The organism is Burkholderia metallica (genome assembly GCF_001718555.1).
Lineage (GTDB): Bacteria > Pseudomonadota > Gammaproteobacteria > Burkholderiales > Burkholderiaceae > Burkholderia > Burkholderia metallica.
The window spans coordinates 401,505-458,049 of the sequence record NZ_CP013402.1 but is presented as its reverse complement, the minus strand read 5'-3'; the positions used below and the strand labels follow the sequence as shown (position 1 = coordinate 458,049).

Here is a 56,545-nt window from a genome sequence, read left to right as displayed (position 1 = left end):
CGCGTCGGAAGGTTCGGCCGGGGCGTCGCCGGCGCTGCGCAGCCGTGCCTCCATCGCGTCGAGCCGCGCGGCGAGACGTTCTTCGAGCGAATCGACGTATTGCCGGAAGCAGGCGTCGATTTCCTGCCGGATCAGGCCGGTCAACTGTTCGCCGATCATCGCCAGCGCCTCGCGGGTGCTGTCCTGGATCTCGGCCGCGGTGCCGGCCTGCGCGTCGCCGTCGCCCGACGGCTCGTGCGCGTCGAGCACGCCCGCCACTTTCCGCTGTTCCGACGCCAGCATGCCGAGCGTCGTCTCGTTCTGTGCGTCGATCGTCTGGAGGATGCCGCGCATCTTCTCGTACGCCTTCTGCTGGTTGAGCTGCAGGAAGTGCTTGATCTGTTCGCGCGCTTCCTGCCGGGTTTTCAACTGCGGCAACGGCCGGTTCGCGGCGGGCGCCGGCACGGCCGGGCCGGCGGCCGGCGCCGGCGGATTTCCGTGCCTGCCCGGCAGTTGGTCCAGCAGCGCCTGTTCTTCGGCCGGCGCGAGGGGCCGCCCCAATCGCTTCTCCGCGAGCTGCCGCAGCAGCGGGTCGAGTGCGTCTTGGCTCATGGCTTACCTCGTCTCGAAGTCCGCCCGCGGCGCCGGTGCGTGCGGGCGGGGAGCGGACGGACGCCGTGCGGCGGTGCGCCGGTCGGCAGGCGGCAATGGATATCGCATGGTGTTCTCCCGGAAATGGACGTGCGACGGCCCGGCCGGAAATTCGGCAGGACCGCTGCAGGGACGAACCGTGAGACGAGTCTGTGAAATCGGGCTCCGCGTGCGCGGGCGTGGGCCCGGTGCGCGCCGATGGCGGGTCAGCGATACGTGTGGTGGGCGTACGGCGAGGACGGCGGGTGGAAAGGAATACATTTCGCGGACATGCCGTGTCGCGCGAAGGGTCGATTTTTATATGCGTGCGTGCCGCGACACCGGATGGCCGGATTGGGAAATTCGGCGGCGCGCACGATGCGTTGCGCTACGTGCGGATGCGATTCCGGCGGTTGCTCAGCATCGGAATCACGTCGCCGACATAGTGGAAGGAGATGCGGCCGTCCTCGGGCATCAGGCCAGGGCGACCCCGATCGAACGGTTCGTCCTGCCGGGAATGCATCGGCGCCTGCGTGTAATTTCATGCGAAGTGACGTTCGGCGGCCGGATATTTCAATTGTGCGAGCCAGTAGCCGCCGACCGGCGCGGCGGTCGTTTCCGCCTGCGGGGGAACGGCAACCTGCGGCTTCTCCGGCAGCATGGCGCCATCGGGCACGTGCGCGCGGGCCGTACGCAGCGACACGGGGTGGGCAGCGGGCTTGGCCGGCGACATCGGCGCGGACGTCACGGCCTTCGCCGCGTCGATCAACGTCTCCTTGTTGCCGTCCCACTTGGGCAGTCTGGCGGGCGGCAGCGGCACGACCTTGTCGAGATTGGGCAGACGGAGGTCGGGATCGCGCTCTAGGCGATCGGCAAGGACGCTGTAGCGCTCGGCGCGGGCACGATCCTTCACGCTTCCTGCTACAGGATCGCCGTCATCGAACGCACCGAACAGATATGCAGCACTCTTGGCGCTACCGTATTTCACGCCCTCATGCAGAATCTTGAGTGCTCGCGCATTGTCCTCGTCCAGCGACTTGTCGGTGCCGACCAGTGTCGTTCCAAGCGCGTACGCGGCATCTCCGTTGCCCTGGGCGACGCCGCATTCAAGCATTTTGAGCGCAACCTTTCGATTCCCCCAGAAACCGGATTTCGGATCATCGTAGACGGCGTCGAGCTTGTTGCCCAAGTACGCCATGGCGCTGGGGCTGCCCTTGTCCGCTGCAAGTTGCCAGAAGGCATAAGCACGACTGGCATCCTGCTTGACACCCACTCCGTTCATGTAATACGTGCCCATCAGATCGTAGGCCGCGGGGATGCCCAGCTTCATCGCCTCTTCGGTGATCTGCACGGCGCGTTCGGTATTGCGATCCACGCCCAACCCCTGGGCATACGCATTCGCCAGATTCAGCATCGCCTTCCAGTGCTTGCGCTCGGCCGCCTTCGTCCACAAGTCGACAGCGCCCTTGTAGTCGCGCTGGTTCGGCCACAACAATGCACTCGTCATCTTCATCGCCTGCTGATTCCAGCGATCCGCCTCGGGATCGATTGCCGGAACCACGGCGGCTTCGTGCACGCAAACGAACGTCTCGCGATGCGGATTGAAAGCGTCGAGCGACATGTTTCGCGGAAGAGAATCGTGCATCGAGCAGGCGGCACATGCGAGGAACAGGCAAGCAGAAAATAACCGGGGCAATCCGATACGGTTGGCGGAGGTCGAACGCAATTGATTTAGCACGATTTGGGAAGCCTGCTTAGGAAAAGCGAACGCTTGTTATACGGTCATCATGGAACGGATGAATGAAGCGGGTTGGCGCGTCCCCTTGCTTTCGGGCAATTTCGTTGGCCGAAGCCGGCCCGCCAGCCACGGGGTTGCGGCTCAGTTCGGCCAAAAGCGGACGCCCACAGCGGTCTGCTTGCGGGTGCCGAGTAGCGGCTGTATGAGACTCATTGAGACTCGTTTTCCGGCCCGTGGCCTTCCTCCGCCGGCAAGAAATTCCACGTGTACGAACCGTAAGGATGGAATTCAGGCAGATAGCTGACAATTTGCCCATCATCGAAAAAATGATGTGCAGTATTGGGGAACAACTCCGGATCCACCGGGTGTTTCGCATTTGGGTTGTGGAACATCGAGAGCCCTTCGGCCCAGGTCTCCGTGACCTCCCCCTGCTTTATCTCAAAACAGAACGGTTCCGGGAGTGCTGAGTTATTGTCGTGCTTGTGCCTCATACCCGCACGCATCATGCGCTGCTCGGGCACCCCAAAGCCGGCGAGTCGGCCCATGCGGTTGAACTTTGATAATGTGCCGGAAGCCGAAAATAGCACCGCGCTGATATTCTCAGAGCGGGGTTGCAGGAAAAATCCAGATGGGATCTGCTTGCCTTCGTACTCGTGAATCTCAATCTTCACGGGCGAGATGATGAGTTGCCCATGCCCATCCCTAGAAAAGTCGTGGCTCACCCCATACAAGTAGCTGATCAAGGCGGTCGACGTCCAAGTCATCGATTGCTTCTCATGAAAGTCAGCGATGGCAAACACTAACGGATGCCCAACAACGTCCGGCATTTCCCAATAGGGCTTGGCGCGTGTGAGCTTTGACCATAGAGGGCTTCCAAACTTGATTGGAATTTTGGTCTCGTTGAGCTTACGGATCTCTTCTAGCGGTCGAAATAACGGCTTATCATCGGGCTTAGGCACAGGATCGTTAACCGAGGGATTCACGGTGACAGCCTCAATAAAGACCTTCTTCTTGCCAAACGAGACCATAAAGTCTGGGGCAGGATCGGGTTTCTCGACAAACAGACCTTCTTCGAGTAACGCCGCATAGAGGTAGAGTTCCCAAATCCTCGAGTCGAAGGCAGTTGTCTGGAACTGCTCGACGAAGTTTCCGTCGACGTCACGAAAGTGGCGCATCATCTCGGTCATGATCGAACGAGCTGGAAGCCAATGGTTACTCGATCGCATCAGTTGGAAGGTCGGGTTGAGCTTTTCTTCCGGCACAACCGGCGTGAACAGATCTACACCACTCTTGTCATCCACTTCATCGCCTTGCGGAAAAACTTTGATGCCACTATCAAAGTGCATCTTGAGCTCTTTCAGCAGCGCATGCTGCGCATCGTTGCGGCTCATACTGGCCTCGACGCCGATGCAACGATAGCGTCCCTTAAGGTCTCGACCAAGTGAAACGAAGCCGTAATCGCGATCCGTTCGATCAAGGATGAGCACGCCAATCACGGTTTCGTCTACAGTCGAGAAGTACTCAACTTCCCGGCCAACAACAGTGGCTATAGGAGAACGAGTCCACGCAACGAACGCGTTGTAACGCTCGAGAGTGAGCGGTTTAACTGAATGGGCCGCAAAAAGCGCGGCTACACGCTGTTCCCGATTAGCGCCTTTGAGTTTAGCTTGGCCCATCGCGTTCTCCTTGATTTTCTGGTTATTTTGCAAGTGCTAGATAATCGATGGCGATGCTATCACCTCCCAACGTTGACTGTCTGCTTTCAGGCTTTGAGGTCAGCAGTCTGAGTGCCTCCTCTGGGTCGATCTGCGCCGGTCGCCCCTCGCAGGACAACGGCCGGCCGCGGTCGGCCATCGGCCATCGGCCACCAGCCGCCAGGCGGTCCAAACATCTAAACGCCGAATTTCGACCCGAGACCTGCCCCTGTCCGACTACCGGCGGATGCGTCCGGTCGCCGAACTCGCCCTCCTGTTTGCACAACACCTCACGCCCTTGCGAACCGATTACCTATCACCCGAGCCGCGGCTTGCCATTACCTCCCGGATACGCGACATTTCCGAAACCGCTCTCAGGGAAGCAGACCACCCTGATCCAGTACAGTTTGTAAACGCAGCATCCAGGAACAATGCGCATCCCACCGCTAAAAGCCATCGTCGCGTTCGAGAGTGTCGCCCGGACAAAGAGCGTCAATCGGGCAGCTGATGAATTAGGGTTAACGCCATCGGCGGTCAGCCATCAGATTGCCAATCTCGAATCCATGATTGGAAGACCCTTGTTCACGAGGCTGGGGCGGGGACTCGTGCTGACGCCAACGGGCCAGCAGTATCTGGCCGATGTCACCGGATCGCTCGCCGACCTGAGCCGCGCGACGGAGCGTGCATCGAGCCAGTCGGGTATCGAGATTCTTCGCATTCATTCGAGTCCCAGCTTTGGGTTGATGTGGCTGCTGCCGCGGCTTGCCTCGTTTCAGGAAGCGAACGGCGACATTCAGTTGAATCTCGCGTGCTCGTACGAGGACGTGTCGTTCACCTCGGGCCACTATGACCTCGACATAAGGCATGGCTACGCCCATTGGACCGATGGCGAGATCAAGACGCTACGCAACGAGTTCATCACGCCGCTTGCGTCGGCGGAATACCTCGAACAACACCCGGTGCGTACCCCCGATGATCTGCTCGAACGGCGCCTGATCTTTTCGGAAACGCCTCTCGTACAGTGGAAGCAATGGTTCGGCAAGTTCGGCGTCGCGGTATCGCACAAGGCATATGATTTCGCGTTCGATCGCTCGTACATGTCTCTCGAAGCCGCGGCATTGGGACACGGCATTGCGCTCGAAAGCACGATGCTCGCATCCGTTCATCTCAAACGAGGTTCACTCGTACCGGTCTTCGATCGTACGCATGCGGTCGAGGTCGGAGCGCATCACCTCGTATACCCTGCCCGGAATCTGGACTTGCCACGCGTGTCCAAATTTTTAGACTGGATCGAGCAAGAGACCAGCCGCGCCGCCGTGTAGCGTCGGGCTGCGCCGGTCGGAGCGGCGGCTCCCCGGCGTCACGCCAAAGGCCGCATTCCGACGCCCGTAAGCCCACGTTGCAGCCACACCTGAAAATTCTTCAGCAATAGTTGAGCCGAACTGCATTGATCGAGCTGGTTGAAGCACTGAAACTGCGTCCACCAACTAACATGATCGATGGAGACAACATGTTGCTCGACAGCAAAGTGGTAATCGTAACCGGTGCCGCCTCGCCGCGCGGCATCGGCAAGGCGACCGCGAAGGCGCTCGCCGCGCAAGGCGCGCGCGTCGTGATTCTGGATCTTCACAAGGAAGACGCCGAGCGTGCTGCGCACGAGTTCGGCGACGACAACCTCGGCCTCCGCTGCGATGTGACCGACAAAGCCGCATGTCTATCTGCCGTCGCGGCGGTCATCGAGAAGTATGGCCGTGTAGATGGGCTGATCAACAACGCAGGCATCACGCAGCCTTTGAAGACGATGGACATCGGCGCCGACAACTTCGATGCGGTCATCGACGTGAACCTGCGCGGCACGCTCTACATGTCGCAGGCGGTCATTCCGCACATGCGGGCGCAAAGGAGCGGCAGCATCGTCTGCATGTCATCCGTTTCGGCGCAACGCGGCGGCGGCATTTTCGGCGGCCCGCACTACAGCGCAGCCAAAGCCGGTGTACTCGGTCTCGCTCGCGCGATGGCGCGTGAGCTCGGCCCGGACAACATCCGCGTCAACTCGATCACCCCAGGTCTCATTCAGACCGACATCACCGGCGACAAGCTCACGACCGAGATGCGCGCCGACGTCATCAAGGGCATCCCGCTCGGCCGGCTCGGCGATGCCGCGGACGTCGCGAACGCCTGCCTGTTCCTCTCGAGCGACCTGTCGACTTACCTCACGGGCATCACGCTCGACGTCAACGGCGGAATGCTGATCCATTAAGCACGACATCGGCCGCGGTTGCGGCGGCTGGTCAATGCACCCGGCGGTAAAACCCGGGGCGATATGGCAGGAGACAAACATGAAAACGAAGGCTACCGCGCCGTCAATGGCGGGCGATGTCACGACGCTTGCCGACTCGACGAGCTTCGAATCAAAAACGTATGCGAAAGTCGGACGGCGCCTGATACCGTTCCTGATGCTGTGCTACCTGGGCGCTTATCTCGATCGTGTCAACGTGGGTTTCGCAAAACTGCAGATGCTCAACGACCTGCGCTTCAGTGAAACCGTGTATGGCCTTGGCGCCGGCATTTTCTTTCTTGGATATTTTCTCTTCGAAGTGCCGAGCAATCTCATGTTGCACAGAGTAGGCGCACGAAACTGGCTCGCTCGCATCATGCTGACCTGGGCCGTGATCTCGGCCTCGTTTGCCTTCGTCAAGTCGCCCACGACGTTCTATGTTCTCCGCTTTATGCTGGGCGTAGCCGAGGCGGGGTTCGCGCCGGGCGTCATTCTGTATCTGACCTACTGGTTTCCTTCGGCACGGCGTGCAAAAGCACTCTCGCTCTTTTTCATGGCTATTCCGCTGGCCGGCATCGTCGGCGGCCCGCTGTCCGGTTACATCCTGCATGCGTTCCAGGGCGTGCAGGGATTGGCTGGCTGGAAGTGGCTGTTCATCCTCGAAGCGCTGCCGTCGTTGCTCCTTGGTATCGCGATCCTGTTCTACCTCGATAACGGTATCGCTGCTGCGAAGTGGCTCACCGATGCGGAGAAAGCACTCCTCGCACGAAACGTGGCGAACGACAACGCGCACAAGATCGCGCATGTGTCGATCGGGTCGTTCATCGGCGATCGTCGTTTGTGGTTGATGGCTTCCATCTACTTCTGCGTCGTGCTCGGTCAATATGGGCTCACATTCTGGCTGCCGACGATCATCCGCAGATCCGGCGTGGCCGATCCGCTGTGGGTGGGCGTGTTTACTGCCATCCCGTACCTGTGCGCCATCATTGCGCTGCCGCTGGTGGGAGCGAGCGCGGACCGCCATCGCGAACGCCGTCTGCATCTTGCGATCCCGATGCTCGTATCGGCAGCCGGCTTCGCCACGTTGCCGGCGCTGGGCGGCGTCGGCGCGTCGCTGGTATGTGTCAGCGTCGCCGCCGCAGGCATTCTCGCTTCGTCTTCACAGTTCTGGTCGCTACCGACCGCGCTTCTCGGCGGCATGTCCGCCGCGGCGGGTATCGCGGCGGTGAACTGTTTCGCCAATCTTGCCGGCTTCTTCTCGCCGGCCATCGTGGGCTGGTTGAACGATCTGACCGGTAAATCGACGGCTGGGCTCCTCTTCATCTCTGTCGCCATCATCATCGGTGCCGGGCTCGTTTTCCTAGTGCCGGCCAAAGCCGTCAATCGCTGACGCCGTCCGCCGCTGCAAAGATTCGCCTTTTTTGAATCAAGGATCCGTCATGAACATTCCGTATCGGATGGGCTGACGCTTGCCGAGCGCGCCGTCGCCGCTTGTCGCCACTTCACGGTAATCGGCAATTCCGATTTTTAATTTGGCAAAGCAAAGCACGCCGCAGCCACGCGCTCTTTCAACTCCACGTCCCGACAATTCTTGACTGTGTCCATACCTACGAACTGGTAGGATGTGCGTCGCCTGTCATAGTCGGCAGCCACAGGGTGCTTAACTGTCCCCTTTTAAAACTCGCGATCGGCCGACCTGCCGCGCCCTGAGCGACACGGTCCGCCATCTGCACGCCCTACCCCGTAGAACCCCGCAACACCCCGGCCTCGCCCCGCGCGACCCGTTGCAGTAACCGTTGGAGTGGCGCCTCGCGCGCCAGCAAGCATGAAGAACCCGAAGCAGCCGCCCCGCCCCCCGCACGACAAAGACCGCACGCCGCTCGCGCGTGCCGGCGCGTTGCTGCTGATGGCCGGCCTGCTGTACCTGCTGTGGCCGTCGGCCGAAACCGCCTACCTCGCGATGGAGTCGGTCATACGCTGACGCCGCCGCGCGTCCCGCCCGTGACTTGCGCTATACTCCCCGCCATGGAAATCAAACCTGCCTCGCCGAACGTGCATCGCTGGTGGCGCGCCTGACCAGGCGGCCCGTTTCCTTTTGCATGTCCCAAACGTGATGCCGCCAGCCATGGCGGCATTTGCGTTTCTGCGCAGACATCATGGCTGGCGGCTTCGACAACCCGGAGCAACGACCAACATGACCCACCCGACCCGCCCGACCATCCTCACCGGCGACCGCACGACCGGCCCGCTGCATCTCGGCCACTACATCGGCTCGCTGCGCGCACGCGTGCAGATGCAGCACGAAGCGACGCAATTCCTGCTGCTCGCCGACACGCAGGCGCTGACCGACAACATGGGCCGCCGCCAGCGCGTCACCGAGAACGTGATCGAGGTCGCGCTCGACTACCTCGCCGTCGGCATCGATCCGGCGATCTCGACGATCGTCGTGCAATCGCAGGTGCCCGAGCTTGCCGAACTGTCGCAATACCTGCTCAACCTCGTCACGGTCGCGCGCCTCGAACGCAATCCGACCATCAAGGAAGAGATCCGCCTGCGCGGGTTCGAGCGCGACATCCCGGCCGGCTTCCTGACCTACCCGGTGAGCCAGGCAGCCGACATTACCGCGTTCAAGGCAACGCACGTGCCGGTCGGCGACGATCAGTTGCCGATGATCGAGCAGACCAACGAACTCGTGCGCCGCTTCAACGCGACCGTCGATCAACCGGTGCTGGTCGAATGCGAGGCTGTGCTGTCGTCGGTCACGCGGCTGCCGGGGATCGACGGCAAAGCGAAAATGAGCAAGTCGCTCGGCAACGCGATCACGCTCGGCTCGACGCCCGACGAAATCGCGCAGGCCGTGAAGGACATGTACACCGATCCGAATCACCTGCGCGTGAGCGACCCGGGCCAGGTCGAGGGCAACGTCGTGTTCACGTTCCTCGACGCGTTCGAGCCGGACGTGGCGAAGGTCGACGAGCTGAAGGCCCACTATCGCCGCGGCGGCCTAGGCGACAGTGTCGTCAAGCGCGTGCTGAACGAGCGGCTGCAGGCGCTGATCGAGCCGATCCGCGCGCGCCGCCGCGAGTTCGAGACCGACAAGGCCGAAGTGATGGCGATCCTGAAGCGCGGCACGCTGCACGCACGGGACGTGGCCGGCGCGACGCTCGCGGAGGTGAAGGGCGCGATGGGGTTGAACTACTTCGATTGAGCGGCGCAGGCAGCGAGCACGCGAATGCGCTCCGCGCGCCGGGCGGTATCGGGCCGGCGCGCGGCGATCACCGCGTCACGTGCGCAAGCGAGCGTAGATGCACGCGCCGCTTCATCACGATGCATGCGCCGGCACGGACGCGTGGCACACCGCCTCGACCCGATTGCCTGCCGGATCGACGAGAAACGCGCCGTAGTAGGCGCCGTGGTAACGCGGCCGCAAGCCGGGCTCGCCGTCCGACTGCCCGCCCGTTGCAAGGCCGGCTTCGAAAAATGCATCGACCTGCTCGCGGCTCGCGGCCTTGAAACACCAGTGCCGCTTGCTCGCGCCGACGTCAGCGGGATCCAGATAGACCGCCAGGCAAGTCGATGCGGTGTCGTTCGCATTGCAGCGTTCGCCATAGCCGAGCGCGGTCAGCCGGTCATAGGCCTTGGATGCGCCCAGCGCGGCCATGATGGCATCGTAGAACGGGCGTGCCAGTTCGATATCCGGCACGCCGATTGACACGTGATCAAGCAGTTGCATCGTATCTCCTCCGTCGAAGGGCACACGAGTCTACCTGAGCGCGGAATTTCGCACCGGAGTCACCTCGCTGCTCGTGGGCGATATACAAACACTCGACATCGTCGCGTACGATGGCGTTCTTGCCGGCCGCGGGCCGGCCCTTGGAAAAGGCTTTGAAAGGGCTCCGTGGGATGAATGACGTTGGCGACAAGCTGTTCACCCTGGCATCGAAACAACCGGATCCGACGAGATGGGCAAGCCGATCATCGACGACGAACCATGGATACTGATCGAACGGTTACTACTGCCCCCCCAAGCGGCAGCGAAAGAAGAATCCGCTGACGCTTTGTTTCCCGAATCGTGTTTCGCTGACCAGCCCCCTGTTCCAGCAGCCTGCTAGTCTGCAGCATATTCAACCGACCACTTTGAATCTGCATAGCTGAGAATACTGCCGGCTGCCGTTATGCAAAATCTTGGCATGCCATTCGTGTCCGGCAACATGCGCCGGCAACCATGTGGCGCTTCCGTTAGCGTTTTCCACGAACCGCCCTGACGATCAAACTCCCTCAACTCGATATCCGAGCTAAATGCTCCTGTATTCCAACGCACCGCCCTTCCCTCACTGAGACTATCAAACCGAATATCCGAGAAAACGTACGGCGGAGTATTGTATTTCACCCAGGTTTCACCATTGTCGCTTGACAAGTACAATTTGGAAAACGCGCCTTGAGCACGATAAGCAGTCAGCACTCCGGATGCAGATGAAGCATGAAAACCGGTCATGTCAGTGGGCGGGGTAACTGGGGCCCACGCCATTGTGGACAAATTCATTCTTAACAATTGCGACGGGGTACCAACATAGTAGAAATCATTGGTTGACTCGATCTGCACGGGAAACACATTAATTGCCTTGAATCCTTTTTCACCACCAATTTGTTTTATCTTAACCAGATCCCGCAGGTCATTCGAATCGGATTGATAGACCTCGATATTATTTACCTCCTTCCAGACGGTACCATTCACCACACCTCGCGCCACTGCTACGAACCATCGGTTGGTTTTTCGATCGATATCCACGATTCTGGCATCACTTCCCATGGTGGCAAGAATTTTCCAGGACACACCCCCATCTTCGGTGACACGAATAACACCGTTGTCGAATCCGGCCACAAGTGCCTTGCCATCTACCTTGACGGCAGTTACTTCGTGGAGGGAGCCTGTATCCAGAGCTCTCCAGCCCCCCTGAGGGCCTCTGACCCGGATTTGCCCAATATCCGCGCCGTAGTACAGGTTGCCGGACGCGTCATGTTCAAATTTCCGCGTCAATGGCGGAGCCGCAGTTTTCCATAGCCGGAAAAAATCATTCACCGTCTGCGCGTCGACAAGTTGCTTGCTTATGGCCGGCATGTTGACGTGCCGTTCATAAGCAAGCAACAAGTCGGTCAGCAAGCCAAGCCCGGTCAGGGGATATATGGTTCCAATGGACGCGGGCGCCTTCTGAACCTCCCACTCGATCGGATATTTCGATATCAAAACCGATTGGTATTCATTTTCAATGGAATTCAAATTTTCAGCAAATTCCCGGTGCCTAACCGGGAGCACCACAAATTTATCCCCTCCAATCGGCAATTGAATCAGCCCACCGAGATCCGTTATTCGACCTCGCTGCACTTCTATTTTTGGATAATCCTTCAAATTGTAATTTTGCCATTTCGCCAGCCGATACTCTCCAGCCGGAACCCAAAGCCCCGCGCCATATGAATCAATGCCAGGGTGCGGCTTTAGCAAAAAAGTAGAATTATCTTTCAGAGACTCCAGTTGTACATCATCGATCGCGCCCCCTTTGGGGATGGAAACATATACATAGCCGTGCGTTGCTGCAAGCTGACTGGGCGACTGAATGACGGGCGCATTGACGCAGCCGAACAAAAAAACCAAAGATAATATAAAGGGATGAATCATTTTCATTTGACTACCCTCCGGATCAGCGGAAATTATAATCGCAATCCCACCCCGCTTTCATCGATCTTACAGTTCTTTTCAAAGGTGTCGATCCGTACGTCGAAGGGTACTCCAGCAGATCGGGTTGCCGCCGAGCTTGATGAGTGCACGGCGAATGTTCGCGCGGTGCTCGAAACGAATACAGAGGCGGCCGACGTGATACAGCCCGGTATGGGTGCGCTCAGCGTATCGGCGCTATCGAAACATGCAGGCGGCCCGGGGCTCTTGCCGAACCGTAGCCTCGACGGCTGCAGTAACAGCTCCATCCGAATCCGCAATTCGTCGCCAATGATCGGTTGGCTCATCGCCTGTGCCTCGACTGTTGCGATGCCTGAGGTTGATCGTTCGCCGCATCAGTTGGCGGCCCCCATTGGGACTTTTTGAAACCGCGTCTTAGTCCACTCCGCCGACGCCACTCCCGCCCGCCCCCGCTATCGTTTCCCCGTCATCCACTCACCCGCGACACCATGACGCCCCAGGAAACGATCGACCGGATGGAGATCCAGGATCTGCTGACCCGCTATTGCCACGCCGTCGATCGCCGCGACTGGCATGAATTCGAGCGCCTCTTCGCGGCCAATGCGACGCTCGACTACACGGCCTTCGGCGGTCCAGCCGGCAGCCGTGCGGAGATTGCCGCCTATCTGGAACAGGTGACGTCGGCGATGCGCGGCACGCAGCACACGATCTCGACGTCGCTGCTGATCGTCGACGGCGACGCCGCGACCGCGCGAACGGCCGTGCATGCAATGATGATCTCGGCCGATGAAGCCGGCGACGATCGCGTGTGCTTCGTCGCGCTGTGGTATCGCGACCTGCTGGTGCAGACCGAATGCGGGTGGCGCATCCGGAGCCGCACGCAGGCGTGCAACTGGATGCCCCCTGCGCGCCGGCCGCGGTGCGCTGAGCGTCCCACGCGGCGCGTTGCGTCACTTTATCTGCATCAGCTGAATCAGGTTCCCGCACGTATCGTCGATGACCGCAACGCGTACAGGCCCGCGTCCATCGGCTCCAGCGTGAATCGCACGCCGTGCGCGGTAAGCCGCGCGAATTCGCCATCGAGATCGTCGACCTGGAACGAAGCCGCCGGAATGCCGTCCTCGTACAGCGCCTGCTTGTAAGGCCCTACCGCACGATGGTTGCTCGGCTCGAGCAGCAGTTCCGTGCCGTCCGGCTGGTCCTTCGACACCACGGTCAGCCAGCGAAACTCACCCACCGGAATATTGTTCTTCAGCTGGAACCCGAGCTTGTCGGTATAGAACGTCAACGCCTTGTCCTGGTCGTCGACAAAAATACTCGTCACGTAGATGCGCATTTCAATCCCTCCTGAAGCGGCAACCGGCGGCCGCCATTGAGCCGGTCACACCGCGTTGTCGATAACAGGCAACGCCCGTGCCGCTATTGTTCGTCGAAATCGACGACAAACGTGTAACCGCCGTCGATCGGCTTGCGCGGGTAGCCGTCGAATTCGTCGGCGGTCACCGCATAGGCCAGCCGGATAACCGATCCGTTTCGCGCGTCCGCTTACGTGATCTGGTACGTCGAGGCCGGCACGAATTCCTCCGGCATCGGCCGGTCACCCAGTTCCAGCACCGACCGCTCGATCGTGCGCGTGATCGCATCGAGCGCGAGCGCATTCGGCGCGAGGCCGAACGGCTCAGCCACCTCGTTCGCGATCGCCTCGAGCGCAATCAGCGTGTACGAAATGAACACGCAGATCAGCGGCGTGAAGAACTCCGTCGAATCGACGAGCCCGAACGGCAGCAGCACGCAATACGCATACACGGTGCGATGCAGCAGTACGCTGTACGAAAACGGAATCGGCGTCGACAGGATGCGCTCGCACCCCCCGACCGATTTGCCGAGCTCGTCGAGCTGCGCCTCGAACATCCAGCAGGTCGTTTCGCTGCCGGGCGCGCGGCCCAGCGCGCGGACGATGCCGCCGCGCAGTTCGTCGAGGATCGCGACCGGCTTGTAGCATTTGCCGCCGAGCGCGGCCGTGCGCTCCGCGCCGAGAATGCGATGCAGGTCTTCGGTCGGATCGGTATGACGCAGCTGATGCTTCAGCGCATACGCGAGCGCGATCAGCAGATCGGCGAGCCGGTTGCGCTCGGCATCGCTCACGCCGTCGGGCAGGTAGCGATGCAGTTGCGACGTCACGGCGCGTGCGGCGATCAGCAGGTTGCCCCACAGATGCCGCGCCTCCTTGAAGCGCTCGAAGCTCGCGTTGTTGCGAAACCCGAGAAAGATCGCGAGCGCGAGCCCGAACAGCGTGAACGGCGCTGTGTTGAGCGGAATCTTCTCGCCGAAGATGCGCCCGTTCGTGAAGACCGCCAGCGTGCTGACGACCGCCATGAACACGAGCTGCGGAATGATCGATTGCAGCACGGAGCCGTTCCATACGAACAGCATCCTGAGCCAGTTCTGTCGTGGTCTGACGATCATGGTGTTGTCTCGACTGCCAAAGTAATACGCAAACGCCATCCGTTGCGCGCGCACCCGATGCGCAACGGCCCGCGCGTGGCGGGCCGCTTTCACTCGGGTGCCGGGCCGGGCTGGGCGCAATGATACGCCCGCGCCGGCCGTGCGCCGTCACATCGCTTGCCGCTCAGTGATAGCCGATATCGCCCTCGCGCACCTTGCCGCGGAACACGCGGTACTGCATCGCGTTGTACACGAGGATGATCGGCAGCACGATCACGGTGCCGACGAGCGCGAACAGCTGGCTCGAATGGCTCGACGACGCGTCCCAGATCGTCAGCGACGGCGGCACGATGTTCGGCCAGATGCTGATCACGAGCCCCGTGTAGCCGAGGAACACGAGCGCGAGCGTCAACAGGAACGGCGTGGCTTCGTGCGCACGCTTCACCGTGTGGAAAATGCCCCACACGCAGGCGACGACGAGGACCGGCACCGGCAGGAACCAGCCGAGGTTGCCGCTGCCGAACCAGCGGTGCGCGACGGCCGGCAGCCCGATCACGGTCCACAGGCTCACCACGCCCATCACCGCGAGCAGCACGCCCGTGAGCGGCTTCATCAGCAGCCGCATCTTGCGCTGCAGTTCGCCGTCGACCTTCAGGATCAGCCAGCCGCAGCCGAGCGTCGCATAGGTGACGAGCACGCCGATCCCGCACAGCATGCTGAACGGCGACAGCCAGTCGAACGGCCCGCCCGCGAACTGGTGGTTCTCGATCTTGATGCCCTGCAGCAGCGAACCGAGCACGATCCCCTGGCAGAACGCGGCGAGCGCCGAGCCGCCGATGAACGCGAGATCCCACATGTGCTGCGTGCGGGTGGCCTTCGCGCGCAATTCGAACGCGGCGCCGCGGAAAATCAGGCCGACCAGCATCAGCACCAGCGGCAGGTAGTTCGCGGGCAGCAGCGTCGAATACACGACCGGGAACGCGCCATAGAGGCCCGCGCCGCCGAGCACGAGGAACGTCTCGTTGCCGTCCCACACCGGCGCGACGGTGTCGAGCATCACCTGGCGCTCGGCTTTCGCGTCGAAGAACGGAAACAGCAGGCCGATGCCGAGATCGAAGCCGTCCAGCATCACGTAGATGAATACGCCGAGGCCGATGATCGCGGCCCACACGACAGGAAGATCGATGTGCATGGCTTACTCCGCTTCGGTGACGTTCAGCGGCGTGGACAGTGCGCTCTTGCGCAGCCCCGGATGCCGGTGCAGCTCGATATATCCGGCCTGCGCGGCCGGCCCGCGCTTCATCAGTTTCATCATGTAGTAGATACCCGTTCCGAACACCAGGAAATACACGACCACGAAGATCAGCAGCGACACGCCGACCTGCTGCGCGCTGAGCGGCGCGACGGAATCGACGGTGCGCAGCACGCCGTAGACGGTCCACGGCTGACGCCCGACCTCGGTCGTGATCCAGCCGGCCAGCAGCGCGACGATGCCCGACGGCCCCATCGCCACCACGAACCACTGGAACCAGCGCGTTTCATACAGGCGCCCGCCCTTTCTCAGCAGCAACCCGAGCAGCGCGGTGAGCAGCATCAGCATCCCGAGGCCCGCCATGATCCGGAACGTCCAGAAGATGATCGGCGAATACGGGCGGTCCTGCGGCGCGAATTCCTTCAGCCCGCGAATCTCGCCGTCCCAGCTGTGCGTGAGGATCAGGCTGCCGAGGTGCGGCACCTGGATCGCATAGCGGGTGGTTTCGGCCTGCATGTCGGGCAGCCCGACGAGGTTCAGCGCGGTGCCGCCCTTCTCGGTTTCCCACAGCCCCTCGATCGCCGCGATCTTCGCCGGCTGGTATTCGCGCGTGTTCAGCCCGTGCGCGTCGCCGACGACGATCTGGATCGGCGCGAGCACCAGCAGCATCCACAGCGCCATCGAGAAGCTGCGCTTCACCGGCTCGTCGCGGCGCCCCTTCAGCAGGTGCCATGCGCCGCATGCGGCGACGATGAAGCCCGCGACGATGAACGCGGCGATCGTCATGTGCACGAGACGGTACGGGAACGACGGGTTGAAGACGACCTTGAACCAGTCGACCGGCACGACGAGGCCGTTCTCGATCTTGTAGCCCTGCGGCGTCTGCATGAAGCTGTTCGACGCGAGAATCCAGAACGTCGAGATCAGCGTGCCGACCGCGACCATCAGCGTCGCGAAGAAGTGCGCGCGCGGGCTCACGCGTTGCCAGCCGAACAGCATCACGCCGAGGAAGCCGGCTTCGAGGAAGAACGCCGTGAGCACTTCATACGTGAGCAGCGGGCCGGTGATGTTGCCCGCGACGCGCGAGAAGCCGGCCCAGTTCGTGCCGAACTCGTACGCCATCACGACGCCGGAGACCACGCCCATCCCGAAGCCGATCGCAAAGATCTTCGACCAGAACTGGAACATGGATTTGTAGGCGGCGTCGCCGGTGACGAGGTAGCGCCATTCCAGCACCGCCAGGAAGCTCGCCATGCCGATGCTGATCGCGGGAAACACGATGTGGAACGACACCGTGAACGCGAATTGCAACCGGGCGAGATGGAACGCATCGAAGATTTCCATGACCGTAATTTGCTCGTGGTTGTGAGGACGTACGCCCGAAGCAGGAAATCGCGCGACGGCTTGGCGACAACACATGCGAACACAAGCGGTCACTCGCATGGCATCGAAGCGTGAATGACGATATCGCGTTTGCAACGATACTCGCAATCGTTCGAACGTGCGCTGAAACTGTGCTGCTGCCGTGGCCGAAGATGTGTGTACGGAAAACACATTTCGTGCCTGCGGGACACTCAGCTGTACTGCTTTCCGCGTAGCGGCGCTGTACATCCGGCTCGCCTTTCATCCCCGTTAACATCCGGTCCAACGCTTGCCTGCCGCCACGGCGCGCCTTCTCCGGCCGAATCCGCCCGGCAGCATCGATTCCCGTGGTCCGGCGCATGCGCCCGAACCGGCCGGCCCGCCGGCCGATTCCCTGGAGAAAACCGCATGGAGTCCTGCATCCGTCGCGACGACCCGACCGGCAGCACCGCGTGTCATGTGACGCGTCACCGTGCCGGCGAAGCGCGCGACACCGTCGACCGCGTCGTCGACGAAACGCCGGTTGCACTCGTATTCAACGGCATCGCGCACACGGTCATGATGGCCACGCCGATCGATCTCGACGTGTTCGGCCTCGGCTTCGCGCTGAGCGAAGGCATCGTCGAGCGCGCGTCGGACGTGTTCGACATCGAAAGCGAATGCCGGCCCGGCAGCGCCGAAGTGCGGCTCACCGTGTCGCAGCAGGCGTTCATGGCGATGAAGGCGCACCGGCGCGCACTGGCCGGCCGCACCGGCTGCGGCGTATGCGGGATCGAAAGCATCGCGCAGCTCGACCTGCACCCGCCGCGCATCGCCGCCGCCGGCTCGGCCGCCGGGATCGGCGCGCAAGCGCTCGAACGCGCCGCGCGGGCGTTGCCGGCCCGTCAAACGCTGATGCGCGAGACGGGCGGCATCCACGCGGCCGCATGGTGCGACCGCGACGGCGCGGTGCTCGACGTGTTCGAGGACGTCGGCCGCCACAACGCGCTCGACAAGCTGATCGGCCGGCTCGCGCGGCGCCGCGCGAACCTTCACGACGGCTTCGTGTTCCTGTCGAGCCGCGCAAGCTATGAACTGGTACGCAAGGCCGCGCGGGTCGGCATCCCGATGATCGCGACGATCTCGGCACCGACGTCGCTCGCGATCGACGTCGCCCGCGAAGCCGGCGTGCGACTGCTCGGCTTCTGCCGCAACGACGGCTTCGCCGAGTACGTGTCGCCCGACGCCGTTCCCCCTGATCAACCGGCGCCCGCTCAGGCGCATTCGGCGCTCCCCCGATGACACCACTGACCGATTTCGATACCGCGCAGCAGCATTTCGCGAGCGCGTTCGCGCCGCTCGACGCCACCCGCGCCGTCCCGGTCGCGCAAGCCGCCGGCCACGTGCTGGCCGCGCCGCTCACCGCCGTGCTCGACCAGCCGCCGGCCGACCAGAGCGCGATGGACGGCTACGCTGTACGTCACGCGGATCTCGCATCGGGCGAGCCGCTGCCCGTCGCGCAACGCTGCTATGCGGGCGACACGCCGGCGCCGCTCGCCCCGCGCACGGCCGCGCGGATCTTCACCGGCAGCGTGATTCCGCCCGGCGCGGACACCGTCGTGATGCAGGAGCACGCCCGCGAGCAGGACGGCCAGGTCGTCTTCGACGCGCCGCAGCGCGGCACGCATATCCGCCGCCGCGGCGAGGAAGTGCGCGCCGGCGACCTGCTCGTGCCGGCCGGCGTGCGCATGGGCGCGATGCACGTCGGCGTGGCGGCCGCGCAGGGGCTCGCGCATGTCGACGTGCGGCCGGCGCTGCGCGTCGGCATCCTGACGACCGGCGACGAACTCGTCGCGTGCGGCCAGCCGCGTGCGCCGCAACAGATTTACAACAGCAATGCGCCGATGCTCGCCGCGCTGGTCGCGGGAACCGGCGCCGAGGTCGCGACGAACGTGCATGCGGCCGACACCGCGCCCGCCGTCGATCGCGCGCTGCGCGACCTGCACGCGGGCTGCGACCTCGTGATCTGCGTCGGCGGCGCGTCGGTCGGCGACAAGGACCTGCTGCGCCCCGCGCTGCACGCACTCGACGCATCGTTCATCGTCACCGGCGTGCGCATGAAGCCGGGCAAGCCGGTTGCACTCGCCCGGCTCGACACGCGGCCGGTGGTGCTGCTGCCCGGCAATCCGGGCGCCGCGATGACCGCGTTCGCGCTGTTCGTCGCGCCGCTGATCCGCCGGCTCCAAGGCCGCGACGTGCGCGTGCCGATCGTGCCGTCGCTGCCGATCGACGCCGACTTCGAGCCCGATGCGCAGCGCGAGCGCTTCGTGCGCGTGCACTGCGCCGTCGGGCTCGACGGCGCGCCCGTCCTCGATACGCTGCGCCAGCAAGGCGCCGGCACGCTGCAGTCGCTCGTGCAGGCGAGCGGGCTGGCCCGGCTGCCGGCCGGGCGGCGCATCGCGCGCGGCGACGCGGTTCCGTATTACGAATTCGCGCAGTGGCTCGCATGAGCGCGCCGGCCGTCATGCGTCCGACCCACGGCATTCGCCGCCGCGCCGCCCGCATCGCGAACTGTATTCCTGCAATTCGGACGCGATTGTGCCCCTGCCGGGAAAACCCGGCGGACTATCCTCACGATGAGGCTCGTCACGCGCCGCGCGAGTGCACATCCGCACGCGTTCGTCCGACCGGCGACGCCCCACCGCTTACTTCTTGCAGGCCGACGAACCGATCGTGAATGCCATCGCTTCCGCCGCGCCGGCCGCGGCCGCACCTTCCGGCCGCGCATCGCCCGGCGCTTTTCTCCGCACGACCGACACGCTCGGCCGCCCGCTGCGCGACCTGCGCCTGTCCGTGATCGACCAGTGCAATTTCCGCTGCGGCTACTGCATGCCGCGCGACACCTTCGGCCCCGACTACGCGTTCATGCAGTCGTCCGACCGGCTGTCGTTCGCACAACTGGAGAAGATCGCCCGCGCGTTCACGTCGCTCGGCGTCGAAAAAATCCGCATCACGGGCGGCGAACCGCTGCTGCGCCGCAATCTCGAAGCGCTGATCGAACGCCTCGCCGCGCTGACGACCGTCGACGGCAAGCCCGTCGAAATCGCGCTGACGACCAATGGCTCGCTGCTGGCCGCGAAGGCACGTTCGCTGCGCGACGCGGGGTTGTCGCGCGTGACCGTCAGCCTCGATGCGCTCGACGACGCGGTGTTCCGCCGGATGAGCGATGCCGACGTGCCCGTGTCGCGCGTGCTGGCCGGCATCGAGGCCGCGCAGGCGGCCGGGCTTGCGCCGGTCAAGGTCAACGCGGTGATCGAACGCGGCGCGAACGACGACCAGATCCTGCCGCTCGTGCGGCACTTCCGGCATACGGGCGTGGCCGTACGGTTCATCGAATACATGGACGTCGGCGGCGCGCATTTGTGGTCCGGCGACAAGGTCGTGCCCGCCGCGCAGATGCGCGAGACGATCGACGCGCACTATCCGCTCGTGCTCGTCGGCGAACCGGCGCACGACGCGACCGCGATCCGTTGCGCGCACATCGACGGCGCGGGCGAAGTCGGCTTCATCGCGAGCGTGTCGCATCCGTTCTGCGGCACCTGTTCGCGCGCCCGCGTGTCGGCCGACGGCACGCTCTATACGTGCCTGTTCGCGACGCAGGGCACCGACCTGCGGCCGTGGCTCGACGACGCAACCTCGGCCGGCGATCTCGCCACCGCCGTGCGCGAGCGCTGGACGCACCGCGACGACCGCTATTCCGAGCGTCGGGCCGCCCGGCCGGCCCGCGCGCCGGGCAAGACCTATCCGACCGTGCGCATGTCGCTGGTCGGCGGCTGAGGGGCCGCCGCGCGACCCGGAACGCACCGCCCACTGGAGAACCTGTCATGACGACCTTCACCGAATCCCGCGCCGGGCTGCCAGACGATCCGTTGCATGCCGCCGGCCCTGCACCCGACGGCACGACCGACCCGCACCCCGAGCCGCCGCCGGCGATCACCGCCGGCTTCGAAGTGCGCGTGCAGTACGTGCCGATCGACGCGGGCGCCGAACTGGCGCCGATCGTTCGCAATCCGAATGTCGGTGCGGTCGTGAATTTTCTCGGTGTCGTGCGCAACGAAGGCGACGTCGACGACGTCGTCGCGCTCGAAGTCGAGCACTATCCGACGATGACCGAACAGGCGCTGTGGAGCATCGTCGAGGAAGCGAGCGCGCGCTGGCAGCTCGAAGCGATCAAGATCGTGCATCGCGTCGGCCGCATTCCGCTCGGCCAGGCGGTCGTGCTGGTCGTGGTGGCCGCCGCGCATCGCGGGTCCGCGTTCGATGCATGCGAGTTCCTGATGGACTTCCTGAAGACCCACGCGCCGTTCTGGAAGAAGGAGATCCGCCACGACGGCGCATCCGGCTGGGTCGAGGCGAAGGCGCACGACGACCAGGCGATGCGGCGCTGGGGGTGAGCGCGCCCGCTGCGCGTTTTCCGACTCCGCCGGTTCCGATTCCATTCAAGACATCGCGATGAAACTGACGATCAAATACTTTGCAAGCATCCGCGAGCAACTCGATACCGACGAGGAAACCGTCGAGATCGATGCGCGCGAACTGACCGTCGATGCGCTGCGCAGCACGCTGGCCGCGCGCGACGCGCGCAGCGCCGAAGCGCTGCGGATGGACCGGCCCGTACGGGCGGCCGTCAATCTCGAGATGGTCACGGGCGGCTTCGTCGTGCGGGAAGATAGCGAAGTGGCGTTTTTTCCGCCGGTGACGGGTGGGTGACATGACGATGGGCCGCAATTCATCATGACGTCGACGGCCCCGTGCAGCACACACCCACAGGTTTCGGGAATGACCGCCGGGCGGGCGGCGTCGCGACGCTGCTGAAAGATTTCGAAGTGCCCGGCGTGTTCACCGGGATCACGGTGTGCATGCGCCTGGTGGCCGTGATCCCGGGGCCGCTGCATCGACGGGTCGAGTCCGCACCGGTAATCGGCCATTCGACTCAGCGAAATGGCCGCAAGCCGTTGTCATTGGTCGAACTTGATCAGGTCCTTGAAGATCAGCCGACCCCAGCTTTTCCCGCGCGCATGCACAAGTAGTCCACCCTCCGACAGCCCGCCGAGTTCGATCGGCGCGAAACCGAGGTTTTCCGCAAGCTCGCCGATCTTCGCTGCTGCGGCGTCGTCGTCGCTCGCGAGAAACACGACTCTCCTGCCACCGTGCTCGGCCGGATTCCGATCGAGGACGGCCGCGACCAGATGGTTGAAGCCTTTCACCAGCCGGGCTCCGGTGAACGCCTTCGCGACGAAGGCAGAAGAAGGGAGACCGCTCAGCTCCTCGAGCGGGGCCTGCGTGTTCATCGCGTCGACGATGGACTTCCCCGTCCAGTCGGGCAGTGCTTTTGCGACCTCCGCGTGCGACTCGAAACGCACTGCCAGAAAGACGATGTCCGCCTTGACGGCTTCAGTCAGGGTTTGGGGAATGATCGTGGGTCCGATCGCGGCTGCCTCGGCTGCAAAGCTCTTCGGGTCGCGCGTGGTTGCAACGGCCACCTCGATACCGTTGCGGGCGAACGCCCTGGCAAGTGCGCGGCCAATCTTGCCGAAGCCGATGATTGCGTAACTCATAGGTTTCTCCGTCGTTTCCCGGCGCGCTCAGAGCTTGTAGCCGCCGCTCGCTTCGATCGTCTGGCCCGTCACCCAATGGCCATCATCGGAAGCGAGGAACGCAACGACGGCGGCGATTTCCGAAGGCTCGCCACAGCGTCCCAGCGCGATCTGGGCCTCGAGCGCCTTGACGAGTTCGGGGTTCTCCCGCAAGGCTGCGTTCGCATCCGTTCGCGTGTAGCCCGGCGCGACCGCGTTCGCGGTGATGCCACGCGGCCCCAGCTCGATGGCGAGCGTATGGGTCAGCGTGTTGATGGCCGCTTTCGCCATCGAGTAGACGGGCGCAGCGGTCACGGGCTTCGTGGCGGCAGCGGAAGAAATGTTGACGATGCGTCCGCCATCGGCGAGACGATCGAGCGCGGCCTGAACGATGAAGAAGGGCGCACGGGCGTAGACCGCCATCAGGGTGTCCCAGCTCTCCGGCGTCGCGTCCCTGAAGCCGACCCAGCCGGAATTGCCGGCGTTGTTGACCAGAATGTCGAGGGCCTTGCTGCCGTTCCGTCGGGTGAACTCGTCGTCAAGTCTCGCGAACAAGGCCGGGACGGCCGCCGGGTCGACGAGGTCCGCATGGATCGCGAACGCGGTGCCGCCCGCTTTCTCGATGGCCGCGACCACCTCGTCCGCGGCGGATTTGCTGGCGTTGTAGGTCAGCGCGACCAGCGCGCCGTCCTTTGCAAGACGTTCGGCAATGGCGCGGCCAATGCCTCGCGATGCCCCGGTAACGAGCGCTGTCTTGCCCTTCAGCGATTGAGTCATCTGTCTTTTCCTCAGAGTTGTGCGAGGCCACCGTCCACGGCAACCTCGCTGGCGGTCATGAAGCTGCTGTCCGACGACGCGAGAAAGGCGGCCACCGCCGCGATCTCCGCCGGATCGGCCATACGCTGGAGCGGATTGAGCGAAGCGAAGACCTTCATGCCTTCCTCGCCGAGCGCTTCCTTCGCGAGTTCGGTCGCAGTCGGCCCAGGGGACAGCACGTTCACCCGGATACCGGTGCCCTTCAGGTCCTCTGCCCAGGTCCGTGCGAGGTTGCGCACGGCCGCCTTGCTCGCGCTGTAGGCGCTGAATGCCGGGGCGCCCGTGGTGCCGGCGCTCGATCCGGTCAGGATGATCGAACCGCCCTGGCCCATCAGAGGCAGCGCCTTCTGGACCGTGAAGATCGAACCCTTTACGTTGGTATCGAAGATTTCGTCGATGTGCCCGGCGGTAATCTGGCCGAGTGGCAGCTGGCTTCCCGCCCCGGCATTGGCGAAAACGACGTCGAGGGTGCCGCGCTCGGCCTTCACCGCCGCGTAGAGCCGGTCGAGGTCGGCCAGGTCGGAGACCGAGCCCTTCACTGCACGGGCATTGGGCCCGAGGTCGGCCACGGCGGCGTCGAGTGCTTCCTGCCGGCGGCCGAAGATGAAGACGAAGGCGCCCTCCTCGATGAAACGCTTTGCCGCGGCGCGGCCGATGCCGGTAGCGCCACCGGTGATCACCGCGGTCTTTCCGTTCAGTCTGTTCATGTCTTGCATCCTTCGAAACAAAAGCGACAAACCGATTCTGAGGCCCTTGATTCATAAAGCCAATTGACTGAATATCTATAAATACCATCTACTTTCTAGATAGATATGCTGGACAACGTCACCATCAATCAACTTCGGGCATTCGTCGCCGTGTGTGACCAGGGAAGCTTTTCCGGAGCGGCAAGGCAGCTGAGGCGCGCACAGTCCGCGATCAGTCATGCGATCGGCGCACTCGAGAGCGCCTTCGATGTGGTGCTGTTCGAGCGCAACACTCGCAAGGCGACGCTGACGGCCGCGGGCCGCAGCCTCCTGCCTGACGCGCGCGGGGTCATCTCGCGCACCGAGGAAATGAAGATGCGTGCGGTTGCGATTGCCGAAGCCGGCGTCCCACAGGTCTCGATTGCCGTGGATACCTATTTCCCACGTGCGCACCTGATCGAATGCCTGCGCACCTTGCAGACGGACTATCCGACGGTTGCGATCAATCTGCGCATGACAACCATGCAGGGCGGCGAGCGTCTGGTTCTCGAAGGCACGTGCGCATTGGCGGTGACGATCACGGACGTGCCGGAGCTGAGCCCCGGCACCATCGAAAGGCAGCATCTATGCGACGCGCAAATGGTGACCGTCTGTGCGCCATCGCATCCGCTGGCCTCGATCGCGGGGCAAATTCCACGGGAGGAATTTGCCCGGCACATCCAGCTCGTTGTAACGGACAATCAGCCCGATGCGGAAAAGACGCAACAGGGGGTCGCCAGTGAACGCCAGTGGTGGGTGAATGACCTCGGCGCGAAGCACGATCTGCTCAGGGGCGGCTTGTGCTGGGGTCACATGCCGCGCCATATGGTCGATGACGACCTCGCGAAGGGAACACTGGTCGAACTCCAACGGCGCGCATGGCACATGCGTCCGCTCACCTTCATGATCTCGCTGCGGCGCGGGTACTCGATTTCCGAATGCGAGGCGCAACTCGTTGAGCGTCTCGGCGATTGTCAGAGCTGCCCGAAGGATGCTAGCCAGAGCCCGGTCTTGCACAAGACTAAAAAAGCCGGAAAGCCCGTCAAGGTCGGGGAGCAACCAGTACGGCCCGTCGCTCGTCGGCGGACGTCCGCAAAGTAGATGGCCGGAAGTCCGCTTTCTCGAATCCTCGATGGCAGCAATGCTCGGAAGCATCTGCCGCTGCTACCGTGTCCGACACCTCACGCAACAGCTGAGGACGGGCAGCCAGCCATTCGGCTCGTCGGAGGCATTACTTCGGCCATCGCCATGACGGCTCGGACAGATGCTCCGCAAAATAATCGGACAGCGCAGCCACCTTGGCGGGACGGGCGCGCGCCGATGGCGTGACGAAGTAAAGGCCGCCCTTCGTCAGCGACCAGTCGGTGAGGATCGCTTCGAGGCGGCCATCGGCCAGATACTCGGCGGCGATGAATTCGGGCAGCTCGGCAATTGCGAGTCCGTCAAGCAGCGTGGGCAGCAGCGCATCGGAATTGGTCACGCGCAGCGGACCGGCCGGCATGACCAGCTCCTCCTCCCCCGAGGCGTTCGTGAAGCGCCAGACGTCGCTGCGTGCGCGGTATGCGTATGAGAGACACGGCCGGCCCACCAGTTCGCGCGGATGCGCGGGCCGTCCTTCGCGCTTCAGGTACGCGGGCGACGCCACCACAAATTGTGTGACCGCGCATAGCCGTCGCGCCACCAGCGACGAATCCGGCAGCGCGGCAATGCGCAGTGCGGCGTCGAAGCCATCGGCAACCAGGTCGACCGACGCGTCCGATAGATGCAGGTCGATCGACACCTCCGGATACGCGCGAAAGAACGCGGGCAGCAGGGGCGCGACCCAGCGCAGCCCGAACGACATCGGCACGGCCAGACGCACCAGTCCTCGCGGCTGCACCGACATCTCGCGCGCGGCGCTTTCTGCTTCTTCGGCCTGACGGTAGATCTCCCCGGCCGTCTCGCAGATCGTTCGGCCGAACTCGGTGAGTGAGAGCTGGCGCGACGTGCGGTTGAAGAGCCGCGCGCCTAGCCGGTCTTCCAGACGGGCGACGCCACGAGACACCGTGGCCACCGATACCCCGATCGCGCGCGCCGCGGCCGCGAACGATCCTTCCTCGGCGACCTTCGCGAACATCGCGAGTCCTTCGAAATCAGGCAGCTTCGCCATTTCCCCTCATCTTTTCATTTTTGCAACGGTTGATTTCAATCAATTCTATTTCGAAAAGATAAGGCCGTCGATATTCTCCTCACATCGCAGCACGCAACACCGAACGCAGTCATCCAGTTACCGACCGAAAGGAGAAACACCATGGCACGCAAGCTCGACAACAAGATTGCACTCGTTACCGGCGCAACCAGCGGCATCGGCCTCGCGACCGCACAGCGTTTCGCGGCAGAAGGCGCGCACGTCTACCTCACCGGCCGCCGTCAGGCCGAACTCGATGCCGCGGTGAAGGGCATCCGCGAAGCAGGCGGCAACGCGACGGGCGTACGTGGCGATTCCACGAAGATGAGTGAGCTCGACGCGCTGTATGCGCAGATCAAGGAAGAACAGGGGCATCTCGACGTGCTGTTCGCGAACGCCGGCGGCGGCTCGATGCTGCCGCTTGGCAGCATCACCGAAGAACACTACGACGACACCTTCGATCGCAACGTGAAGGGCGTGCTGTTCACGGTACAAAAGGCGCTGCCGCTGCTCGCCGAGGGTGCGTCGGTGATCCTCACGGGTTCGACGGCAGGCAGCGCGGGCACGGCTGCATTCAGCGTGTATTCGGCATCGAAAGCCGCAGTGCGCGCCTTCGTACGCAGTTGGATTCTCGATCTGAAGGACCGCCGCGTCCGCGTGAACACGATCAGCCCGGGCGCGACGCGCACGCCCGGCCTGCTCGACCTCGCCGGTGACGATGCCGCCCAACGCCAGGGTCTCGCCGATTACCTGGCTGCCCAGATCCCGATGGGGCGTCTCGGCGAGCCGGGCGAGATCGCGAGCGCCGCGCTGTTCCTGGCCTCTGACGATGCGAGCTTCGTGAACGGCGTCGAGCTATTCGTCGATGGCGGCCAGCAGCAGGTCTGAGCGCAGCCTGGGCGCGCGGTTGCGGCGCCCTCGACGATCGCACCAGCGCCCGGCGAATGCGCGCGTTTGAGCGAATGCACATCATGATCGAACATCGTCCTTACCTTTCGCTTGGCGTAGTCAGGCGCAACCGGCTCGATACGCGACTGCATTTCCGCTTCGGCGAATGCGGAGGAGTCGGCCATGCGCCGCTTGGCGCGCTCTACGTGTGGAACGACGATGAGTTCGCGCCGCGCTCGGGCTTCAACCTGCATGCTCACCGCGACGTTGAGATCGTGACATGGGTGTGCTCGGGCGCGATCACGTATGAAGACGACTCGGGCAATCGCGCGCGACTGGTCGCCGATTCCCTGCAGGTGATGAGTGCGGGCACCGCGGTCCACCATGCCGAGCGTAACGAAGAAGATGTGCCTGCGCGGCTATTCCAGATCTGGTTACGTCCGCACACGCCGGGCGGCACGTCCCGTTGGGCGACGCGTATCTGTTCGCGCGGATGTCGCGAAGGCCGCTTCGTCACGCTGGCGAGCGGCGATGCCGACGATGTGCGCGCGGGCGCGCTGCCTATTCACGCGGACGCGCGCGTGCGTATCGCGACGTTACGCGAAGGCACGACGGTGCATCACGTGTTGCCGGCGTCACGCATGGCGTATCTGGTTGCCGATCATGGTCGGCTGGATGTCGGAGAAATCCGGCTCGCGCCACGCGACGGAGTTGCCATACGCGACGAATCGCAGCTTACGTTGGTAGCGCGAGACGACACCGATGTCGTGATAGTCGAGCTTTTACGGTAGGGAAATTATTCCGTTGCGCTCGCGCGCGATGGCATTCTTCACGGGTTTCCACGTTTTGCACACGACTCGGTTTGGTAGCTTTAAATGGCGGCTTTGCGATGAGGATCCGACGTCGATCCCGCGCGACCGGATGTCCGTGATGGGCCGGCAAGCGACATCCCCATGAATCCGCGAAGAACCAAGAAAAAGCCGGCACCAGGCCGGCTTCGTCGTAAAAGCGCAAAACCCCGCGCACGCCCCTTCACCGCATGCAAGCCGCGGCCAGCTTGCCGACCGTGATCACCGCCTGCTCGATCTCCGGCGACCACGGGCTGCTGTAATTCAGCCGGATGAAGTTCCGGTAGCTGTCCGTGATCGAGAACATGTAGCCCGGCCCGATCGTGATTCCCTGCTCCAGCGCGAGCTGGTACAGCCGCATCGCGTCGACCTGCGCGGGCAACTCGACCCACAGCACGTAGCCCCCCGCCGGGCTCGAAATGCGCGTGCCCTCCGGAAAGAACCGCGACACCATCGCGCGCATCAGGTTCGCCTGCTGCGCATACGCCTTCCGAATCCGCCGCAGGTGATGCTCGTAGCCGTCGCGTTCGAGAAACTCCGCGATCGCAAGCTGCGGCAGCGACGGCGTCGCGAGCGTGTTCAGGAATTTCAGCTTCTCGACCTGGTCGCGATAACGGCCCGGCAGTGCCCAGCCTATCCGGTACGCGGCCGTCAGGCTCTTCGAGAACGACGAGCAATGCAACACGATCCCGCTGCGGTCATAGGACTTCAGCGAACTCGGATGTGCGTCGCCGAAGTACAGTTCGTTGTACACACCGTTCTCGATCAGCGGCATGCCCGCGTTCGTCGCGAATTCCACCAGCTCGCGCTTGCGCGCATCCGGCATCTGGAAGCCGAGCGGGTTCTGGAAGTTCGGCATCACCATGCACGCGGCGATCGGCTGCGATTTCGCGATCGCGGCCAGCGCCGCGACGTCGATCCCGTATTCCGGATGCGTCGCCACCTCGATCGCTTTCATCCCCATCCGCTCGATCGCGTGCAGCATCGCGTAGAACGTCGGCGACTCCACCGCGATCGTGTCGCCCGGCTTCGCCACCGCCTGCAGACACAGGTTGATCGCCTCCGTCGCGCCGACCGTCACGATGATCTCGTTCGGGTCCACCGACATCCCGTTTTCCAGGTAGCGCCGCGCGATCTGCCGGATCAGCCGCGGATGGCCGGGCGGCAGCCCGTCGGTCACGCCCCACAGCGACTTGTCGCGGCCGGCCGCGTACGCGTAGCGGTTCAGCTTCTCGAACGGAAACAGGCTCGGGTCCGGATACGGCGAACCGAGCGGCACCGCGTCGTCCGTGCCGATCGAGCGCAGCGTCGACAGCACGAGCCGGCTCACGTCCACCGACGACGAAATCGCGATCGGTTTCGACGGCCGCAGCTCGCGCACCGGCGCGTGGCTGTCGTCGCGACGCAGGTTCACGAAATAGCCGGACTGCGGGCGGCTTTCGAGCAGGCCGCGGCTTTCCAGCAGCAGATACGCATGCAGCACGGTCGTGATGCTGATCCGGTGCTGCTGGCTCGCCTGCCGCACCGACGGAATCCGGTCGCCGTGCCGGTACACGCCCTGGCGGATCAGGCGCTCGATGTCGTCCGCGAGTTTTTCATAGAGTTTCATCGCGTGCCTCCCGCCGGTGTGCGCGGCCGCACGGCCATCCCACGCGCATCCGGCGCGCACGCGTTTCGCCCGCCGACCGGGCCGTCGTGATTCCTGATCCTTCCCTCCGGTTTTGCCTTTTCCATCGCCTGGCTCTCTTGAAGATGCGCCAACAGAGGTCCGGGACGACTGGATCTGCGGCACTGTGCACTTGATGATGGAATCTTAAGAGCAGAACAGTTGGCGACGAGTACACACATCGATCGCGCGAACAAGAGTACAGTTCGGCGCGAATCGCGCATGGCGGGAGAACTGTACGTCTTATGAAACGGGCGGGCGGCCGCGCCACGCGGCCGGATCGGCCCGGAACGCCCGCCGGGCTGCCATTCGCCGATTGCGTCAATTGGGGTGCAATACTGTGCCGCCGCACGCTTTTCATTGCCGGAGTCAGACCATGCAATCCACGATCGAACAGGCAGCCGGGCTTGTCGGCGCGAGCCGCGCCGTCCGGCAGGGACGGAAAAACGGGTACACGAACGACGCTTCCGGCCGCGCCGGCGCGTGGCCGTCGCGCGCCGCCGGCAAGGAGTCCGCCCATGCCTGACCGAGACCTCGTCGCGCAGCTCGGCGCGAGGCTGACCGGCACGGCGGACCATCCGCGCTTCACCGGGGCGCCGCCCGACCTGTCGACGCTCGACGCATCGTCGCTGGGCGCCGTCTGGCCGGCGCTGCGTCGCGTCGAGCACGACCTCATGCGGCGCGACCACGCGTACGACGACCCGCGCGCCGAATTCGCGCGCTGGCTGCGCGGGCAGATCGATGCGCTCGGCCTCGTGCCGCTCGTCGACGCCGACGCGGCGCTCGAACTGTTTCGCGACATTCCTGCCGGCGGATGGCAACGCGCGCTGGAGGATCTGCCCTGCCTCGACGCGCTGCCGTCGCCCGCGCTGCAGGCCGAACTCGCCCGCATCGCGGGCGAACCGGAGGAAGGAGGGATGCGCGGGGCGTCCGCGTATGGCGCCTATGCGCTCGACTGGTTCGCCGGTCGCCGCGACTTCTCGGCACGACGCGATGCGTATGCCCTGGCGCTGGCCGACTCGCCGTTCCGCGTGCGCGAACTCGACGTGCTGCCTGAACTCGGGCCGGCCGCGTTGCTCGCGCTGGCCGCGACCCACGACGGCTATTTCGCGCCGAAGCGTCTGTGGATCGACTTCAGCGATCCGGCCGTCACGCTCGCGGAAGACGCCGCGTACGTCGCCTTCGCGCGCGACGCGCTGACCGAGGCCGCGCGGCAGGTCGCGGCCTTGCATGCCGGCGCCGTGCCGTACGAAGCCGATCGCGCGTTTACGACCGACGACGCGCAGGTCGTCGCGCGCGCCGCTCGCGTGGCCGCCTATCGCGACGAAGCGTGCCTGCGTCCGCTGATCGGGCCGCTGCTGACCGGCGTGTGCGTCGCGCCGACGGCCGCGAAGACCGCGCCGTCTCAATCGCTCGCGATCGCGCTCGGCCACGCGGTCGAGACGATCCCGACGCCCGAGAGCGTGCGCGCGCTGCGCGACGCGCTGGCCATCGTGCGTCACGCCGGCGTGCAGAAGAAGCTCGCGCGCAACCTGAAGCCGGCCGAACGCGCGCTCGGCGAGCGGCCGCGCACCGCGCTGCGCATGACGCTCGATGCGAAGCCCGACAAGAAGCAGCTCGCGATGCTCGCCACGTGCATGGAAGCCGGCTTCTGGCAACCGATGACGCTCGGCCATGCCGAATGGCGCGAACGCCTCGTCGATGCGCCTGCCGGCGCCGCGTTCGCCGCGCGCATGATCTGGCACGCGCGCGGCCGCGATGGCTCGACGCAGTCGTTCATGCCGGAGATCGCGAAAGGCAAGGTCGTGCTGCGCGACACGGCCGGGCACGCGATCGACATCGCCGGCGACAGCGAGATCCGGCTATGGCACCCGCTGCTGGCCGACGCGGACGAGCGCCTCGCGTGGCAACGCGCGATCGTCGGCCGCACGCTGCGGCAGCCGGTCAGACAGGCATTCCGCGAATACTACGTACCGGACGACGGCGATGCGCCGGCCAGCGATTCCGCGATGTTCGAAGGCCACGTGCTGTCGAGCCGGCCGCTGATCGGCGTCGCTCGGCGCGAAGGCTGGTCGATCCGCGCGTACGACGACGGGCTCGTGCGTGAGTTCGGCGACGTGCGCGCGACCTTTCTCGTCGATGCGCGGCTCTATCCGGGTTCGGAAAGCCACGGCACGTCGCGCCGGCTGCATTTCGAACGCCGGCACGATCGCCGTTGGGTACCGCTGCCGATCGGCGAGATCGATCGTGTCGTGTTCTCGGAAGTGGCGCGCGCGGTCGACCTGCTCGTGAGCGTCGCCGCGTTCGCGCTCGACGACGACGCGACACGCGACGCAGCCGCCGCGCTCACGGCCGATCCGGCGCGCCGGCGCGAACGCGAGGCACAACGCTGGGAGCGCCTGAACCGGTTGTCGGATCTGCCGCTGAGTACGATGGCGCGGCATCGCAGGAACGTGCTGTCGCTCGTGTTCGCGGGGCCGATCGCGCAAGGGCGGATGACGATCGACGAACGGCATGTGCGTGTCGGTGCGTGGTCGGTGCATTGCGCGACCGGGCGCGTGATGCGCGACGGCGAGCCCGTCGAACCCGCGATCGAGCCGCCGCCGTCGCCGCTGCGCGCGGTGCCGTGGCTGCCTTATGACGAAGCGTTGTTGCAGCGGATCGTTGATGTGGTCTCGGGGTTGCTCGACTGAGCGGCGATGCGGCGAGGCATGCGCCCCCTACCGCGCCGCCTGCTGCCGCTGCACCTCCTGCGTTTTCATCTGCAGATACGCGCCGCGCTCGACCTCGTGCAATTGCTGCGGATACTGCTCGGTCGCGTCGAACCAGCGCGCGAGGCGCTGATCGAGCGGCTTGTCGAGCGTCGCGAGATACGCATCGATCGCGAGGTAGTAACGCATCGTGTTGCGCTCCAGCAGCCCGCGCACGCCGCCGACGTACTGCGGCTGCGCGGCCGATCCGCCGCCGACGGCCGTGAAGCCGACCTTGTCGCTGCCGACGGTCGCCAGGTAGGTCTTCATCGCCATGCGCCCGACCGTGCCGAAGCCATACGAATACGTGAGATGCAGGAACGTGCGCGAACCGCCCACCGGCACGGCCTCCAGCGCGATCCGGTAATCCTTCGTGCCCATCGGGCCGCTGTCGGCGGTCAGGTCGACCTGGAAATAGTCGGGCGTCGCGGCCGCCACACGATAGCGGAACTGCACGCGATAGGTGTCCGGCAGCTTCTGCTGGATCTTGCGGCCGAGGTTCACGTCGAGCACCGGGCCGTTGCTGCCGGTCGACGCGTGGCAATACTTCGTGTTCAGATGCAGGATCAGCACCGCGCACCAGTTCGCGGGGCCCTGCGCGGGATCGTCGAGCTGGCCACTCACGACCGCGTACGGATAGTCGACCACCGCGTAGATGTCGCCCTTCAGCGACGACGACGCTTCCGCCGATTCGAGGACCAGCGGCCGGTGAAACGCGTTGTCCTTCAGTTGCGCGCCGAGGCTGTGGTAACGGTCGAGCAGCGCGGCCGCGCCGTTCGCGGCCTCCGCGCCGAACGACAGCACGCTCCAGCCGACACACAACGCCGCCACGAGCGTGCGCGCGGCGCGGCGGCCAAGCCGCGTGCCGCACGAATGTCCGGATGTCTCCATTCTTGTACTCCCTGGCGCGCGATGGCCGCGCGCATGTATCACAGAATACGCCTGCGGATCGCGCACGGCTGCTAGCGGCCGCGCTTGACCGGCACCGGCAACTGCGCGGCGGTGATCCGGATCAGCGCCGACAGCCATTCGCGGTCGTCCCAGCGCTCGCCGCCGATCACGAGGTGCGGTTTCGCGGCCGGATACGGCGAGCCTTCGTCGCAGGTGCCGAGAAACGCGCGGCCTTCGGCCGTGGGCTTGACGAACAGCCGGTCGTCGCAAACGAGCGCGACCATCTTGCCGTCGCAATAGATACCGTACTCGCCGAACATCTTGCGTGCCGATACCGTGCCGGCCCCCGCCATCTGCTCGACGATGAAATCGACCGTACTTTGGCTCGATGCCATCCGCCGCTCCTTGCAAAAAGTTTATGACCGTCGTGTGTGGCGGACCGTTCCGCGCGATGGATAAATCCGACTGCGCTGCGGTGCGGCATCGTTTCGTCGGCGGAACGTGGATTAGCGCGCGGAGGTCGGCGCTTGCCGGCCCATGGCGCGCTGCGCTATGGGCGGTGACAGTTGCATGACGGTGCGACATCCGGCCCGCGCTTAAACCTGAATCGCATGTTTCTCGTATGGTCAAAACCGCACGCACGGATTCGCCACGCGCCGCAGCGCGGCCGCCCCGCTTTCGAGCGCGGCGCGGAAACGCACGCGGCAAAACACGCGCCGACAGCCGACATGACCCGCACACAGCAGCGGCCCGACCGAAACGACGCCGTTACTTGTCGGCCGCGAACGCGCTCGACATCTGCCGCGCGCGCTTCACGTCGTCGCCGTGCAGATAAATCGACGTCGTCGAGATCGACGCATGCCGCAGGTTGTCGCGCACGGTCGTCAACTCCGCACCGCGCGCCAACGCATGCGTCGCATGCGTATGCCGCATCCAGTGCGGGCTCGCCTGCCGCAGCTTCTGCGCGAGCACGGGATTGTCGGCATCGACCTGCTCGGCCGTCTGCGCGAAGAACCGCTGCATCACCTTCCACAGCCGCACGCTCGTGATCGCGGCCGCGCCGTCTTCCGCGAGGCTCGGGATCAGCGGCGTATCGGGCCGCCAGCGCGACGGCGTGACCGGCAGCCGGCGCGCGACCAGATAGCGGTCGAGCCCCGTGCGCGCTAGCGGCGGCAACGCGACCCGCGCGGCCTTGCCGCCCTTGCCGATCACCTTCAGCCACGCATCGCCGTGCACATCGGTCTCGATGTCGCCGAGCGTCGCGCCGACCAGCTCGCTCGCGCGCAGCCCGGTCGCGTAGCCGAAATCGAGAATGAAGCGCAGCCGTTGCGCGGCGGCCGGCGTCCAGCCCGACTGCGGCGCGCCGGCCGCCGTAGCTTTGCGGAACTCGAGCCCGTCGGCGATCGTCCGCACGAGCAGCCACTCGCCTTCGGTGAACGCATGCGACGTGTCGAGTGCGTTCGCGCCGCGCGTGTCGCGCACCTTGACGCCCGCGAACGGATTCGCGAGCAGGTAGCGCTGCTCGATCAGCCAGCGGAACAGCGCGCCGAGCACCGACAGCGTGTACGCCGCCGAGCGGGCGGACAGTGCGCCCGAGAACGGCCGCCAGTCGGGCGCGCCGCGCGGCCGCACGGGCCCGACCCAGCGCTCGTGCGGCGTCGGGCGCCGCACGAACGCGCGATACGCGACCGCATCCTCGGTCGTCAACGACGACAGCGCGCGGCCGCGTTCGACGATCGCCCACAGGATCAGCCGCTCGGCCTCCTTCCGGTACGCACGCCGCGTCGCGGCCGATTCGTGCAGCGACAACCACGCATGCACGGCCGCGTAGTCGTTGTCCGCATCGAGCGTGCAGGTCGCGCGCGGCGCGCGGAACGTGCCGGCCGAGCCGTCGACCTCGTGCGGCAGCTTCAACTGCTCCCACGGCACGATGCTGCCGCGCGGCGTCGCCGCGATCAGCGCGCGCGCCCGTTCGGTCAGGTCCGGATGCGCGGCGAAAAACGCCTCGATGTGCCGCGCACCGGCCACGCCGAGGCCCGCGATCGCACGCCACCACTGGCGCCGGCGCGGAATCCGCACCGTGAGGTCGGCCAGCGTCGCGATGCCGTGCGCACGCAGCGCGACGACCGCGCGTGCGGGCAGCCACAGGCCGACGTCGTCGCTGATCTGCGGGACCGGCGCGCGCGCATGACGCAGCACGCCGATCGCTTCGGCCGCGGCCTTCGCCGCCTGCGCACGCTCACCGTCGGGATGACCGAGCCGCTCCGCGAGATCGGGCCGGCCCGCTTGCCGCGCGACGCGCACGAGGCGGCGCCGGATGCCGCCGATCACACCGCGCGCCGAACGCCCGTCGCCGAGCCGATCGGGCAGGTAGCGCTCGACGGCCTGGCGCACGGTCATGCCCGCATACCACGCACGCAGCGCGGCCAGTTCGTCGGCGTCGGGAAAGCCTGCGGGCGCAGGCGCGGAATCGGAGGAAGGCGATGAGGTGAGGCGCGGTTTCATGGTCGCAAGTTTGACAGAAGCGCGCGCGGCCGGAAACGTCGCGCTCGGCGTTCCGTCGAGATGAAAGTTCACGGGCGGGACGTTCGACCCAGCCTGTTATGCTGCGCACTGCATTCGCGCGTGATCCGTCCGCCGTTTCCCCGCATCACGTTGCGGCGGGAGAGATCCGCATTGAATTGCGCTGGACGATCCGGCCATCCGTATCGGGATCGCAGCGGGACATCGAAAGTCCCGCAGATCGTTCATTGCATTTCCGGCCGTCGGTCAATAACACCTTTACCAACAAGAACCGCAAATCCATGACATCCCGCCTTCTCGCCGCGCTCGTCGCCGCGACCTTGAGCTGCACCGCCCTGCCGGCCGCGTACGCGCGCACCTATATCCCGCCGACCGCGTCGCTCGGAAAAGGGGCTTACGTTCACCAGTTCGTGCTGCGCGACCCCGTCACGCAGCAGCCGCTGCCGAATGCGCGCTACCGGCTGTTCCTGCCCGGTCAGGTCATCGCGGGGCTGCCCGTCAAGCCGGATCAGCATGACAGGGTGATCTTCGGCACGACCGACGCGGCCGGGCGCACCGTGACGATCCGGCTGCCGAAACGGCATCCGGAGAAGCAGTGGGTGTTCAACCCGGTCATCGGCGACGGCGACATGGGCGAATCGTTCCGGGTGGTCGACCCGGGCGGCACGACACCGCTTGGCCACGTCCCGTACGTGCTGGACGTCGAGAACGAATATCTGGCGTGCGGCTACTCGGATACCAACGGCTACACCTACTACGCGCAATCGCGCACGCCGCGCAACGTCAATCTTTACGTCGGCACACTGGCCGGCTCGGCCGACACCGACTGGTGCGCGGGGCCAGGCGCGGCGATCGCGAACAGCGCAAACGCCCCGGGCGCGCCCGACCTGTACACGCAGTACCTCGGCACGCTGGTCGCCAACGGTGACCGGATCAGCAGCGATTTACGGCAGCATATCGTCGCGAAGCTGCTGTCGCTCGCGATCGCCGAACGCGATGCGGGCCGCGTGACTGCCGCGCTCGATTTCGACAGGATTCCGGACGATCACCTGAACGACATCGGCTACCGGCTCGCGGACGCCGGCGTGGAAGTCGAACGGGGGCTCGAGATGATCGACGCGCATCTCGCGAAGTCGCCCGACGATCCGTATGCACTCGACAGCAAGGGCTGGGCGCTGTACCGGCTCGATCGCAATGAAGAGGCGCTCGCGTGGTTCGACCGTTCGATCGCGATCTTCGCGAAGGACGGCGACGACGATGCGCGCGAAGCCCAAGCGACCGGACTGACGCACAAGGGCGAAGTGCTGTGGAAGATGGGGCGCCGGGATGAAGCGCGCGATGCGTTCGCGCAGGCGCGGAAGATTCAGCCGAAGAACGCGGAGCTGGCGGAGACGGTGAAGCGGCTGGCGATACCGATCGGGCAGGACGACGCGAAGGCGCCGGATACCGCCAGCGAGTAAGTGAGAAACAACGGCGGCGCGGGAAACAAGAAAGCGTGCGGGCCCGCCCGCGTCACGCCTCGCCTTTCGGCCCCGGATTGAGCATCACGACGAAGGCGGCCACGCCGACGATCAGCGCGATCGCGCCGCCGCGCAGCGCCATCGTGTTGTCGAACAGCAGCCCCGACACCACGGCCATCATCCCCGCGAGCGACACGAACACGGCGATCGCCGCAACGACGATCCGGTACTGGCGACGTATCATCGTGCGTCCCTCGCGTCAGGCAGCAGCGGCAGCCGTAGCCGCTGCGTCGTCATCGTCGCCGCGAATCAGCAGCACCGGGCACTTCGAGCCGCGCACGAAGCGCTCGGCGACGCTGCCGAGCAGCACGCGGCGGATCCCGCGCCGCCCGTGCGTGCCGACCACCGCGAGATCGATCCCGCATTCCTTCACGTAGCGCTGCAGGCGTTCCGCGATGTCCTCGCCGATGCTCTCGGTCTCGACGAGTTCGGCCTCGCCCTTCGCGCCGGCAAGCGCAATGATCTGCTCCGCTTCGCGCAGCACCTTGCGCCCGTCGTCGCGGATTTCCTCGACCAGGGCGTGCGGGTCGAAACGGCCCGCGTAGGTGAACAGCACCGACTTGTCCACTACATACACGACGCTGACGTGCGCGTCGCCTGCCAGCGCGACCTTCACCGCCTCGGCAAGCGCCTGCTTCGACGAAGCGCTGCCGTCGACGGCCACCATGATCTTTTCGTACATGCGAACCTCGCTGGGGTGAGTGGCCGCGCGTCCCATGGCGCGCGGCCTTGTCACCATCATCGGCTGATGGCGGGTTCGGAGGTTGACGGAGATCAAGATCGACCGGCAGCCGGCGGCGCGGCAAAGCGTCGCGTCGCCGTCACGGTGCGCACGTCGCCGGCACCGGCGTCACCTGATGCGCGCCGATGTCGGGCGCGCACTTCGTCGGCAACGGATTCTGGTACAGGTCGACCGTGCTCGGCAGTTCGATCATGCTGCCCTTGCTCGCGGCAGGCGACTGCGCGGCAATCCTGAACCCCGCGAGCGCCGCGTAATTGTCGTACGGACCGCCGGCGAAGCCGGTCGGTGAATTGCCGCTCGCGTCGGTCAGCGGGCCCGCGAACTGCGGATCGCCGCTGATTTCGGTAGCGTCCGACGGATCGCCCGCATGGTTCGTGCCGAAGAACAGGTTGTTGCGCCACGTCGGCACGTAATTCGCGCTCGACGCCAGGTAAGCGCCCGTGCCGAGATTGTCGACGATGTTGTTCGAGAACTGGATCGCCGTCTTGTAGCCGGCGCTCTGCGTGGCCGTGATCGCCGTACTCGATCCGGCCGGCAGGTAGATCGTGTTGTTGTAGAACTGCAGCGGCCCGGTGACGCTGCCGTCGCTGTTGAATTTGCCCGAACCGTCGGCCATCACGATCTCGCGCGCATCGTTCACGCTCAGGTTGTAGCGTGCGACGACGCCCTGTGTGTAGGCGCCTCCGCCGCAACCGCCGCACAACAGCAGGAAGCCGCCCGCGTTGTCGTGACTGTAGTTGTGCCGGAAGATCGGATTGTTGTTGCCGTAGTCGGCATCGAACGCTTCGCCGTCGTTGTTGCCCGAACCACGCCGCACGTGATGCACTTCGTTATACTGAAAGTCGGTACCGTCGCTGTTGATGGTCCAGAAGCCCGCGTTCGAGTTGAGCGCGCGCATCGCGATGTCGTAACCGAGGTTGCCGTACGCCTGCGCGTTCTGCGCAACGCGAATCACCATGCCGTCGCCGCCGATGTCGTGAATCGTATTGCCCTTGAACACGACGTTCGTCGACGCGAGCCAGTTCTGAGTGCCCGTGCAGCCGAACTGCGTGCGGCAATTCTGGTCGGACCACGTCGTCAGCCCTTCGCGGTCGACCGTCGCTATCTCGCTGTTCTGCACGGTGACACCGTCGAAGCGGTTCGGGATGGCGGTACCCGTCACGCGAAACTGGATGCCGTTGCTCCACTTGTTGCCGGTCACGCCCGGCGTCGTGTTCTGGTCGTTGCTGTCGTCGTTGTTGCCATAGACGTTGTGCACGTACACGTTGTCGATCAAGTAGTGATGGCCGACGCCGAGCGGGTTGCCGTTCGCATCGGTGCCGTTCCGGAAGTCCTGCAGCAGTACGAGGATCCCGTTGCGCTCCGCACGCTGGGCAGCCGTATTGGTCACTTCGAGGTCGTGGATTTCCCAGTATTCCTGGTTCGTCAGCGCGACGGCCGCGCCGGCCGCCCCGTGCCCCGACACGTTGCCGGCGATCACCGGCCGCGCGGTTCCGCTGCCGTAGGCCGCCACGACGATCGGTGCCGATGCGGTGCCGGAGCCCTGCGATACGAACTGGCCCGTGCACGTCGCACCCCGCTTGAAGTACACGTGCGTGCCGGCTCCGATCGTCGTCGCGAGATCGCCGAGCCGATTGAACGGCGACGCCTGAGAACCCGTGCCGTCGTCCGGCTGCGAGCAGTCGACGTAGACCGACGCGCCGGCAGGAATCGGCGCGGCTGCCCGCGCACTCGCGATGCCTGCCGCGGGCGCACTCCCGCTTCCATCCCCGCCGCACGCTGCGAGCGCGACCGATACGCATGCCACCAGATTGCGTCTGTTCATCGTGATGCCTCCTCCTGTTGCCGGGCGATCGACCCGGGTGGTGTGAACGCGCCGGCGCCGCCGGCCGCGGAAACAACATCGTCATCGTTCGGCCGCTCGCCGGCTGCGCGGGACGACGACACCGCCAGCAACCCCGCGCGCTCGGCCAGCACCCACAGCCCCGCTGCCGCCGCGCCGTCGATCGTATCGGCGGGCGGCCAGCCGAACAGCGATGCCGCATGCCTGTAACGCTCGCACAACGCGGCATCGCCGATCAGCATCGGTCGCGGCACGCCTGCGCCTGCGTCGGCAGCCGGCCCGTCGCCTTCCGCGGCGAGCCCCGCCAGCTCATGCCCGATCAGCACGCCGGACAGGTAGTCGGCCTGCTCGACCGGCGCCAGGTCTCCAGCCAGCAACCGCGCGCGGCTGCCGAAGATCGTCGCGAGCAATCCCGTCGCATGGCCGGCCTGTGCGGCGCGCACGCCGCGCTCGAATGCGTCGCGCGCGAACCCGGAAGACGGCTGCATCGTGCGGCCGAGCAGGCTGTGCGTGCACAGCAGCGCGTACAGTTCGCCCGTCATGAAGGTGCGGAAGCGTTCAATCCGCGAGCCGCGCACGGCGACCCACTTTGAATGCGTGCCCGGCAACCCGATCCAGCGAAGCGATGCAGCGTCGTGCGTCGCGCCGCCCGCGTGCAACGCACCGACGATCTGCGTTTCCTCGCCGCGCATCACGTTCGCCAGTTCGCCACGCTGGATCAGCCCCGGTACGATATGCACGGTCGTGCCGCGCCGCGCGCGCACCGTTTGCAGCGACGCGCCGAGCCGGGCCGCGTCGATCGACACGTCCACATACGGCGCCTCGCGCCAGCCCTGCGCGCTGCCGACCATGCCGGCCGCGACGACCGGCAGCGTCGGCCATGCATCGAGCCATGCGCCGCACACGTCCTCGAACGCCGCATCGCAGGCGTCGGCGATCGCGACGGCCGCGCCGCCCAGTTGCATCACGCCCTTCGGCGCGGCCCGTTCGTCGAGCACGGCCCCCGCACCCGCCATCAGGTATGCGCGCAGCGATGTGGTGCCCCAGTCGAGTGCGATCAGGCGCGGGACGAGCGCGTCGTCATCGGGTCGAGGCATTGCTTTTTGCATAGGATTCCTCTGTTTATTGGTTGCTGGGAACGGCTTCGTCAGGCCGATATCAGAAGAGCGTCTCGATCCCGGCGTAGACGCCCGTCTGTCCATGGCCCGGCAGCGGCGACGCGCCGAGCCCGTTGCCATTGCCGAGCCCCGGCGACTGCGGGTTCACGCCCAGGTTCGCACCCGCGCTGTTGAACACATGCGCGGCCGTCGCATACAGGAACGTGCGCTTGGACAGGTCGTACATCGCGCCAAGGCCGATGATCGTCGAGCGCCCTTCGCCGCTGTGATCGGCGGTCCACTGGCCCGCGTCGATCTTCATCGAGTAGACGGCGCTCTGCAGATGCAGGAACGGCGTCGCGTCATAGGTCACGCCGCCCCAGTAGTAGTTCGCGGTGCGCGACAGGCCGGCGGGCGTGTCGGGCGCGCTGTAGCGCGTATAGCCGAGCTGCACCAGCGCGGGGCCGAAGCGGTCGCGCACGCCGATGAACGCTTCCTGCGACGCGGTGAACAGGTTGTCTTCGCGACCGTACTGGTTGCGGATCTCGTTCCAGATGGCCCGCACCTCGAAGTCGCCGTGCGTATAAGCGAGCGTCGCGCCGTCGGACAGCCCCGTCGCGCTCACGTTGTTCGGCGAGCCGCGCAACCAGCCGTTCGCGCTGTTGCCGAGGTTCGCCTGCAGCGCGAACGAGAAGCCGCCGAATTTCGGCGATTCGTAGCGGATCCCGTTCGACAGCTTCGGCCCGTTGCGGTACGACGTCAGCGACTCGACCGAATAGTTCTCCTCGAGCAGCGGATCGTACGACCAGATGTAGCTGTTGATGAACGAACCCTGCCCGAGCCGCAAAAACCCGTAGCGCTCGTTCTTGAAACCCACCCACGCGCCGCGCTGGAACAGCACGCCGCCGCCGTAGTTGCCGTTCGCCGCGTTGATCGACGACTCGAGCCAGAACACGGCCTGGTTGCCGCCGCCGAGATCCTCCTTGCCGGTGATGCCGAGGATGCTCGTCCCCCAGTCGTTGCCTTCCGAGAAGCGCGAGCCCGTCGAATGCGGGCCGTTCTGCACGCCGCTCAGGTACTGCACGTCGCCGCCCACACGCCCCCACACGGTAACGCTCGATTGCGCGTGCGCCACGGTCGGCACCGCCAGAGCGAGCGCCGCCATCCATCCATACTGTCGCATCCAGATCTCCTCCTGCTTGTTATCTGACAAGGGAAAACGCTTTCCCTCCATTGCAAAAAAATTTCGCGGCGGTCGTCGTGCGTCGTTTTCCACTCCGCTTCGAGTGGACTGCGCGCGTGCTATGCTCGCGAAAGGGAAAGCGCTTTCATTGTCGATGCACGATTGCGCTTTTTCAAGGAATTTCGAGTCCTCCAAGGGATACTACCGAGTCCGATCGCACGGCACGCACCCGCTGCCGCCGCACGGTCGCCGCCGCCGGCGCGCATGCTATGCTCGCCGGCAAAATGCACTGACACACACTTTCATCGTGGCCAAGATCAACGAAGTCGCCGCCGCAGCCGGCGTCTCCATCGGAACCGTCTCGAAGTTCATCAACAAGACGAAGCGCTTCTCGCCCGACGTCGAGCGCCGCATTGCCGAAGCGATCGAGGAGCTCGGCTACGAGTCGAACCCGCTCGCGCGCTCGATGGCCACCGGCCAGACGGGCGCCGTCGGCGTCGTGATCCAGGACATTCTCAACCCTTACTTCACCGCGATGGTCAAGGGCGTGAACCGCATCGCGCAGCGCAACGACTTCGTCGTCCTGATCGTCGACGCCGACGAGAACCGCAAGGGTGAAAGGCCGGCGCTGACGAAACTGAGCCGGCGCGTCGACGGGCTGATCCTGAACACCAGCATGCCCGACGACGACCTGCGCTGGACCGCGAGCCTCGGCAAGCCGGTGGTCGCGGTCGGTTCCGCGCCACGCGACGGGCTGCTCACGCTGTACTCCGATCCGGTCCGCGCGGGCGAAATGCTCGCGCAGCATCTGCTGATGGAGAAATACCAGCGCTTCGCGTACATCAGCCTGCCGAACGCGCGCGGCGACGACGAACGCCGCGCCGGCGCCGAGCAGGTGCTCGCGCGCGCCGGCCTGCCGCTGCGCACTTTCAGCGTGCCGCGTGCGACGGTGGCCGACGGCGAGCGCGTGTGCGCATCGGTGATGCTGGCGGCCGAGCCGCCCGACGCGGTGATCTGCTACAACGACATGATCGCGGCCGGCTTCATCAAGGAAGCCGAACGGCTCGGCATCGCGATCCCGCACGACGTCGCCGTGTGCGGTTTCGACAACCTCGAACTCGGCAAGCTCACGTCACCCACGCTGACGTCGATCGACACCGAAACCGAGCGCGCGGGCGAAGTCGCGATGACGACGCTGCTCGACGCGCTCGCCGGCAAGTCGCCCGATCCGCACACGATGCTCGACGCGCGGCTGGTGGTGCGCGAATCGACGGTGCGGCCGCGCGACGCGCGCCGCCGCTAGGCGAGCGCCGCTCGCTGTCCGGTCAACGCGGCACGGCCGCGAGCGCTTCACCCAGCCACGCACGCGCGATGCAATGCTGTTCGAGCCCGGCCACGCCCGGGCGCGTCTCGAACAGGCTGCCCGCGAGCGGCCCGCGCAGCAACCCGTCGGCGCTCACGTTGACCGACGCGGACGTCACGAACAGCGTCGCGCGATCGGCACCGCCGAACGCGACGCTGGTCGGCCGCTGCACCGGCATCTCGACGACCCGGTCGAGCGTGCCGTCCGGCGCGTAGCGATGCAGCCGCCAGCCGTCCCAGATCGCCGACCACACGCCGCCCTGCGCATCGACCGCGAGCCCGTCGGGCACGCCGCGCGCGTCGCCGAACGTCGCGAACGGCCGCGCGTTCGACAACCGCCCCGCGGCGACGTCGAAGTCGTACGCGATGATCGTGCGGCGGCCGGAATCCGTCACGTACATCGTCGCGCCGTCGGGGCTCCAGTCCATCCCGTTCGCGCAGGCGAAGCCGGCCACCGCGACGCGCGAGGCATGCGCATGCTCGAAGCAATGCAGATCGCCGGGGCCGTCGCCGTCGTCGGCCATCGTGCCGACCCAGAAGCGGCCCCGCGCGTCGACCGCGCCGTCGTTGTAGCGCAGCGACGGCCGCGCATGCGCGGCGTCGGCCAGCCGTTCGAGCGTACCGTGCGCGGCATCGAACAGGTGCAGGCCGCTTTTCAGCGCGACGAGCAGCCGGCCGTCGTCGACACTCGCGACGCAACCGGCCAGCTCCGGCAGCAACCAGAAGCCCGTCTGCCCGTGGCCGGGCGTGTAGCGGTAGAGCGCGGTGCGCTTGATGTCGATCCAGTAGAGCGACGCCGAGCGTTCGCACCAGAGCGGGCCTTCACCCAGGATCGCGTTCGCGCCCTGTACCAGTTTTACTGTCGTCATCGAAGTTCTGTCTTATGCATGCGTTCGGCCGCCCCCGGTGCGGCGGGCGGAACCTGCCGGCCGGATTCAGAGCGCGCGGCCCGCGTCGTCGAAAAAGTGCGCGTGCCGCATGTCGACACGCACGCCGACCGGCTGCCCGGCCGCGACCGCATACGCGTCGCGGTTCTGCCGCACCGACAGCGGCCGATCGTGGCCTGCGAGCTCGACATAGACGATCGTCGCGTCGCCCAGATGCTCGGCGTGCGTGACACGGCCGTCGAGCCCCGTGCCGGGCGCGCCGACCGCGAGATTCTCCGGCCGGATGCCGAGCTGCAGCGAGCCCGACGGCCATGCGCGCGCGGCATCCGGCGCGACCGCGAGCGAGCCGCCCGGCACGTCGAAGCGCGGGGCGTCGACGCCGCCGTGCGCGCGGCACGGCAGGAAGTTCATCGACGGCGAGCCGAGGAACGACGCGACGAAGTGGTTCGCCGGCTGCTCGTACAGCGCGAGCGGCGAGCCGACCTGTTCGATGCGCCCGCCGTTGAACACCGCGATCCGGTCGCCGAGCGTCATCGCCTCGACCTGGTCGTGCGTCACGTAGATCATCGTGCTGCCGAGCTCGCGATGCAGCCGTGCGAGTTCGAGCCGCATCCCGCCGCGCAACGCCGCGTCGAGGTTCGACAGCGGTTCGTCGAACAGAAACACGCCCGGCTTGCGCACGATCGCGCGACCGATCGCGACGCGCTGCCGCTGGCCGCCGGACAGCGCCTTCGGCTTGCGCTCGAGCAGCGCGGACAGTCGCAGCGCTTCGGCCGCCTGCCCGACGCGCGTGCGCGTCTCGGCCGCGTCGACACCCGCGAGCTTCAGCCCGAACGCCATGTTCTCGAACACCGTCATGTGCGGATAGAGCGCATAGTTCTGGAACACCATCGCGAGCCCGCGCTTCGCGGCCGGCACGTCGTTGACGCGGCGCCCGTCGATCAGCAGGTCGCCCGACGTGATCTCCTCGAGCCCCGCGAGCATCCGCAACATCGTCGACTTGCCGCAGCCCGACGGGCCGACGAACACCATGAATTCGCCGTCCTCGATGTCGAGGCTGACGTCCTTGATCACATCCGCGCCGTCGTCATAACGCTTGCGGATCTGCTTGAGCGACACACTTGCCATGATTGCGTTTCTCCTCGTCCGTTGTTGCCGCTCACCATTCGGCGACCGAGCCGTCCTCGCGACGCCACACCGGGTTGCGCCAGCGGTGCCCGGTTGCGGCGGCCTCCCTCACCTTGTCCTCGTCGATCTCGACGCCGAGCCCCGGCGCATCCGGGCGCGCGACGTAACCCGCGTCGAACGCAAACGGAATGCCGCGCGTGTACGCATACATCGCGTTGTCGTCGTGATAGGCCACATTGGTCGACTGCTCCTGGATGAACGCGTTCGGCGTGCAGAAATCGATCTGCAGCGACGCCGCGAGCGTCAGGGGCCCCAGCGGGCAATGCGGCGCGACCGCGACGTCGTACGCTTCGGCCATCGCCGCGATCTTGCGCAGCTCCCAGATGCCGCCCGTGTGACTCACGTCGGGCTGCACGATGTCGACGACGCCCTCCTGCAGTAATTCCTTGAACTGCCAGCGCGTGAACAGCCGTTCGCCGGTCGCGAGCGGCACCGCGCAGTCGCGCGCGACTTCGCGCAGCGCGTCGTTGTGCTCGGGCAGCAGCAATTCCTCGTAGAACATCGGATCGAACGGCGCGAGCGCTTTCGCGAGCGCCTTCGCAACCGGGCGGCGCACGCGGCCGTGAAAGTCGATGCCGAGCCCCACGTCCTTGCCGATCGCATCGCGCACCGTGCCGAAACGCGCGACCGCGCGATCGATTGCCGCCGGCGATTCGATCCAGTCGGTTGCGTTGACCACGCCCATCTTCAGCGCGGTATAGCCGGCCTCGACGAGCTGCCGCGCGTTCGCGGCCATCTCGTCGGGCGTGTCGCCCTTCACGTGCGCATAGACGCGCGCCTTGTCGCGCACCGGCCCGCCGAGCAGGTCGTAGACGCACACGCCGAGCGCGCGCGCCTTGATGTCCCACAGCGCCTGCTCGATGCCCGAGATCGCGCTCGTCAGGATCGGGCCGCCGCGATAGAAGCCGCCGCGATACATCACCTGGAACAGATCCTCGATGTGGCGCGGATCGCGGCCGATCAGGTAGTCGGCGAGTTCGTGCACGGCGGCGGCCGTGGTGGCCGCGCGCCCTTCGACGATCGGTTCGCCCCAGCCGGCGAGGCCCTCGTCGGTGCTGACCTTCACGAACTGCCAGCGCGGCGCGACCGCGAATGTTTCGATTTCGGTGATCTTCATGAGGAGGAACGGGTGCGGTTGAACAGCAATGCCGACATGCCGTTGTCGGCGACGAGATCCGCGCCGGCGATGCCGATCGCCGCGTCCGACAGCAGGAACGCGGCAATCCGGCCGATATCCGCCGGCTCGTTGATGCGCTGCGCCGGATGCAGCGCGCGGTATGCGTCGAGCAGCGCGGGATCGCGCTCGAGCGCCGCGCCGATCGGCGCGTTCAGCGTGAAGCCGGGGCTCAGCGTGTTCACGCGGATGCGCTGCGGCGCGAGGCTCGTCGCCATCGCACGCGACATCGCGACGATGCCGCCCTTGGTCGCCGCATACATCTCGAAGCCCGGCACGCTCGCGCCCGCGTGATTCGACGCGATGTTGACGATCGCGCCGCCGCCCGCGCGCGCGATGCGCGGCGCCGCGAGCTGCGCGCACTGGAACATCGCGCGCAGGTTGGTGCGGTACAGGCGGTCGCAGTCGTCGAGCGAGAATGTGTCGAACGGGCCGTGCAGCGTAATGCCCGCATTGTTCACGAGCCCGTCGAGCCGGCCGTGACGTGCATCGACGCGGTCGAACAGCGCAGCCACGCTCGCGGGATCGGCGACGTCCGTTTCGACGAACAGCGCGTCCCGCCTGCCGAGCCGTTCGCGCACCGCATCGGCGCGCGCGGCGTTCTTCTCCGCGACCACGACCTGCGCGCCGCATTGCGTGAGGACTTCGACGACGCCGAGGCCGATGCCATCGCCGCCGCCGGTGACGACGACCACGCGGCCGTCGAGCGATTCGAATGGATTCATGGTGTCACCCCTTGACCGCGCCGGCCGTGATGCCCGCGACGATCCTGCGCTGGAGAATGAAGAACAGCACGAGCAGCGGCAGCGTGCCCATCACGGCGGCCGGGAACAGCTTGGTCGGATCGATGTCGTTGGTGCCGATGAAGCGGAACACCGCGACCGTGATCGTGAATTTCGACGAGTCGGTCAGGAACAGCAGCGGATAGACGAGGTCGTTCCACACCGACAGCGTGACGAACATCGCGAGCGTGCCGGTGATCGGCCGCAACAGCGGCAGCACGATGTACCAGTACACCTGCAGCTGGCTGCAGCCGTCCATCACCGCGGCTTCCTCGAGTTCGAGCGGAATCCGCTTCAGGAAGCTCGTGTAGAAGAACACGCCGAGCGGCAGGCTCTGCACCGTGTACGCGAGCACGACGCCGAGGTACGTGTTGAGCAGGTGCAGGTCGCGGAACAGCACGTAGAGCGGCGTCAGGCTGACGAACATCGGGATCGTCAGACCGAGCGTCAGCACGATGTAGACCGCGTTCGACAGCCTGCCCTTCACGCGCGCCAGCGGATAGGCCGCGAGCGACGACAGCATGGCGACGAGGAACGTGACCGCAAGCGTGATGCCGATCGTGTTCGCGACGCTGCGCCAGTAGTTCATCTGCGTGAACACGGCCGCGTAGTTGCCGAAGAACACGTGATCGGGCAGCCCGAGCGGGCGCGCGATGATGTCGTCGCCGGTGCGCAGCGACATCAGCACCATGTAGATCGTCGGCAGCAGCACGATCGCGACGATCGCGATTGCGGCAACGAGCCGCGCGAAGCCCGGTACGCGGCGCAGCAGCGCGCCCGCGCGCAGCCCGCCGCCCGACGTGCCGGCGGACGGATGGTCCGCGTGAAAGCGTTGACGGATGACGTTCACAGGTTGTCCTCCCGGCGGCGCAGGATCGTGTTCTGGGTGGTCGCGACCACCACGACGATCGCGAGCATGATCATCGACAGCGCGCTCGCGAAGCCGAACTTGTAGTCGTTGAACAGGCTGTGGAAGATCTGCAGCCCGAGCGTGGTCGTCGCGCCGTCGGGGCCGCCGTTGGTCAGCACGAGCGGCAGCTCGAAGGTCTTCAGCGTGCCGATCGTGCTCAGCGTGATGTTCACGGTGAACGCCGGCGCGAGCAGCGGCAGGTCGATGCGGGTGAAGCGCACCCATGCGTTCGCGCCGTCGAGCTTCGCGGCATCGTGCAGTTCGGACGGAATGTTCAGGTAGCCGGCCAGGAAGATCGCGGTCGAATAGCCGACGTACATCCACACGTGCACGGCCGTGACGGCCGGCAACGTGACCGACGGATCGCCGAGCCATACCTGCTGCAGCGCGTCGAGACGCACGAGATGCAGCAGTTCGTTGATGCCGCCGCCGAGCGGCGAGTACAGGTACTCCCACACGAAGCCGGCGATCACCGCCGAGAACATGCTCGGCACCAGCAGCCCGACCCGCAGCGCGCCGCGCAGCCGCGGCAGCGAGAACAGCAAGGCCGCGAACAGCAGCCCGAGCCCGTTCTGCACGATCACGACGATCGCCGCATACGCGAACGTGACGACGAGCGTATGCAGGCTCGCGGGATCGCGAAACGCCGCCGCGTAGTTCGCGAGCCCGATCCAGTGCGCATCGCCCACGCCGGAAAAATCCGTCAGGCTCATGCGCGCTGCCTTGAACAGCGGATACAGGCTCAGCAACGCATACAGCGCGAGCGCCGGCACGGCGCACCACAGCAAGGTCCGGTTGCGCTTCATCGGGCACCTCCTTCGTCGAACCGCACCGCGCGCAATCGCGCGGCGCGGGAAATGTCAGCGGATACGCGGTTCATCGTGCGGCCGCATCCCACCGCGCGAGCAGCTTCGCCGGGTCCTGCCCGATGTCGAGGAAATACGCGGACATCGAATTCCAGATCGCCGTGAACAGCGTTCCGGTCCACACGCCCTTCGGATACAGCACGACATGCCCGTTCTTCTGCGCGACCGAATACGGCTGCGCCTGCGGCGGCATCGCGTCGGCACCGCCCTCGAACGGGCTGAACCCGGCTTCCGCGTCGAGGAACTGGCGGTCGTTGTCGGGGCGTGCCCAGAACGCGAGCCATTTCTTCGCCGCGTCGGCCTGATGCGACGCCGCGTTGATCGCCCACGCGGTGCCGAGCATGTCGAGCGCGACGGGCCCGTTGCCGGGCACGAGCGCCGGCAGCGGCGCGAACTGGAACGCCAGCCCCTTCGTCGCGCTGAACTTCGCGATGTTCCACGCACCCTGCGGCATCATCGCGACGCGACCGGCCTGGAACTCGGTCAACCCCGTGCTCCATGCGCTCACGCCATCGTTCAGGCGCGGCGCGAAGCACTTCGCGTCGGCGAGCACTTTCAGCGCGGCCATCGACTGCCTGAACGCCGGATCGGCCGCGAAACGCGCGCTGCCCGCGCCGACGAACGATTCGGCGCGAGCATCGGCGTCGCCGCCGCCGACCGCGAGCCCCGACGCGATCACGAGCGCCGCGGGTGCCCAGCCTTCCTTCGCGGGCAGCAACATCGGCGTGATGCCGGCCGCCGCCAGCTTCCCGCACGCGGCTTTCAGCTGGTCGACGTCGGTCGGCACCGACGCGACGCCCGCGCGCTTGAGCAGGTCGAGGTTCGCGAACAGGCCGATGCCGACCAGCTCCATCGGCAGCATGTAGGTCTTGCCGCCGACCTGCGCATGCGCGCGCACGCCGCGCCAGATCGTCGGCACCCACTTCTCGCCGCTCAGGTCCAGCAACTGATGCGCGCCCTGCCACTGCCGCATCAGCTCGCGGTCGACCATCAGCACGTCGGGCCCGTTGCCGCCCTGCAGCCGCGACGACACGACCGTCGTCGTGTCGTTACGCGACATGTACTCGAACTTGACCTTGATGTCGGGGTTTTCCTTCTCGAACTTTGCGATCAGCACCGCCATGTTGGCGGGCTCGGCGCCGCCGCCCTTCCAGCCCGTCACGTCGAGCGTGACCGGCGCGGCGCACACCTGCGCCGCCAACACTGAAAGGACTGCGAAAGTTGCCGCCCGAAGCCTGTTGAACATCTGCTGTCTCCACGTCGTTGTTGAGTCGTTGCGCTCGGCCAGTGGCATGCGGCACGCAAGGCGGCCGCGATCCGTCGCGCTGGAAGCCCGCGCGTCCCCGTCGTCCGATTTATTTGGGAAAGCGCTTTCCCTATTGTGTCGCACAACGTGCCCGGCTTGCAAGCGCGGACATGAAGCGATCGTCTAGGGGATATCCCGAGGCGTACGGGATGGCGCGCCCGAGGTTCGCCGGTACGCGACCGGACGACGATGGAAGGTTCGTTCCGGTATCCGGATCGAAGGAATCGTTGTTTTAGGGAAAAACGCGTGTCTATCCAGATTTACGGAAAATTCGCGAAGACGATGATGGTGCGCAAGCGCCCAGGCTGCCGCTTCCACCCTCGACGGACACAGAACAGCCGTCCCGCCGAAGCGCGCTATCATCGCATGTGCGACTTTCGTCCGGCCCCTTTTTGCGGGCTCCACTTCCAACTCGCTCAACCGACATGACAACGACTACCGAACGCGTGGACGGCGCCGCCCAGCATCTCGTCGCCGCCCGCCATGCCGGCTCGCCCGGCCCGCTGCTGCCCGATGCGCTGCGTCCCGAGAACGTGGAGGACGCGCTCGCGATCCAGCAGCGCGTGATCGACCTGCTCGGCGAACCCGTCGGCGGCTGGAAATGCGCGCTGCCGCCGCCCGACCGCGTGATCCTCGCGCCGATCTTCGCGTCGACGATCCGCGAGGCCGATGCGCCGTACCGCGTCGTCGGCGGCCCGATCGTGCGGATCGAACCGGAAATCGCGTTCGTGCTCGACCGCGACCTGCCCGCGCGCGAACGGCCGTACGACGACCGGGCCGTACGCGACGCGATCCGCGAAGTGCGCATCGTGCTCGAAGTGCTCGGCTGTCGCTATGCGGAACCCACGCGCGCATCGAAGTTCGAGCTGCTGGCCGACGGGCAATTCAACCAGGGGCTGTGTGTCGGCCCGGTCGTACCCGACGGGCTGAACGTGCCGCTCGAGACGCTGGCGCTGTCGTTCGAAGGCGCGCTGAACCGCACGATCGACGGCCGCCATCCGGACGGCGATCCGCTCAAGCCGCTGGTGTGGCTCGTCAATTTCCTCGCGTCGCGCGGCGATCCGGTGCGTGCCGGGCAGATCGTGACGACCGGCTCGTACGCGGGCGCGATCGAGGTGCCGCTCGGCGATGCGCTGACGGTCCGCTTCGGCGAACTTGGGAGCCTGTCGGTGACGTTGACGGCGTGACGGGCGCGGTGCGCGGGCATCGCCGAGCAGGTCGGGTTGCTGATCGCTGAGCACTGATCACAGCGTGACGCGCCCGCGTCGGCTGCCCGCGAGACGCGAACCTGACCATCGAGACGTTGACCAAGGACATTGCGCCCGACTGATGCCGCAGGCCTAGGCATCCGCCCCTTCGCAACGACATGCGCGGCCCCGCCCGTGCCGGCGTGATACCGTTGTACATCGTCGCTCGCTCCGGCCCGCCCCGCCGCGCCCGCGCACCGCATTCACGCCGATCCCGAACATGTCGCTGACACCGCTTCCCGCCTTGCTCGACGAAACCCTGCGCACCGTCGCACGCCGCTACCGGCTGCCGCCGCTCGACCGCGCGCTGTCGCCGGCCGACGCCGCGAACCCGGCCGCCACGCTGGCGATCGTGATCGAGGAAGCGCGCCGGACGCGCAGCGACGGGCAGACACCCGGCGCGGCACTGCGGCAGCGCTTCATCGACGCGCTCGCACGGATGATCCGCGATGCGATGGATCCGCACGGCGGCGACCCCGCCTTCCAGGCCGCGGTGCTGCGACACGATGCGCCGAGCGTGCGCGAATACGCGTCGTTGACCGCGCACGCCGAACAGGACCGCCGCGCGCTGCATTCGGCCGTCAACGCGATCGCGCACCCGGCCAAGCTCGAGCGCAGCGCCCGCCCGTGGCAACGCGACGGGCTCGCGCGGCTGCATGCGGCCGCCACCGCCGCGTCGTGGGCCGACCTGCACGACACGCTGCGGCAGTTGCTCGCGCTGCCCGACATGGCGAGCGACGCCGCATTCGAGCAGGACATCATCAAGTTGAAAGACAGCCCCGCGCTCGCACGCATGCTGCGCGTCGACGCGCTGGCCGCGGACGAGCACGTGCGCCGCTATCGCGCGCTCTGGGTTCGCCACGGTCCGCTAGAAGGCAGCACGGTCGCCGTCGCGCAGGGCGTCGCGTCGCAGCGGCGCGGCGCCGCCGTCGAAGCGCTGGCCGCGCACGCGCTCGACGCGCTGGGCCGCCGGCTCGACGCCGTCGACGCGCGCCGCACGTACCGGGTGGTGACGTCGATGCGCGTGCCGTCGTCGATACCGGGCCGGCACGATCGCGCGAAAACCGAATGGGACGCGGTCCTGCTCGAACGCCCGCGCGACGACGACCCGGCACCCGCATGGAACGTGCGCTTCCTCGTCGAAGCGAAGGCGTCCGCGGATGCCGCGACGACCGATCTGCCGCGGCTGCTGCGCGGCCTGACCCTGCTCGCGCAGGCCGACCCGGATACGATCTATGCGTTCGAGACGCACCAGGGCACGGTACGCGTGCACGGCGCGTCGCTGCGCGCGCTGACGACCGACGACGCCACGCTGCCCCGGGAAGTGCTCTATTGCTGCGACGCGTCCGCGGACGCGACGCCGCGCCTGCTGGGCGCCGCGAGCCGGATGCAGTTGCTGTCGGCGCAAGCCAGCCTCGCATACGCGAGCGCGCTCGCGCAGCGGCCGGATGCCGACCCGGACGGCCTGGGCGTCGTCTGGCACGCGCTGCTGACGCTGCCTCAATGGCATGCCGTGCTGCATCAGTACCCGTCGTTGCGGCAGGTTCGCGAATTGATGGTGGCGATCGACGACTTGCGGGCCGCGATCGACGATGTCGATGATGGCGGCGTGGCGAGCAGCGTCTACGCGTGACGCACGAAACGGGGCCGCCGCATGGCAGCCGCAACGCGCTGCCCGCCCACTCAGTTGGTTAGCACGCCGAACGGCAGCGTCCACCCTGCCAGCCGGCCGCCATCCGCCCACCGATCGTCGGCCGCATCGCAGGGCAGCAGCACCGGCGCGGTCGCGCATTCGAGCGTTTCCTTCGGCGTATGGCCGAACTCCGCCTTGAACAGCCGGTGGAAATACTTCTCGTCGGGAAAGCCGTGCGCCCATGCGATCTCCGCGATGCGCCGATGCCGGCGCTGCGGGTCGCCCAGCACGTGGTACGCGTGACGCAGCCGCCGGCGCGTGATCTGCCGCATCACGCCGCCGTCTTCCTTGAACAGTTGATAGAGCCGCGCTCTCGACACGCCGATATCGCGGCAGATCCGGTCGGGATCGAGATCGGGTTCCAGCAGGTGCACGTCGATGTAGCGTCGCACCCGTTCGGCCAGCGCCCCGTCGATCGGGCCGCATGCGTCGTGCAGCGCCTGCGTGGTCGGGGACACGGCCGCGCTCAACAGCAGCAGCATCGATTGCACGATGCCGGGGATCTCGTGCGTGCGCAGCTTCGACAGATTGCGGAACAGCGACAGCATGTGGTCGCCGACCAGCCGCCCCACGCCGCTCGTCAGCGTCTGGCCGTGCGCCCGCGCCGCATGGCTCGGCAACAGGTATCTGGGCACGACGAGGCTGATCACGTCGCCGGCCTCGACCCTGCAGTCGTTGACCTGCGCGACGTCGTAGACGAACAGTTCGCCGGCGCCCTTGACCAATTCGGGCCCGCCGATATGGCTGGCCACCCGCCCGCCGAGCAGCAGCGTGAAGCGGATCGAATCCTGGCCGTCGAGCCGGATCCGCCGCGTGGTCCGATTGACCCGATAGACCGGCGCGCGCGATCGCCAGTGCCGGCCCGACAGGATCAGCGGGCCGAGCGCCGCGCCGCTCGCTTCCGCGTCGAACGGGCCGTGACCGCCGTCATCGTCGAGGCGGTAATCGCACAGCATGTCCTTGACCCAGACGTGGAACCGGTCCGGCTCCGGGTAATCGATGGTGCGAAACTTGAAAACGGGGACGAATTCCGCTTGATCCATGACAGTATTTTTATCGAGCCGACACGAGAGGATAGATCGGTTCGTCGATTATCGGACCAAATTGCGCCGGCGCAAGGCCGGCGCGGCGGATCGTCCCGCAGGCGGTCGCCCGGCGCGCCGCGACGGGCGCCGTCGTTGCCGCGGCCATCAGCGCTGCGGATGGCATTCCCAGTTGTTGTACGTCGGCCGATCGATCGGCGTGAGCCCCGGAATCATGAACACCGTGCAGCCGAAACGCCGCCCCTTGCCGGTCGTCGCGTCGTAACTCACCTTCTGGCCGCCGAGGCCGTCCTTCTTCCCGTACTGCACGTTGGCGATCGTGATCTCGTCCGACGACGCGAGCCCGAGCGTCTTCGCGGTCGACGTCTGCACGTCGACCATGTTCATCTGCGTCGACCCGCACGCGGACAACAGGAGGCCGGCGAGCGCCGCGCCCAGCGCGGTCCGTCCGGTGCAATGCAAGGTTTTCTTCATGGTCTGATTTCTCCTTCGACTTCCCGATGCCGGCCGGTTACGAACCCGGCGTATAAAAACTGGACTGGATCTGGCTGCCGATATTCGTGACATACGATTGCCAGACGAGCGCCATCGCTCCCGCCGCATTGACGGCCAGCGCCGGCCACGACCCGCTCTGCGGATCCAGCGTCGCCGTGCTCCACGCCCCCTTCCGATAGCTGGCCGCGAAGACGACCGTCGCGTTCGGCGTGCCCGTGTCCTCCCATGCGACCGACACGTTGCCGGCCGGATCGATCACGAGCGGCGGGTACTGGAGCGCCGCGCCGTTCAGGTGTTCCGTCAGCTTCTGCAGCGGGCCCCAGTTTCCGCCGGCGTCCGATACGCTCGCCTGCAGGACGGCGCCGCCCTCCGCCCACATCGCGGCGGCCACGCCGTTTTCGTTGACGGTCAGCATCGGCGTCGCGATGAACCCGGTGGGCACCGCGATCGCCGGGGCGACGGGCTGCGCGGGCTGCCATCCGGTGCCGGAGACATAGCGCTGCGACATCGTGCTGGTGTAGAGCTTGCCGCCCGTCACGTCGAGTTGCCCCCAGACCAGCGTGATGTTGCCCTTCGCATCCATGCCGGCCGTCGGCGAGACGATCGTCGTGAACAGGCTCGAATTCGACACCGCCTGATTGACGTTGGCCCAGCCGTTGGTCGCGTCGTACGTGGCCGTCCACAGCGCCGACTTCGTATGGTTGGTCTGCCGCCACGCGAGCACGGCCCGGCCCGACGACAGGACCGAGATCATCGGCCTCACGTTGTCGGTGTCGCCGGTCACGGCGTCGGGGCCGGTCTGCACCGGCATCTGGATCAGTGCCGTCGGCGACCACTGTCCGGCCTGCGTATAGCGCGACCACGCGATGCGCGTATCGAGCAGGCTGATCGACTGCGTCCACGCGACGAGCGCGTTGCCCTGACTGTCCATGCCGGCCGTATAGGACGAGCCGGCCATGTCCGGCGCCAGCGAGACCGGCGTGCCCCACCCGGTGCCCGGGCTGTACGGGCGCGCCCACAGCGCATAGGTGTTGGGGCCCGGCGTCCATTCGGTCCAGAACGCGACCGCCTGCCCGCTCGCGTTGCCGACCAGTTGCGGCTGCACCCCGGTCAGCGAATTCATCGCATGCGAACCGTCGCTCGTGTCGAGCCGCGTCGCGCTTCCCCAGCCGGAGCCCGCCACATAGCGCGCGCCCCACATTTCGTTGCCGGTCGTGCCGGCCGTGCCGTTGGTCATCCAGGTGGCGA

At 65.9% G+C, this 56,545-nt stretch carries 51 protein-coding genes and 2 pseudogenes (2 of these 53 only partly in view); 21 read left to right on the top strand and 32 right to left on the bottom strand.

Going from position 1 to position 56,545, the window contains the following annotated elements; all coding sequences use genetic code 11:
* The 3 genes from WJ16_RS17950 to WJ16_RS17940 form a co-directional block, all read right to left on the bottom strand.
* Positions 1–591, bottom strand: the 5' portion of a protein-coding gene (locus WJ16_RS17950) for a hypothetical protein (RefSeq protein WP_069258413.1). It extends 66 nt beyond the left edge of the window; the window shows 591 of its 657 coding nt (coding positions 1–591); the start codon lies at positions 589–591; the stop codon falls past the left edge of the window.
* Between the two features lie 559 nt (positions 592–1,150).
* On the bottom strand, positions 1,151–2,230 hold the full coding sequence (locus WJ16_RS17945) for a tetratricopeptide repeat protein (protein ID WP_236858238.1): 1,080 nt from the start codon (positions 2,228–2,230) through the stop codon (positions 1,151–1,153).
* Between the two features lie 326 nt (positions 2,231–2,556).
* Positions 2,557–4,023: a hypothetical protein gene (locus WJ16_RS17940; RefSeq protein WP_236858237.1), complete on the bottom strand. Its 1,467-nt coding sequence runs from the start codon at positions 4,021–4,023 to the stop codon at positions 2,557–2,559.
* 449 nt (positions 4,024–4,472) lie between these two features.
* Here WJ16_RS17940 and WJ16_RS17935 point away from each other — a divergent pair, with 449 nt between their 5' ends.
* The 5 genes from WJ16_RS17935 to trpS all read left to right on the top strand — a co-directional run bounded on the left by WJ16_RS17935 (position 4,473) and on the right by trpS (position 9,527).
* A complete protein-coding gene (locus tag WJ16_RS17935; RefSeq protein ID WP_069258412.1) occupies positions 4,473–5,363 on the top strand; it encodes a LysR substrate-binding domain-containing protein in 891 nt (296 codons plus the stop codon).
* A gap of 188 nt (positions 5,364–5,551) precedes the next feature.
* Positions 5,552–6,301, top strand: coding sequence for an SDR family NAD(P)-dependent oxidoreductase (locus tag WJ16_RS17930; RefSeq protein WP_069258411.1), 750 nt, complete (start codon positions 5,552–5,554; stop codon positions 6,299–6,301).
* 79 nt (positions 6,302–6,380) lie between these two features.
* Positions 6,381–7,709 (top strand): MFS transporter, encoded by a 1,329-nt coding sequence (locus tag WJ16_RS17925; protein WP_069258410.1) that lies wholly within the window; start codon positions 6,381–6,383, stop codon positions 7,707–7,709.
* Positions 7,710–8,144: 435 nt separating this feature from the next.
* Complete coding sequence (locus WJ16_RS35315; RefSeq protein WP_167375384.1) at positions 8,145–8,300, top strand: hypothetical protein; 156 nt, start codon at positions 8,145–8,147, stop codon at positions 8,298–8,300.
* A gap of 213 nt (positions 8,301–8,513) precedes the next feature.
* The gene (trpS, locus tag WJ16_RS17920) at positions 8,514–9,527 is read left to right on the top strand and encodes a tryptophan--tRNA ligase (protein ID WP_069258409.1); all 1,014 of its coding nucleotides are present in this window, start codon (positions 8,514–8,516) and stop codon (positions 9,525–9,527) included.
* Between the two features lie 114 nt (positions 9,528–9,641).
* Here trpS and WJ16_RS17915 read toward each other — a convergent pair whose 3' ends face one another.
* Positions 9,642–10,052 (bottom strand): VOC family protein, encoded by a 411-nt coding sequence (locus WJ16_RS17915; protein ID WP_069258408.1) that lies wholly within the window; start codon positions 10,050–10,052, stop codon positions 9,642–9,644.
* 375 nt (positions 10,053–10,427) lie between these two features.
* On the bottom strand, positions 10,428–11,999 hold the full coding sequence (locus WJ16_RS34885; protein WP_157126807.1) for a beta propeller repeat protein: 1,572 nt from the start codon (positions 11,997–11,999) through the stop codon (positions 10,428–10,430).
* On the opposite strand from WJ16_RS34885, the gene WJ16_RS34880 reads away from it, so the two are divergent.
* Positions 11,985–12,416 (top strand): hypothetical protein, encoded by a 432-nt coding sequence (locus WJ16_RS34880; protein WP_157126806.1) that lies wholly within the window; start codon positions 11,985–11,987, stop codon positions 12,414–12,416. The genes WJ16_RS34885 and WJ16_RS34880 overlap by 15 nt on opposite strands.
* An 83-nt stretch (positions 12,417–12,499) precedes the next feature.
* Positions 12,500–12,832, top strand: a pseudogene (locus WJ16_RS35940) (nuclear transport factor 2 family protein); the annotation flags it as partial.
* 129 nt (positions 12,833–12,961) lie between these two features.
* Here WJ16_RS35940 and WJ16_RS33440 read toward each other — a convergent pair.
* From WJ16_RS33440 to WJ16_RS17895, 4 genes and pseudogenes are all read right to left on the bottom strand, one after another.
* A pseudogene (locus tag WJ16_RS33440) lies at positions 12,962–13,347 on the bottom strand (VOC family protein).
* Positions 13,348–13,556: 209 nt separating this feature from the next.
* Entirely contained in the window at positions 13,557–14,477 is a 921-nt protein-coding gene (locus WJ16_RS17905) for a bestrophin family protein (RefSeq protein ID WP_069258406.1), read from the bottom strand.
* A gap of 163 nt (positions 14,478–14,640) precedes the next feature.
* The gene (gene cydB / locus WJ16_RS17900; protein WP_069258405.1) at positions 14,641–15,648 is read right to left on the bottom strand and encodes a cytochrome d ubiquinol oxidase subunit II; all 1,008 of its coding nucleotides are present in this window, start codon (positions 15,646–15,648) and stop codon (positions 14,641–14,643) included.
* Positions 15,649–15,651: 3 nt separating this feature from the next.
* Positions 15,652–17,052 (bottom strand): cytochrome ubiquinol oxidase subunit I, encoded by a 1,401-nt coding sequence (locus WJ16_RS17895; RefSeq protein WP_069258404.1) that lies wholly within the window; start codon positions 17,050–17,052, stop codon positions 15,652–15,654.
* A gap of 426 nt (positions 17,053–17,478) precedes the next feature.
* Here WJ16_RS17895 and fdhD point away from each other — a divergent pair, with 426 nt between their 5' ends.
* The 5 genes from fdhD (at position 17,479) to moaD (ending at position 21,819) form a co-directional block, all read left to right on the top strand.
* Complete coding sequence (fdhD, locus tag WJ16_RS17890; RefSeq protein WP_069258403.1) at positions 17,479–18,351, top strand: formate dehydrogenase accessory sulfurtransferase FdhD; 873 nt, start codon at positions 17,479–17,481, stop codon at positions 18,349–18,351.
* Positions 18,348–19,559, top strand: a complete 1,212-nt coding sequence (locus WJ16_RS17885; protein WP_069258402.1) for a molybdopterin molybdotransferase MoeA — start codon at positions 18,348–18,350, stop codon at positions 19,557–19,559. Before fdhD ends, WJ16_RS17885 begins: the two co-directional genes overlap by 4 nt.
* Positions 19,560–19,761: 202 nt before the next feature.
* Positions 19,762–20,886 carry a GTP 3',8-cyclase MoaA gene (gene moaA / locus WJ16_RS17880; protein WP_069258401.1) on the top strand — a complete coding sequence of 375 codons (1,125 nt, stop codon included), beginning with the start codon at positions 19,762–19,764 and terminating at the stop codon, positions 20,884–20,886.
* A gap of 47 nt (positions 20,887–20,933) precedes the next feature.
* Positions 20,934–21,503, top strand: coding sequence for a molybdenum cofactor biosynthesis protein MoaE (locus tag WJ16_RS17875; RefSeq protein ID WP_069258400.1), 570 nt, complete (start codon positions 20,934–20,936; stop codon positions 21,501–21,503).
* A 58-nt stretch (positions 21,504–21,561) separates the two neighbouring features.
* Positions 21,562–21,819 carry a molybdopterin converting factor subunit 1 gene (gene moaD / locus WJ16_RS17870; protein ID WP_069258399.1) on the top strand — a complete coding sequence of 86 codons (258 nt, stop codon included), beginning with the start codon at positions 21,562–21,564 and terminating at the stop codon, positions 21,817–21,819.
* 248 nt (positions 21,820–22,067) lie between these two features.
* On the opposite strand, the gene WJ16_RS17865 is transcribed toward moaD, so the two are convergent.
* From WJ16_RS17865 to WJ16_RS17855, 3 genes are read right to left on the bottom strand one after another with little or no spacing between them, the layout of a single operon-like run.
* Positions 22,068–22,667 carry an NADPH-dependent F420 reductase gene (locus tag WJ16_RS17865; RefSeq protein ID WP_069258398.1) on the bottom strand — a complete coding sequence of 200 codons (600 nt, stop codon included), beginning with the start codon at positions 22,665–22,667 and terminating at the stop codon, positions 22,068–22,070.
* A 27-nt stretch (positions 22,668–22,694) separates the two neighbouring features.
* Positions 22,695–23,462, bottom strand: a complete 768-nt coding sequence (locus WJ16_RS17860) for an SDR family NAD(P)-dependent oxidoreductase (protein WP_069258397.1) — start codon at positions 23,460–23,462, stop codon at positions 22,695–22,697.
* A gap of 11 nt (positions 23,463–23,473) precedes the next feature.
* A complete protein-coding gene (locus WJ16_RS17855) occupies positions 23,474–24,208 on the bottom strand; it encodes an SDR family NAD(P)-dependent oxidoreductase (protein WP_069258396.1) in 735 nt (244 codons plus the stop codon).
* A 105-nt stretch (positions 24,209–24,313) separates the two neighbouring features.
* Between WJ16_RS17855 and WJ16_RS17850 the strand changes: the two genes are divergently transcribed.
* Complete coding sequence (locus WJ16_RS17850; RefSeq protein ID WP_069258395.1) at positions 24,314–25,327, top strand: LysR family transcriptional regulator; 1,014 nt, start codon at positions 24,314–24,316, stop codon at positions 25,325–25,327.
* A gap of 130 nt (positions 25,328–25,457) precedes the next feature.
* On the opposite strand, the gene WJ16_RS17845 is transcribed toward WJ16_RS17850, so the two are convergent.
* A complete protein-coding gene (locus WJ16_RS17845; protein WP_069258394.1) occupies positions 25,458–26,375 on the bottom strand; it encodes a LysR family transcriptional regulator in 918 nt (305 codons plus the stop codon).
* Between the two features lie 141 nt (positions 26,376–26,516).
* Here WJ16_RS17845 and WJ16_RS17840 point away from each other — a divergent pair, with 141 nt between their 5' ends.
* Together WJ16_RS17840 and WJ16_RS17835 are read left to right on the top strand one after the other, a co-directional pair.
* Complete coding sequence (locus WJ16_RS17840) at positions 26,517–27,281, top strand: SDR family NAD(P)-dependent oxidoreductase (RefSeq protein ID WP_069258393.1); 765 nt, start codon at positions 26,517–26,519, stop codon at positions 27,279–27,281.
* 83 nt (positions 27,282–27,364) lie between these two features.
* Entirely contained in the window at positions 27,365–28,072 is a 708-nt protein-coding gene (locus tag WJ16_RS17835) for a pirin family protein (protein ID WP_069258785.1), read from the top strand.
* A gap of 241 nt (positions 28,073–28,313) precedes the next feature.
* Here the strand turns inward: WJ16_RS17835 and WJ16_RS17830 are convergent, their stop codons facing one another.
* The gene (locus WJ16_RS17830; protein WP_069258784.1) at positions 28,314–29,738 is read right to left on the bottom strand and encodes an aminotransferase-like domain-containing protein; all 1,425 of its coding nucleotides are present in this window, start codon (positions 29,736–29,738) and stop codon (positions 28,314–28,316) included.
* A gap of 433 nt (positions 29,739–30,171) precedes the next feature.
* On the opposite strand from WJ16_RS17830, the gene WJ16_RS34875 reads away from it, so the two are divergent.
* Positions 30,172–30,321 carry a hypothetical protein gene (locus WJ16_RS34875; protein WP_157126805.1) on the top strand — a complete coding sequence of 50 codons (150 nt, stop codon included), beginning with the start codon at positions 30,172–30,174 and terminating at the stop codon, positions 30,319–30,321.
* Complete coding sequence (locus tag WJ16_RS17825; protein WP_069258392.1) at positions 30,314–32,488, top strand: DUF4132 domain-containing protein; 2,175 nt, start codon at positions 30,314–30,316, stop codon at positions 32,486–32,488. Before WJ16_RS34875 ends, WJ16_RS17825 begins: the two co-directional genes overlap by 8 nt.
* Positions 32,489–32,515: 27 nt before the next feature.
* Here WJ16_RS17825 and WJ16_RS17820 read toward each other — a convergent pair whose 3' ends face one another.
* The 3 genes from WJ16_RS17820 to WJ16_RS17810 all read right to left on the bottom strand — a co-directional run bounded on the left by WJ16_RS17820 (position 32,516) and on the right by WJ16_RS17810 (position 35,941).
* Positions 32,516–33,436 carry a hypothetical protein gene (locus tag WJ16_RS17820; RefSeq protein WP_069258391.1) on the bottom strand — a complete coding sequence of 307 codons (921 nt, stop codon included), beginning with the start codon at positions 33,434–33,436 and terminating at the stop codon, positions 32,516–32,518.
* A gap of 71 nt (positions 33,437–33,507) precedes the next feature.
* Positions 33,508–33,831, bottom strand: a complete 324-nt coding sequence (locus tag WJ16_RS17815; protein WP_069258390.1) for a TfoX/Sxy family protein — start codon at positions 33,829–33,831, stop codon at positions 33,508–33,510.
* Positions 33,832–34,204: 373 nt separating this feature from the next.
* The gene (locus WJ16_RS17810; protein WP_069258389.1) at positions 34,205–35,941 is read right to left on the bottom strand and encodes a site-specific integrase; all 1,737 of its coding nucleotides are present in this window, start codon (positions 35,939–35,941) and stop codon (positions 34,205–34,207) included.
* A 299-nt stretch (positions 35,942–36,240) separates the two neighbouring features.
* Here WJ16_RS17810 and WJ16_RS17805 point away from each other — a divergent pair, with 299 nt between their 5' ends.
* Positions 36,241–37,419 carry a tetratricopeptide repeat protein gene (locus tag WJ16_RS17805; RefSeq protein ID WP_069258388.1) on the top strand — a complete coding sequence of 393 codons (1,179 nt, stop codon included), beginning with the start codon at positions 36,241–36,243 and terminating at the stop codon, positions 37,417–37,419.
* 52 nt (positions 37,420–37,471) lie between these two features.
* On the opposite strand, the gene WJ16_RS17800 is transcribed toward WJ16_RS17805, so the two are convergent.
* The 5 genes from WJ16_RS17800 to WJ16_RS17780 all read right to left on the bottom strand — a co-directional run bounded on the left by WJ16_RS17800 (position 37,472) and on the right by WJ16_RS17780 (position 42,344).
* Positions 37,472–37,663: a DUF2964 family protein gene (locus WJ16_RS17800; RefSeq protein ID WP_069258387.1), complete on the bottom strand. Its 192-nt coding sequence runs from the start codon at positions 37,661–37,663 to the stop codon at positions 37,472–37,474.
* Positions 37,664–37,678: 15 nt separating this feature from the next.
* Positions 37,679–38,161 (bottom strand): universal stress protein, encoded by a 483-nt coding sequence (locus WJ16_RS17795; RefSeq protein WP_069258386.1) that lies wholly within the window; start codon positions 38,159–38,161, stop codon positions 37,679–37,681.
* Between the two features lie 139 nt (positions 38,162–38,300).
* A complete protein-coding gene (locus tag WJ16_RS17790; protein ID WP_069258385.1) occupies positions 38,301–40,046 on the bottom strand; it encodes a right-handed parallel beta-helix repeat-containing protein in 1,746 nt (581 codons plus the stop codon).
* Complete coding sequence (locus WJ16_RS17785; protein WP_069258384.1) at positions 40,043–41,161, bottom strand: 2-dehydro-3-deoxygalactonokinase; 1,119 nt, start codon at positions 41,159–41,161, stop codon at positions 40,043–40,045. The genes WJ16_RS17790 and WJ16_RS17785 overlap by 4 nt, the downstream gene beginning before the upstream one ends.
* A 61-nt stretch (positions 41,162–41,222) precedes the next feature.
* Positions 41,223–42,344, bottom strand: coding sequence for a porin (locus WJ16_RS17780; protein WP_069258383.1), 1,122 nt, complete (start codon positions 42,342–42,344; stop codon positions 41,223–41,225).
* A 307-nt stretch (positions 42,345–42,651) separates the two neighbouring features.
* Here WJ16_RS17780 and WJ16_RS17775 point away from each other — a divergent pair, with 307 nt between their 5' ends.
* Positions 42,652–43,647 carry a LacI family DNA-binding transcriptional regulator gene (locus WJ16_RS17775; protein ID WP_226243673.1) on the top strand — a complete coding sequence of 332 codons (996 nt, stop codon included), beginning with the start codon at positions 42,652–42,654 and terminating at the stop codon, positions 43,645–43,647.
* A 22-nt stretch (positions 43,648–43,669) separates the two neighbouring features.
* Here WJ16_RS17775 and WJ16_RS17770 read toward each other — a convergent pair whose 3' ends face one another.
* From WJ16_RS17770 to WJ16_RS17740, 7 genes are all read right to left on the bottom strand, one after another.
* Positions 43,670–44,575 (bottom strand): SMP-30/gluconolactonase/LRE family protein, encoded by a 906-nt coding sequence (locus WJ16_RS17770; RefSeq protein ID WP_069258382.1) that lies wholly within the window; start codon positions 44,573–44,575, stop codon positions 43,670–43,672.
* 66 nt (positions 44,576–44,641) lie between these two features.
* Positions 44,642–45,721 carry an ABC transporter ATP-binding protein gene (locus WJ16_RS17765; RefSeq protein WP_069258381.1) on the bottom strand — a complete coding sequence of 360 codons (1,080 nt, stop codon included), beginning with the start codon at positions 45,719–45,721 and terminating at the stop codon, positions 44,642–44,644.
* A gap of 31 nt (positions 45,722–45,752) precedes the next feature.
* Positions 45,753–46,898 (bottom strand): galactonate dehydratase, encoded by a 1,146-nt coding sequence (dgoD, locus tag WJ16_RS17760; protein ID WP_069258380.1) that lies wholly within the window; start codon positions 46,896–46,898, stop codon positions 45,753–45,755.
* A complete protein-coding gene (locus tag WJ16_RS17755; RefSeq protein ID WP_069258379.1) occupies positions 46,895–47,680 on the bottom strand; it encodes an SDR family NAD(P)-dependent oxidoreductase in 786 nt (261 codons plus the stop codon). The genes dgoD and WJ16_RS17755 overlap by 4 nt, the downstream gene beginning before the upstream one ends.
* Before the next feature lie 4 nt (positions 47,681–47,684).
* The gene (locus WJ16_RS17750; protein WP_069258378.1) at positions 47,685–48,587 is read right to left on the bottom strand and encodes a carbohydrate ABC transporter permease; all 903 of its coding nucleotides are present in this window, start codon (positions 48,585–48,587) and stop codon (positions 47,685–47,687) included.
* Positions 48,584–49,453 (bottom strand): carbohydrate ABC transporter permease, encoded by an 870-nt coding sequence (locus tag WJ16_RS17745; protein ID WP_069258377.1) that lies wholly within the window; start codon positions 49,451–49,453, stop codon positions 48,584–48,586. Before WJ16_RS17745 ends, WJ16_RS17750 begins: the two co-directional genes overlap by 4 nt.
* A 70-nt stretch (positions 49,454–49,523) precedes the next feature.
* The gene (locus WJ16_RS17740) at positions 49,524–50,759 is read right to left on the bottom strand and encodes an ABC transporter substrate-binding protein (RefSeq protein WP_167375383.1); all 1,236 of its coding nucleotides are present in this window, start codon (positions 50,757–50,759) and stop codon (positions 49,524–49,526) included.
* A gap of 485 nt (positions 50,760–51,244) precedes the next feature.
* Here WJ16_RS17740 and WJ16_RS17735 point away from each other — a divergent pair, with 485 nt between their 5' ends.
* The gene (locus WJ16_RS17735; protein WP_069258375.1) at positions 51,245–52,006 is read left to right on the top strand and encodes a 2-keto-4-pentenoate hydratase; all 762 of its coding nucleotides are present in this window, start codon (positions 51,245–51,247) and stop codon (positions 52,004–52,006) included.
* Between the two features lie 280 nt (positions 52,007–52,286).
* Entirely contained in the window at positions 52,287–53,699 is a 1,413-nt protein-coding gene (locus WJ16_RS17730; protein ID WP_069258374.1) for a 3-deoxy-D-arabino-heptulosonate 7-phosphate synthase, read from the top strand.
* 50 nt (positions 53,700–53,749) lie between these two features.
* On the opposite strand, the gene WJ16_RS17725 is transcribed toward WJ16_RS17730, so the two are convergent.
* The 3 genes from WJ16_RS17725 to WJ16_RS17715 all read right to left on the bottom strand — a co-directional run.
* The gene (locus tag WJ16_RS17725) at positions 53,750–54,802 is read right to left on the bottom strand and encodes an AraC family transcriptional regulator (protein WP_069258373.1); all 1,053 of its coding nucleotides are present in this window, start codon (positions 54,800–54,802) and stop codon (positions 53,750–53,752) included.
* Positions 54,803–54,949: 147 nt separating this feature from the next.
* Positions 54,950–55,276: a hypothetical protein gene (locus WJ16_RS17720; RefSeq protein WP_069258372.1), complete on the bottom strand. Its 327-nt coding sequence runs from the start codon at positions 55,274–55,276 to the stop codon at positions 54,950–54,952.
* Positions 55,277–55,313: 37 nt separating this feature from the next.
* Positions 55,314–56,545: the 3' portion of a hypothetical protein gene (locus WJ16_RS17715; protein ID WP_069258371.1), read on the bottom strand. The gene runs 283 nt beyond the window's last position; the window shows 1,232 of its 1,515 coding nt (coding positions 284–1,515); its start codon lies off the right edge, out of view — the gene reads right to left on this strand; its stop codon occupies positions 55,314–55,316.

Bases quoted from the DNA above. Each gene is read 5' to 3' on its own strand.
- WJ16_RS17805 (WP_069258388.1), top strand. From the start codon at position 36,241: ATGACATCCCGCCTTCTCGCCGCGCTCGTCGCCGCGACCTTGAGCTGC.
- WJ16_RS17740 (WP_167375383.1), bottom strand. From the start codon at position 50,759: ATGTTCAACAGGCTTCGGGCGGCAACTTTCGCAGTCCTTTCAGTGTTG.
- WJ16_RS17735 (WP_069258375.1), top strand. From the start codon at position 51,245: ATGACAACGACTACCGAACGCGTGGACGGCGCCGCCCAGCATCTCGTC.
- WJ16_RS17860 (WP_069258397.1), bottom strand. From the start codon at position 23,462: ATGACTCAATCGCTGAAGGGCAAGACAGCGCTCGTTACCGGGGCATCG.
- moaD (WP_069258399.1), top strand. From the start codon at position 21,562: ATGAAACTGACGATCAAATACTTTGCAAGCATCCGCGAGCAACTCGAT.
- cydB (WP_069258405.1), bottom strand. From the start codon at position 15,648: ATGCACATCGATCTTCCTGTCGTGTGGGCCGCGATCATCGGCCTCGGC.
- WJ16_RS17825 (WP_069258392.1), top strand. From the start codon at position 30,314: ATGCCTGACCGAGACCTCGTCGCGCAGCTCGGCGCGAGGCTGACCGGC.
- trpS (WP_069258409.1), top strand. From the start codon at position 8,514: ATGACCCACCCGACCCGCCCGACCATCCTCACCGGCGACCGCACGACC.
- WJ16_RS17850 (WP_069258395.1), top strand. From the start codon at position 24,314: ATGCTGGACAACGTCACCATCAATCAACTTCGGGCATTCGTCGCCGTG.
- WJ16_RS17855 (WP_069258396.1), bottom strand. From the start codon at position 24,208: ATGAACAGACTGAACGGAAAGACCGCGGTGATCACCGGTGGCGCTACC.
- WJ16_RS17845 (WP_069258394.1), bottom strand. From the start codon at position 26,375: ATGGCGAAGCTGCCTGATTTCGAAGGACTCGCGATGTTCGCGAAGGTC.
- WJ16_RS17835 (WP_069258785.1), top strand. From the start codon at position 27,365: ATGATCGAACATCGTCCTTACCTTTCGCTTGGCGTAGTCAGGCGCAAC.
- WJ16_RS17725 (WP_069258373.1), bottom strand. From the start codon at position 54,802: ATGGATCAAGCGGAATTCGTCCCCGTTTTCAAGTTTCGCACCATCGAT.
- WJ16_RS17755 (WP_069258379.1), bottom strand. From the start codon at position 47,680: ATGAATCCATTCGAATCGCTCGACGGCCGCGTGGTCGTCGTCACCGGC.
- WJ16_RS17770 (WP_069258382.1), bottom strand. From the start codon at position 44,575: ATGACGACAGTAAAACTGGTACAGGGCGCGAACGCGATCCTGGGTGAA.
- WJ16_RS17945 (WP_236858238.1), bottom strand. From the start codon at position 2,230: ATGTCGCTCGACGCTTTCAATCCGCATCGCGAGACGTTCGTTTGCGTG.
- WJ16_RS17840 (WP_069258393.1), top strand. From the start codon at position 26,517: ATGGCACGCAAGCTCGACAACAAGATTGCACTCGTTACCGGCGCAACC.
- WJ16_RS35315 (WP_167375384.1), top strand. From the start codon at position 8,145: ATGAAGAACCCGAAGCAGCCGCCCCGCCCCCCGCACGACAAAGACCGC.
- WJ16_RS17905 (WP_069258406.1), bottom strand. From the start codon at position 14,477: ATGATCGTCAGACCACGACAGAACTGGCTCAGGATGCTGTTCGTATGG.
- WJ16_RS17765 (WP_069258381.1), bottom strand. From the start codon at position 45,721: ATGGCAAGTGTGTCGCTCAAGCAGATCCGCAAGCGTTATGACGACGGC.
- WJ16_RS17810 (WP_069258389.1), bottom strand. From the start codon at position 35,941: ATGAAACCGCGCCTCACCTCATCGCCTTCCTCCGATTCCGCGCCTGCG.
- dgoD (WP_069258380.1), bottom strand. From the start codon at position 46,898: ATGAAGATCACCGAAATCGAAACATTCGCGGTCGCGCCGCGCTGGCAG.
- WJ16_RS17785 (WP_069258384.1), bottom strand. From the start codon at position 41,161: ATGCCTCGACCCGATGACGACGCGCTCGTCCCGCGCCTGATCGCACTC.
- WJ16_RS17915 (WP_069258408.1), bottom strand. From the start codon at position 10,052: ATGCAACTGCTTGATCACGTGTCAATCGGCGTGCCGGATATCGAACTG.
- WJ16_RS17815 (WP_069258390.1), bottom strand. From the start codon at position 33,831: ATGGCATCGAGCCAAAGTACGGTCGATTTCATCGTCGAGCAGATGGCG.
- WJ16_RS17780 (WP_069258383.1), bottom strand. From the start codon at position 42,344: ATGCGACAGTATGGATGGATGGCGGCGCTCGCTCTGGCGGTGCCGACC.
- WJ16_RS17930 (WP_069258411.1), top strand. From the start codon at position 5,552: ATGTTGCTCGACAGCAAAGTGGTAATCGTAACCGGTGCCGCCTCGCCG.
- WJ16_RS17800 (WP_069258387.1), bottom strand. From the start codon at position 37,663: ATGATACGTCGCCAGTACCGGATCGTCGTTGCGGCGATCGCCGTGTTC.
- WJ16_RS17730 (WP_069258374.1), top strand. From the start codon at position 52,287: ATGTCGCTGACACCGCTTCCCGCCTTGCTCGACGAAACCCTGCGCACC.
- WJ16_RS17820 (WP_069258391.1), bottom strand. From the start codon at position 33,436: ATGGAGACATCCGGACATTCGTGCGGCACGCGGCTTGGCCGCCGCGCC.
- WJ16_RS17935 (WP_069258412.1), top strand. From the start codon at position 4,473: ATGCGCATCCCACCGCTAAAAGCCATCGTCGCGTTCGAGAGTGTCGCC.
- WJ16_RS17745 (WP_069258377.1), bottom strand. From the start codon at position 49,453: ATGAAGCGCAACCGGACCTTGCTGTGGTGCGCCGTGCCGGCGCTCGCG.
- WJ16_RS17795 (WP_069258386.1), bottom strand. From the start codon at position 38,161: ATGTACGAAAAGATCATGGTGGCCGTCGACGGCAGCGCTTCGTCGAAG.
- WJ16_RS17885 (WP_069258402.1), top strand. From the start codon at position 18,348: ATGACACCACTGACCGATTTCGATACCGCGCAGCAGCATTTCGCGAGC.
- WJ16_RS17720 (WP_069258372.1), bottom strand. From the start codon at position 55,276: ATGAAGAAAACCTTGCATTGCACCGGACGGACCGCGCTGGGCGCGGCG.
- WJ16_RS17830 (WP_069258784.1), bottom strand. From the start codon at position 29,738: ATGAAACTCTATGAAAAACTCGCGGACGACATCGAGCGCCTGATCCGC.
- WJ16_RS17865 (WP_069258398.1), bottom strand. From the start codon at position 22,667: ATGAGTTACGCAATCATCGGCTTCGGCAAGATTGGCCGCGCACTTGCC.
- WJ16_RS17940 (WP_236858237.1), bottom strand. From the start codon at position 4,023: ATGGGCCAAGCTAAACTCAAAGGCGCTAATCGGGAACAGCGTGTAGCC.
- WJ16_RS17875 (WP_069258400.1), top strand. From the start codon at position 20,934: ATGACGACCTTCACCGAATCCCGCGCCGGGCTGCCAGACGATCCGTTG.
- WJ16_RS34885 (WP_157126807.1), bottom strand. From the start codon at position 11,999: ATGAAAATGATTCATCCCTTTATATTATCTTTGGTTTTTTTGTTCGGC.
- WJ16_RS17895 (WP_069258404.1), bottom strand. From the start codon at position 17,052: ATGGAAATCTTCGATGCGTTCCATCTCGCCCGGTTGCAATTCGCGTTC.
- fdhD (WP_069258403.1), top strand. From the start codon at position 17,479: ATGGAGTCCTGCATCCGTCGCGACGACCCGACCGGCAGCACCGCGTGT.
- WJ16_RS17925 (WP_069258410.1), top strand. From the start codon at position 6,381: ATGAAAACGAAGGCTACCGCGCCGTCAATGGCGGGCGATGTCACGACG.
- WJ16_RS34880 (WP_157126806.1), top strand. From the start codon at position 11,985: ATGAATCATTTTCATTTGACTACCCTCCGGATCAGCGGAAATTATAAT.
- WJ16_RS34875 (WP_157126805.1), top strand. From the start codon at position 30,172: ATGCAATCCACGATCGAACAGGCAGCCGGGCTTGTCGGCGCGAGCCGC.
- WJ16_RS17790 (WP_069258385.1), bottom strand. From the start codon at position 40,046: ATGAACAGACGCAATCTGGTGGCATGCGTATCGGTCGCGCTCGCAGCG.